Genomic DNA, 57,671 nt, shown 5'->3' on the forward strand with positions numbered 1-57,671 from the left:
AGACGTCACAACCCCAGTACAAGTGCCGGGCCATGGACATGTCGTAGTCGGGCAAAAACGCGATGCGGTGGCGTACCGCCGGCCGGTCGGCGAAGCGCACCACCTGCTGGATCAACGCCTTCCCCCCGTCGTCGGCCGGGTGCGACTTTCCGGCGACGATCAGCTGAATCGGCCTGTCCTCATCGAGCAGCAGGCGTTCGAGCCGCTCCGGGTCGCGCAGCATCAGCGTCAGCCGCTTGTACGTGGGCACCCGCCGGGCGAACCCAATGGTAAGCACGTTCGGATCGAATGCCGTTGCTATCCAGCCCAATTCGGCGTCCGATGCGCCGCGTTCCAGCCAGGATTTCCGCAGCCGCTGCCGGACGTCCTCGACCAGCAGCGACCGCAATTGCGAGCGGATCCACCAAAGATGGCCCGCGTCAACCTGGTTCAGCCGAAGCCAGACGCCGGGATCGCCGAACGAATCCGACCCGGCCAACTCACGCCCCAACTGCAACCATTGCGGCGCCGCCCAGGTGCGCGCGTGAACCCCGTTGGTGATCGACCCGATCGGCACTTCGTCCGCGTCGAACCCGGACCACAGCTCGTTGAACATGGCCCGACTCACCTCACCGTGCAGCAACGAGACGCCGTTGGCCCGCTGCGCCAGCCGCAGACCCATGTGCGCCATGTTGAATTTGGTCGGGTCGTCCTCGGCGCCGAGCGCGAGAATCCGGGCCGTCGGTACGCCTGGCAACAGCGCGGGCGCGCCCTTGCCGCCGGCTTTCTTCTTGCCGGGATCGTCCTCGATCTGGCCGTCGAAGTAGAGCCGCACCATGTCGATCGGGAACCGGTCGATACCCGCGGGCACCGGAGTGTGAGTGGTGAACACGGTGCTGGATCGCACGACGGCCAGCGCGGTGTCGAAGTCCAAGCCGGCATCGGTCATCAATTCGCGGATGCGTTCGGCTCCGAGGAATCCCGCGTGCCCCTCATTCATGTGGAACACCTCGGGCGCGGGCAGGCCTTCGATGGAGGTGAACGCGCGGATCGCCCGCACGCCGCCGATGCCGGCCAGCAGCTCTTGGCGCATCCGGTGTTCCTGGTCACCGCCGTACAGCCGGTCGGTAATGCCGCGCAGCTCGTGCTCGTTCTCCGGGACATCGGAATCGAGCAGAAGCAGCGGCACCCGGCCCACCTGAGCAACCCAGATCCGTGCGTGCAGCTGGGCGGAGTCGGGAAGCGTCAGCTCGACCAGGACGGGATCGCCGGCGGCATCGGTGAGTAGCCGCAACGGCAGGCCCTGCGGGTCCAGCGACGGGTAAGTCTCGTTTTGCCAGCCGTCGGCGGTCAGCGACTGGCGGAAATAACCGGACCGGTAGTACAGGCCCACGGCCACCAGGGGCACCCCCAGATCCGAGGCCGACTTGAGGTGGTCCCCGGCGAGGATGCCCAGGCCGCCCGAGTAATTGGGCAGCACCTCGGCGACGCCGAACTCCATCGAGAAGTAGGCGATGGCCGTCGGCATCGCCACGCCTTCGGCTTGCTGCTGCTGGTACCACAGCGGACGGCTCAGGTAGTCGTTGAGGTCGGCTGCCAACTGATCGAGTCGGCCCAAGAATGCTTCGTCGAGGGCCAGCTCGTCGAGTCGTGCCGGATTCACCGCGCCCAGCAACGCCACTGGATCAGAGCCGCAGCGCTCCCACAGGCCGACGTCGATGGTCGCGAACAAGTCCTGGGTCGGCTTGTCCCATGACCATCGCAAGTTGGTCGACAGCTGATCCAGCGCGGCCAGCCGTTCGGGGAGGTGAGCGCGGACGGTAAAGCGGCGGAGGGCTTTCACGCGTCCTTACCTTACTGAGGATTTCGCCCCATGCACGGCGTCGGTGGAGACCGCTTTTCCCGCCGAGGGTGTGACCGGACACTAGGCTGGGTATCGGTTAGTTATTGGGGCCGCAACGGTGCTTCCCCGCAGAGGAAGTTCCCCACGACAGGAAGTTTCGCCAGACGAGAGGCATTCCGCGACGGAGCGCACAGCGGTCTGGCCGCAGACAATCGGAACCAGTCGGCGAGGTCCGAAGCGGACCGAGGAGGAGCCGGCAAACCGGAACCAGTCGGCGACGATGCGGTCCGCGAACGCGGACCGAGGAGGAGCCGGCAAATCGGAACCAGTCGGCGACGATGCGGTCCGCGAAAGCGGACCGAGGAGGAGCCGGCAAATCGGAACGGAGTGTTGTGCCTGGTCGTGTCGAGATCGATAACGTACAACCCGTCGTCTCCTGCGGCGCGTATCCCGCCAAGGCCGTGGTCGGCGAGACCGTCCCGGTCAGCGCGGCGGTATGGCGTGAGGGCCACGAGGCTGTCGCCGCGACCCTGGTCGTGCGGTACCTCGGACCGCGTTATCCGCAGGTCAGCGAAACCCGCCGAATCAAAGCGGTCCAGGCCCCGGTGAAGATCGCGACGGAAGTCGACGGTGCGGGAGATCAGCAACGGATCAAGCCGCTGCTGCTGCCGATGACGTTGGGCCTCGAGCCGTACGTCTTCCACGGGCAATTCACGCCCGACCGGGTGGGCCTGTGGACATTCAGAGTCGATGGCTGGGGGGACCCGATCCACTCCTGGCGGCATGGCCTGGTAGCCAAGCTCGAGGCCGGCCAGGGCGAGACGGAACTGTCCAATGACCTCTTGGTCGGGGCAGCGCTGCTCGAGCGCGCCGCCACGGGCGTGCCGCGCGCGAGGCGCGAACCGCTGATGGCGGCCGCCACGGCGTTGCGGAGCCCCGGGGATCCGATCACCCGCACCGCCTTGGCCCTGGGGCCGGAAATCGACGAGATCCTGGCCGAGTATCCGTTGCGCGATCTGGTCACCCGGGGCGAGCAGTACGGGGTCTGGGTGGACCGGCCGCTCGCCCGCTTCGGCTCCTGGTACGAGATGTTCCCCCGCTCGACCGGGGGGTGGGACGCCGAGGGCAAGCCCGTCCACGGCACGTTCGCCACGGCGGCCGCCGAGCTTCCACGCATCGCGGCAATGGGATTCGACGTGGTGTACCTACCGCCGATCCACCCGATCGGCAAGGTGCACCGCAAGGGCCGCAACAACTCTCCCACCGCCGCTCCCGGCGATGTTGGTTCTCCGTGGGCAATCGGCAGCGACGAGGGTGGCCACGACGCCGTCCACCCGGACCTGGGCACCATCGAAGACTTCGACGCCTTCGTCGCCGCGGCGCGCGAGTTGGGGATGGAGGTCTCGCTGGACCTGGCGTTGCAGTGCGCCCCGGACCACCCGTGGGCCCGCGATCACCGTGAATGGTTCACCGAGCTGCCCGACGGCACCATCGCCTATGCGGAGAACCCGCCGAAGAAATATCAAGACATCTATCCGCTCAACTTCGACAACGACCCGGCGGGCCTCTACGACGAGGTGCTGCGCGTCGTCCGGCACTGGATGGACCACGGCGTCAAGTTCTTTCGGGTTGACAACCCGCACACCAAGCCGCCGAACTTCTGGGCATGGCTGATCGCCCAGGCGAAGAGCATCGACCCCGATGTGCTGTTCCTCTCGGAGGCCTTCACGCCGCCGGCCCGCCAGTACGGATTGGCGAAGCTCGGGTTCACGCAGTCCTACAGCTACTTCACCTGGCGCACGGCCAAGCAGGAACTCACCGAGTTCGGCGACGCCATCGCCGCCGCCGCGGACTTTCGGCGCCCCAACCTGTTCGTGAACACCCCCGACATCCTGCACGCCATCCTGCAGCACAACGGCCCCGGCATGTTCGCGATCCGGGCGGTGCTGGCGGCGACCATGGGTCCGGCCTGGGGCGTGTATTCGGGGTACGAGCTCTTCGAGCACCGCGCGGTGCGGGAAGGCAGCGAGGAGTATCTGAACTCCGAGAAATACGAACTGCGGCCTCGTGATTTCGCGGGCGCGCTGGCCGAAGGGCGGTCGCTCGAGCCGTTCATCACCCGGCTCAACTCCATTCGCCGGTTACACCCCGCGCTGCAGCAGTTGCGTACCATCCATTTCCACGCCATCGACAACGATGCGCTACTGGCCTACAGCAAATTCGACCCGGCGACCGGCGACTGTGTGCTGGTGGTCGTCACGCTCAACGCGTTCGGGCCCGAGGAAGCCACGCTGTTTTTGGATATGGCGGCTTTGGGTATGGAGCCCTATGAGCGTTTCTGGGTGCGCGACGAAATCACCGGCCAGGAATTCCAATGGGGGCAAGCAAACTACGTTCGCATCGACCCTGCGCGAGCGGTCGCGCATGTCATCAACATGCCACTCATCCCGCAGGAGTCCCGAATGACGCTGCTCCGCAGGCCACCAAAAGGACCGGAGGGATTGTGACATGAGCCAAGCAGACCAACTCGCCAGGACGCACCTGGCGCCCGACCCCGCCGACTTGTCGCGCCTGCTGGCCGGCACGCATCACAACCCGCACGGGATCCTGGGCGCCCACGAGTACACCGACCACACCGTCATCCGGGCGTTCCGCCCGCATGCGGTCGAGGTCGTGGCGCTCGTCGGAGACGACCGTTTCCCGTTGGAGCACATCGAGTCCGGCCTGTTCGCCGTGGCGCTGCCCTTCACCAACCTGATCGACTACCGGCTGCAGGTGAAATACGAGGGTTCCGAGCCATACACCGTCGCCGACGCGTACCGATTTCTGCCCACCCTGGGCGAGGTGGACCTCTTCCTGTTCGGCGAGGGCCGTCACGAGCGACTCTGGGAAGTCCTTGGCGCGCACCCTCGTTCGTTCACCACGGCCGACGGCGTCGTCAACGGCGTGTCGTTCGCGGTGTGGGCGCCCAACGCCAAGGGCGTCAGCCTGATCGGCGAGTTCAACGGCTGGACGGGCAACGATGCACCCATGCGGTCGCTGGGCTCCTCGGGCGTGTGGGAGCTGTTCTGGCCCGACTTCCCCGCCAACGGCCTGTACAAGTTTCGCGTGCATGGCGCCGACGGCGTCGTGACCGACCGCGCCGATCCCATGGCGTTCGCCACCGAAGTGCCGCCGCACACCGCGTCTCGCGTGACGCGCAGCGAATACACATGGCAGGACGCCGAGTGGATGGAGCGGCGCGCTCAGCTCAACCCGGTGTTCGAGCCGATGAGCACCTATGAGGTCCACCTCGGCTCGTGGCGGCCCGGACTCGGTTACCGGCAACTGGCCGAGGAGCTGACCAATTATGTGGTCGAGCATGGGTTCACCCACGTCGAGTTGCTCCCGGTCGCCGAGCACCCGTTCGCCGGGTCATGGGGTTACCAGGTGACGTCGTACTACGCGCCGACATCGCGGTTCGGCACACCCGACGAATTCCGGGCGTTGGTCGACGCGCTGCACAACGCCGGCATCGGCGTCATCGTTGACTGGGTGCCGGCGCATTTCCCGAAAGATGCATGGGCGTTGGGACGGTTTGACGGCACCCCGCTTTATGAACATGCCGATCCTAAGCGTGGCGAGCAACTAGACTGGGGCACTTACGTTTTCGATTTCGGGCGCGCCGAGGTGCGTAACTTCCTGGTGGCCAACGCGCTGTATTGGCTCGAGGAGTACCACGTCGACGGGTTACGGGTCGACGCCGTTGCCTCCATGCTGTATTTGGACTACTCGCGCCCCGAGGGCGGCTGGACGCCGAACATCTACGGTGGGCGGGAAAACCTGGAGGCCGTGCAATTCCTGCAGGAGATGAACGCCACGGTGCACAAGTCGGCCCCCGGCATCGTCACCATCGCCGAGGAGTCGACGTCGTGGCCCGGTGTCACGCGCCCGACCAACCTTGGCGGCCTTGGCTTCTCGATGAAGTGGAATATGGGCTGGATGCACGACACGCTCGACTACATCAGCCGCGACCCGATTTACCGCAACTACCACCACCACGAGATGACGTTCTCGATGCTCTACGCATTCAGCGAGAACTACGTGCTGCCGATCAGCCACGACGAGGTCGTGCACGGCAAAGGCACGCTGTGGGGCCGCATGCCGGGCAACAACCACGTCAAGGCGGCCGGGCTGCGCAGCCTGCTCGCCTACCAGTGGGCGCACCCCGGCAAGCAATTGCTGTTCATGGGGCAGGAATTCGGCCAGCGCGCCGAGTGGTCGGAGGAACGCGGCTTGGATTGGTGGCAGCTCGACGAGCAAGGCTTCTCGAACGGCGTGCTGCGTCTGGTGCGCGACATCAACGACATCTACCGCAACCACCCCGCGCTGTGGAGCCAGGACACCGTCCCCGACGGCTACTCCTGGATCGACGCGAATGACTCGGCCAACAACGTGTTGAGCTTCCTGCGGTACGGCAGCGACGGCTCCGTGATGGCCTGCGTCTTCAATTTCGCCGGCAACGAGCACAGCGGATACCGGCTCGGCCTGCCGTCCGCCGGCCGTTGGCGCGAGGTGCTCAACACCGACGCCACCGACTACAACGGGACCGGCATCGGCAACATGGGTGGTGTCGATGCCACCGAGGACCCGTGGCACGGGCGACCCGCATCGGCGGTGCTGGTGCTTCCGCCCAATTCGGCCTTGTGGCTCGAGCCCGAGTAGGCCGTCAGTAGAGCGCGTTGGCGAGGTTGCGCCGTCCGGCGACGACCTCGGGGTCGGCAGGATCGAAAAGCTCGAAAAGCTCGATCAATCGGGTGCGCACCTTGGTCCGGTCGTCCCCAGATGTGCTGCGCACCAAAGCGATCAGGCGATCGAAGGCCGCGCTCACATCCTGATTGAGGATTTGCACGTCGGCGGCGGCGAAGGCCGCATCGATGTCGCTCGGTGCCGCGTCGGCGGCCGCGAGGGCATCCGGCGAGTGGGTGGTGGCGCGCTTGAGGAAGTCGATCTGCCGGATCGCGCCCTTGGCTTCGACGCTGCCCGGATTGGCATCCAAGATCGCTTGATACGAGGTTCTCGCCGCCTCGAAATCACCCGCCTCGAGCTGTTCACGGGCGGCGGCCAGCTCGGGGTCGACCTCGTCGGGGTCCGCGGAACCGCTTGGGCCCTTGAGCTTTCCGGCCGTCGCAGAGAGAAGCGAGTCCACCCAGCCCCGCAACTGCTCGGGCGGCTGCATCCCTTGGAAGCTGGACAGCGGCTGCCCGGCGGCCAGAGCCACGACGGTCGGCACCGCGTCGACACCGAATATCTGGGCCACCCTTGGCGCCACGTCGACGTTGACCGTGGCAAGGGACCACTTGCCGTTGTCCTCGGCGGCCAGGCCGGACAGGATGTCGACGAGCTGGACACATGCGTCGCTGCGTGGCGACCACAGCAGCACCACGACCGGCACTTCCTCGGACCGGAGCAGGACTTCGGTTTCGAAATTGGCTTCGGTGATCGCGGTGACGCCAGGACCGGCCTCAGCGGCCGGCGTTGCACCGGCGCCCGTCGCGCCGGCCGGCGGCTGTTGCTGGGCCCGCTGCTTGAGGCCGGATAAGTCGACCGCACCGGCCATCGCCGGGCCTATCGAGGGTCGCGGACGCGTCACGTTGTCAAGTTTGTCATGCGCATCGGTGACCTATCCACCCGGTGGCGAGGACGTCCGGGCCAGTCCAGAGGGCGCATGGACGGGCCCCGACCGGGACATATGACCAAGATCACAAAAATTCCCGCACGTCATGAGCCAGCAACCTCGCGCGTGGGCGCGAGCGCCCCGGCCGAGCTACTTTGCCCGCAGAATCAGCGCGTCGCCCTGGCCACCCGCGCCGCACAGGGCGGCGACGGCGTAGCCGGAGCCGCGGCGGGCCAATTCCAGCGCCGCATGCAGCGTGATCCGAGCGCCCGACATGCCGATGGGATGCCCGACGGCGATCGCACCGCCGTTGACGTTGACGATCTCGGGATCCAACCCGAGTTCGCGGGTCGATGCCAGCGCGACCGCCGAGAACGCCTCGTTGATTTCCACGACGTCGAGCTGGTCGACGGAGATGCCCTCGCGGCTGAGGGCTTTCTTGATCGCGTTGGCGGGCTGCGACTGCAGGGTGGAGTCCGGCCCGGCCACCACACCGTGGGCGCCGATTTCGACCAGCCAGGTCAGGCCGAGCTCTTCTGCCTTCGCCTTGTTCATCACCACCACGGCGGCCGCCCCGTCGGAAATCTGCGACGCCGAACCGGCGGTGATGGTGCCATCGCGACGGAAGGCCGGCTTGAGCCCGGCCAGCGATTCGGCGGTGGTGTTGGCGCGGATCCCCTCGTCCTCGGTGAACTGCAGCGAATCACCCTTGCGCTGTGGGATGTTGACCGGCACGACTTCGTCCGCGAAGACACCGTCCTTCCACGCCGCGGCCGCCTTCTGATGCGACCGCGCAGCGAACTCGTCCTGCTCCTGGCGGGTGAATTGGTCCACGTCGTTGCGCTGCTCGGTGAGCGCGCCCATCGGCTGGTCGGTGAACACGTCGTGCAGACCGTCGTAGGCCATGTGGTCGAGGACCGTGACGTCGCCATACTTGTAACCCGCGCGGCTGTCCATCAGCAAATGAGGCGCCTTGGTCATCGACTCCTGGCCCCCAGCCACCACCACGTCGAACTCGCCGGCGCGAATGAGCTGGTCAGCGAGCGCGATGGCGTCGATGCCGGACAGGCACATCTTGTTGATGGTCAGCGCCGGAACGTCCCAGCCGATGCCGGCCGCAACGGCCGCCTGGCGCGCGGGCATCTGGCCGGCCCCGGCCGTCAGCACCTGCCCCATGATCACGTACTCGACCAGGCGACCCGGCACTTGAACATTCGGGAAAGCCTTCTCCAGCGCGCCGGCGATCGCGATGGCACCCAGGTCGCTGGCCGAAAAATCCTTCAGCGAACCCATCAATTTGCCGATCGGCGTGCGCGCTCCAGCAACGATCACCGACGTCGTCATGAAAACCTCCTAGGGGTCCGTGGACGGCCGATTCGGCCTCCCGGAGAAGCGCAATCTTTGCCGCCAGGTTACCTTTATGTGATGACGACCGATCAAGTTGATGCCCGTCAGATCCTGGCCACCGGCCTGGTGACGGCGATCGATCACGTCGGCATCGCAGTCGCCGACCTGGACGCGGCAATCGCCTGGTATCACGACCACCTCGGCATGAACGTGGTGCACGAGGAAGTCAACGAGGAGCAGGGAATCCGCGAGGCCATGCTGGCCGTGCGCGACGCACCGGCCGGTACCGCGCAGATCCAGCTGATGGCCCCGTTCGACGACTCCTCGACCATCGCGAAGTTCCTCGACAAACGCGGGCCGGGCATTCAGCAGATGGCGGTTCGCGTGAGCGACCTCGACAGCGTGATCGAGCATCTGCGCTCCCAGGGCATCCGGTTGATCTACGACGCGCCGCGCCGCGGCACGGCAAACTCGCGGATCAACTTCATCCACCCCAAGGACGCCGGCGGCGTTCTCATCGAGCTGGTCGAACCGGCCGCCTGATCACGACCACTTCCGGGTCGGGCCCCGCGTGGCGCGGTGGCTCCAGCACGGGGTGTGCCAATGCCGCCGATCGTCAGCTCCCCCGAGTGTCGAATCGGTCGGCCACACCACGAGATGTGCGGTACCGGCGCGTATTTCGTGATCACAACCGGGACAGCGGTAGGTCTTGACCGCACGGTCCGCCGCGACGGGCCGGACTTCGTACTCGTGGCCGTCGGGCCCGATCTCCAAGCGGCGCGGCACCAGGGGAGGCAGTGACGCCCGCTGCCGACGTGGCGGTGTGCGGCGTCTAGCCATGTCACCAGCCTAACGCGGTTCAGAACAGCCGGTATTCGTCGCTGTCCATTCCTCGCATCTTGTCGTAATCCAGTGTGATGCAACGGATCCCGCGGTCGGTGGCCAGCGTGCGCGCTTGCGGCTTGATCTGCTGTGCGGCGAACACCCCCTTCACCGGCGCGAGCACGCTGTCGCGATTGAGCAACTCGAGGTAGCGGGTGAGCTGCTCAACGCCGTCGATCTCGCCGCGTCGCTTGATTTCCACCGCGACGGAACCGCCTTGCTCGTCACGGCAGAGCAGGTCGACGGGCCCGATGGCGGTCATGTATTCGCGACGCACCAGCGTGTAGCCCTCGCCGAGCAGTTGCACGTGCTCGGCGAGCAACGCCTGCAAGTGGGCTTCGACGCCGTCCTTGACCAGGCCGGGGTCCACCCCCAGGTCATGGCTGGAATCGTGCTCGACCTCCTCGACGGTGATGCGCAGCTGCTCCCCGGCCTTGTTCTGGACGACCCACACGGGCACCTGATCACCGGGCTCCTCGGTGAGCCAGCAAGGGGGACTCATCCAATTCAGCGGCTTGTAGGCGCGGTCGTCGGCGTGCACGCTGACCGATCCGTCGGCCTTGAACAGCAACAACCTGCGGGCCGACGGAAGATGCGCGGTGAGCCGACCGACATAGTCCACAGTGCACTGGGCGATCACTAGACGCACCCGACTCACCTTAGAGCGTGGCCGACAAATTAGGCTGACGCCACCATGTCGGCCAACCAGAGCTTGGCAAAACGCATCGGCCGGGTGCTCGAGACGGTCACCCGGCAGAGCGGGCGGCTCCCAGAGACCCCGGCGTACGGCTCGCTGCTGCTGGGACGGGTTTCGGAAAGCCAGCGACGTCGCCGCATTCGCATCCAGGTCATCCTGACGGTGTTGGTCTTGGGCGCCAATCTGATCGGCATCGCCGTCGCGCTGCTCCTGGTGACCATCGCCATTCCGCAGCCCAGCGTGTTCGACGCGCCGTGGTGGATCACCTTCGCGGCATCACCGGCGTATATCGCGCTGGCACTGGCGGTGGGCACCTATTGGATCACCCGCAGGACCGTCGTATCGCTGCGCTGGGCGATCGAGGAGCGCACGCCGAACCGGGAGGACGAGCGAAACACTTTTCTGGCCCCATGGCGCATCGCCCGCTTCGATCTCGTCCTGTGGGGGGTCGGGGCGACGGTCCTGACGACGCTTTACGGACTGGTCAACACGCTATTCATCCCGCGCTTCCTCATCGCGGTGGGCATCTGCGGAATCTTGGTGGCGACCGGCAGTTATCTGCTCGCCGAGTTCGCGCTGCGCCCGGCGGCGGCCCAAGCGCTCGAAGCAGGGCCACCGCCGCGGCGATTCGCCTCGGGGATCATGGGCCGGACCATGGTGGTCTGGTTCCTCGGCTCGGGCCTGCCCGTTCTCGGTATTGGCTTCCTGGCCGGCTTCCAAGCCCTGATGCGCAATCTGACCGAAACGCAATTCGCCGTCGGCGTGCTGATCGTGTCGATCGCCACGCTCATCTTCGGTTGCCTCTTGATGTGGATCCTGGCCTGGCTCACCGCAACTCCCGTGCGCGTGGTCCGCGCGGCGCTGAGGCGTGTCGAGCGCGGTGATCTGCGGGGCGACCTCGTCGTGTTCGACGGGACCGAACTCGGTGAACTACAACGCGGATTCAACGCGATGGTGGACGGGCTGCGCGAGCGCGAACGCGTTCGCGACCTGTTCGGCCGGCACGTTGGGCGAGAGGTGGCCCTGGCCGCCGAACGCGAGCGACCGAAGCTGGGCGGCGAAGAACGGCACGTGGCGGTGGTATTCATCGACATCGTCGGGTCGACCAAGCTGGTGACGAGCCGGCCCGCGTCGGAGATCGTCCAGTTGCTCAACCAATTCTTCGGAATAGTCGTGGAGGAAGTGGACCGACACTGCGGGCTGGTCAACAAGTTTGAGGGCGATGCCACGCTGGCCGTGTTCGGGGCCCCCAATCATTTGGACTGCCCCGAAGAGCAAGCGCTGGCCGCCGCGCGTGCCATCGCCGAGCGGCTGAACGACGAAATCTCTGAGTGCCGGGCCGGTATCGGCGTGGCGGCCGGCCAAGTCGTGGCCGGGAACGTCGGCGCCAGGGAACGCTTCGAATACACCGTGATCGGCGGACCGGTCAATGAGGCGGCCCGGCTGTGCGAACTCGCCAAGTCGTACCCGGGCCTACTGCTCGCGGCGGCCGACGCGCTGGAAGGGGTCGGTGAGAAGGAGCGCGCCCGTTGGTCTTTGGGCGAGACCGTGACCCTCCGTGGACACGAGAACCCCACGCGGCTCGCCATGCCCACCGACCCGGCGGAGTGATTGATTTCGGACCCGAGTGGGTAAGGGGTTTATGGACATCGCCCCTCTAGAGATTGGTGTTGACATGACCGGAAGTGGAACTGTCCGCCGTGTTGCCGTCGCGGCGGGCATCGCCGCGGCAATCGCGCTGAGTTCGTTCACCGCCGGATGTAGCTCGAACAACAACAACAAGAACCCGACGACCTCGACCGTTACCACCACCGTCACCACGCCCGCGAGCGTCACCACGACGGCGCCGGCGGCGACGACTCCCGCCGGACCGGGCGGCGGCCCCGAGACCGGACCCGGTGGCGCCACGACCGCCGGACCGGGTGGTTCCGGCGCCGGCGCCGGGCCAGGAGGGGCGAGCGCGGGTGTGCCGGGCGCCGGGGCTTCCGCTGGACCCGGGGGCGCGGGCGCCTGCGCCGGCGGTGTTTGCGTCGGGACCCCTCCCGCCCCGTAACCGCCTGCCGGGCGCAATCAATAACGGGTGGTCAAGGCTTCAACGAGGTGGTTGTTGGTGCGGGAGTCGCTCTCCCGCACCAACAACGCCACGAGGCCCGAGCCGGCCAGCAGCAGCGCGCCGACGAAACCGGCGACCGCGGGCCAGCCGTGGACTCCGTAAATGAGGCCGCCGACCGCGCCGGCGACTGATCCGCCCAAGTAATAGCTGAACAAATACAGCGCGGACGCCTCCGCGCGGTCGCGTTGTGCCAACGCGCCCACCCAACCGCTGGCCACGGTGTGCGCGGCGAAGAAGCCACCCGTGAAGACGCCGACGCCCACCACTACCGCGGCCAGGGCGTGCGACACCGTCAGCAGTAGACCCGTCATCGTGACCGGCAAGGCGACTCCGAGCACGAGTGGGCGTCCCCTGCTGTCGGCGAGCCGCCCGGCCACCAGCGATGTCCAGGTGCCGACCAGGTACAGCAGGAACAGCAGGCCAACAACCGACGGAGCCAGGCCGAACGGCCGCGCGGTCAGCCGGTAGCCAAGGTAGTTGTACACGGTCACGAATCCACCCATCAGCACGAATCCCACCGCGAAGAGCTTCAGCAGCAAGGGATTTCGCAGATGTGCCGCGAGGCTACACACGCTGGCCCGCGCACTCGTCTCTTTCGCTTCGAAGAACTGAGACCTCGGCACCAGGACGGCGAAGACCACCGTGCCGGCCAGCGTCGTCAGGGAACACACCAGCAGCGCGACCCGCCAATTGCTGACCTCGATAACGAACGACGGGACGAGGCGACCGGCCAGTCCGCCGACCGTCGTTCCGGCGATGTAGCGGCCCATCGCCGATCCGAGCGACGAAGCGTGCACCTCCTCGGCCAGGAACGCCATCGCGACAGCGGGTATCCCGGCCAGGGCGACGCCGTGCACCGCGCGGCCGACGAGCAGCACGCCGAGCGTCGGACTGAATGGCAGCAACAGCCCGATCACGCTGGACGCCAGGCCGGAGGTCAGCATCACTGGGATTCGCCCGTAGCGCTCGGATACCACGCTCGCGGGAATGACGGCCAGCGCCAGCATTCCAGTAGTCAGCGAGACCGTCAGCGCCGCGACGGCGGGGGTGATCCGGTAGGACGCGGACAAGGCCGGAAGCAACGCCTGTGTGCAGTACATCGCGGCGAAACTGGCGAGACCGGCGCCGTACAGCGCCGTTGTCAGCCGGCGATATCCGCTAGTTCCGGCTCGGTGCGCGACGGCAGAGGGGCGCTCAGGCATAGCAACGATGCTTCCGGCCAGCGAAGTACAACGGAAATGAATTATTCGTTGACCTGTTATGCAATAATCGAATAAGTAGAGGTGGTGGTATGTGGGCGACGATTACGAGTGGTTCGTCACACTCGCGGAGCTAGAGCACGTCACCGCGGCCGCCGAGCAGCTGCACCTGGCGCAGCCGACGCTCACCCGGATGCTGGCGCGCCTGGAAAGGCGACTGGGCGTGGCGCTGTTCGATCGCCGCGGCAAGCGACTATCTCTGAACACGTATGGCCGCATCTTTTACGAGCACGCACGGCGGGCACAGTCGGAGCTCGACTCGGCCCGGCGCGCAATCGACGACCTGGCCAATCCGGCTGTCAGCGAGATCCGGTTGGGATTCCTCGGTTCGTTCGGAGCGACGGTGGTGCCGCGCTTGATCGCCGGATTCAAGGAAGTATCGCCACGAGTTACGTTCGCGCTCCAGGAGGGTGCGGCCGAATCGGTCGGCGACCTCGTGCAGTCTGGAGAAGTCGACGTCGGTGTGGTGTCCCCACGCCCGCGGCGGGCGGTTCTCGCCTGGCGCAGCCTCTTTCGGCAGCGGCTCGGTATCGCCGTCCCGCCGGGGCACCGATTCACCGGCAGTGCGTCGGTATCCATGACCGAGCTGGCCGACGAGCCCGTCGTGGCCATGCACCCCGGGTTCGGCATGCGTCGATTGCTCGACGAGCTTTGTGTCGCAGCGCATTTCCAGCCGCGGATCGTATTGGAAGCGGCGAACCTCACCACGACCGCGGGCCTGGTGGCCGCCGGACTGGGCGTCGGCCTGATGCCCATCGACGGCAGCGACTACGCACCGGGGTTGAGCGTGATGCCGCTGGCCGACGCCGACGCGTACCGCGACGTGGGGATGATCTGGGATTCGGGCCGGCCGCTTTCCCGCCCGGCCCGCGATTTCATCGCGGCCGCCGCGGCAGTCCGTCAGCGACAGCCTTAGGTCGGCGCGGTCCGCCGGCTTACCCAACACGATTCGATTGGTTGGCTGTGCCGATCAATAGGGAAATTCCTTATTTGTTCCTCTCCCCCAACACGCGAGAGTTGCTAGCGGAGCAGACCACAACGTTCGACTGATGCGCGGCACACCGATCCGTGAGTACAGGGCAAAGGAGAAAAGCAATGGCGAGAATGCGGCTTTCGGTATCTCTGAGCCTCATGACGACAGCGGCCACCGGTGTCGCCCTGTTCTCCGTGAGCGCGCCAGTGGGGATTGCCCGCGCTGATCAGCAGGACATGAAGCAATACGTCAACAACGAGCGCCGTTCCACCAGCTGTCCAGGGCTGACGGACCGCGCCGACCTCGACAATGCGGCTCAGCAGTATGCGAACACCGAGAAGACCCCGGTGCAGTCAGGCGGCTACCGGGGCGCCGTCGTCGCCTTCCTCGGCTCAGGCGATCCGTACGCCAAGGCCGCTGACAGCGCCATGGCGAAGGCGAAAGGTGCGGTCCACGACTGCAAGTACACCGACTATGGCGTGGGTTTCATCCGACATGAAGACCGCAGTGTCGACGTCGTGACCATCGTGCTCGGCGCGGAAAACCCCACGCCGACCGTCTCTCCGCCGTCCAACCAGGCGCATGGACCGGGGCTCGATTTGGAACAGAGTGCCGTCGTTCAGGCACGCAGCGGAACCAGCTGCCCAGGGCTGGCCTACCAAACCGCACTTGAAGGCGTGGCGCAACAGTACGCCAGAACAGAGAGTCCCGCGTTCGCGCCCGGCCAGACAGGATTTCTGGCATCCGGTGATCCCACGGTCAGAGCCATTGACAGCCTGATCCCTAAAGCCCACAACGCGATTGCCGATTGCAGCAACACGGTGTACGGCGTGGGCTTCGTCCGGCACGACGACAGAAATGTCAGCGTCGTCACGGTTGTGCTTGCAAAGCACTGACCCGACTGTTTCTGTGTCGACCGACGCGTAATGTCCTTCGGCGCCAACTACTTACCCAGCAAGTGCCTCAGTCCTGATGTGCCACACGCCACCGGTCATATCCTGCGCTCCCTTGAACATCACCTGCACCGGCGCCAGCGGCCACATCCCAAAACTGTTGACAGTTAAGCTCTGCCGAGGGGCGGTACTTGAGTAGCTGCCGTTACCCGGTCGGCAGGAATGCCCGCCTGCAGACAGGCTCGGGTGACCAGGTCGGCGGAATCGGCCGAGAAGATTCCGAACATGTAGGCGTCCTCCGGTACCGAGACGGCGTAGAGCAACTGAGGGGGATGGGCTTGGGCGGCAAGGGCCGCCAGTGATCGTCGCAGGGACTGCGCCATGTCCGCGATAAGTAGCTCATCGCTTTGGCGGGTGTACCACTCCGCCAGATAACACGGTGACGAAGCATCATCATCAGCCGTCACAACATGCACCCCGAGCTATCCGGGCTCTAGCGCGGCACTTGCGGGGCGATTTCACGGGCCAGTTTTACCGCAGCGGCATTCGCGTCGTCGGGCGAGAGCCGCAAGACTGCGACCTGCACCGTATTGACGCGATTGCCGGCAGCGAATTCGACTTCACCGCCACCCAGGTAACGCATCCCGTCCGGCCCCGGCCTGGAGGTGTCCGGGAAGCTCGGCGCTGGAAGCTTGTTGTTCAGGGCGGTGCCGGGGTTGCTGATCGTGAGTGAGACGGATTCCTCAGTCGCGGTGTTCTGCCACGTGCAGTCGGCTTGTTGCGGATCCTTGCCCGTCGCCACACCCGGAGCCGGCGCGCCTAGCAGTGACGAAATCTCCTGTGGCGCAACCATAGAGCAGGCGTCAATGCGTGCCGCAACCGGCGGCTTGGAGGCGGCGGTCGACTGCGACGCCGGTGCCCCGGCGGCGCCGGCGTTCAGACCGTTCGACCCACATGCGGCTAGCACGCAGCACACCGCGGCGATGGCCGGTATCCCTTGCGGGCGAGGCGGCCGGATCAGGATCGAACTTACCGACGCACCATTATTGCCAAATGCACGCATGGTTTACCTCCCACATCGCGAACCGGTGACTCGACGGCCCAACGAATTTCGACACTAGGAGCTTCGGATCGCGGCTATCAATAGGGAGTTCCCCTACACCCGCGCCGAGCGCGGCCGTCCGCGCCCGTTTAACGCACAAGAGACGCAACACCGCGATACTGGCCCGTGCGTCATAGCCATAGGGAAATGCCCTATTGGCCGGCACACACATCGGGCATAGCTTCGAAATCGTTAGACGCAGCAGCAAAACCGTCAACACCGCTTGACGAGAACTGCACCGAGTGAGGCCCCATGACCAGATCACGACCACGCATAACGCTTGCGTCCGCAGCAGCGTCTGCAGGCGCCGTTGTCTTGGCGGCAGCCATCGCCACTCCGGCCGCACATGCTGATCCTCTCGACGCGATTCGGGGTGCGGTCAACGGCGCACGTGCCGAATCGACTTGTCCACCCTTGACGTATTCCGGTCAATTAGAAGCCGCCGCGCAGCAGCTCGCCAGACAACCGAGCGACGCCTACGAGCACATCAATCCCCACGGCTACCAGGGCGCCACGAGCGGTAACCTCGTTCGCGACGATCCCACGGCCAGAGCCACATCCGAACTCGTGGCACAGGAAAGGATCCCCATTCACGACTGCGCCAATAAGGATTACGGCGTAGGCATGTTTCGGGACGACGGAGCGGACAAGAGTGTTGTCGCCGTCGTGCTGGGTAAGCCGGCGCCGCCAAAAGCCCCGCCGGCGCCACCACCCTCGCCGAAAGCCGCACCAGATCCCCCGCCGGCGCCGGTCCACCAGCTCGCCAAAGTGGTTGGCGGGGACGCGGACGTGTTCAACATCGCACACAACGACGTTCCCGATCCCACGACCGGCGTAGTAGCGGTCAAGATCGGCAAGTTGACGAACGGCTCGCAGGTCTCGATTGAACCGCCCTGCAAAAACGGTTGGTGCTGGGTCGATTCGACTCAGATAAAACGCGGTTATGGCTTCGTGGAGCAGAGTCACCTGCAGCTAAGTTAACGGCCATAACCTGCATGGCGCGGGAAAGCGCACGCCGCAGCCGACCCTCCCCGCCGTGGCCGAAGCTAGACCGGGCGCGCGGCTTGAGTACTGACCTCCATGCCATGGCCGGTGTGGTCATTGGTGAAGACGAAGCTGTCGCCCGTAGCCGCGACGGTCCAGCCTTGCGCCTCGTACGCCCCGGGCTGTAGCTCAACCTTGCCCGCAAGCGCTCCCAGGTCAGCCTCGACGAATTGGAATTTGCCGTCGGCGCTGACGCTCACGGCATGGAATGGCTGACCGTTGCCGCGAGGAGGCCAGCTGTCCGAGGAGGTTTGACAGGCGACCAGTTCGGCGCTGATCGAACAACTAATCGCCCGCGATGCCAAGGTCACACGCACATACCCGTGGTCGTTGGGGACCAAGGGAGTGGGGGGCACGGGAGGCGTCGAGGTCGAGATCAACCGATACGAGCGCGGCTCCGTCATGCCGGTTGACCTCGTGGCGGCCACCGCGGCCAAGATCACAGCAATAAGGGCGGCCAGCTGCCGAGCTTTGATACGCATCGCATCGAACCCCTGTCGCTTGTATTGAACGCGCGAGGACCAACGCTATCGGCGCAGCGGCCGGCTTTGCATCAGGGAAATCACTACATTTCGACGCGCTCAGTGAGCATGCCGCATAGCGAGACGCCCCCAGGTCGGCTTCGAAACTTATAGGGAAACTCCGTATTCCACCTCGAACCCGGCCGCCTTAGCGTTGAGCAGCGAACAGAGGGCATATGGCGACAGGAGTTGTTCTGATGTCTTGGTATTCGGCGCCACAGGCCACGTCCGTGAAAGAGCCCCGCCGCGAGTCGGAGCGGCCTTCGCGACACGAGCACCACCGGACCGCACCGCTAGCCGCGTTGCTGCTCGGTGCGGTCCTTGCAAGCTGCATGACCGTTCTGCCCAGCGCTTCCGCGAATGGCGGCTGCATTCCCGGCGACGCCCCCGGCCAGGTTCCGCGCCAAGCCCGCCCCGGCGACAACGTGTGCGTCTCGTCAACGGTCGCGGCGGAAGTTCAATCCGAGAACGCGGCCGCAGCCGCGGGCCAGGGCTACGCCGGTGGAGGCGCTTACGGACCCAAGACGTGTGTCTCGGGGTTGGTATGGCGCGAGGCATTCGACGGCGATGCGGTGTGTGTCAGCCCGCAGAGGCGCACCGAAACGTGGCAGGAAAACGCCAATGCTGGGGTCGGCGCCACCGGCGGACTGAAGCCACAAACCAACTCGACAGCGTCCGGTCAGCACACGGTGACGTACCAGGTCCTGGGAGCGGGTGACGTCTTCTCAGCCATTCCCGACCCCGGCACGCCGGTGTATCCGGCCAGCAACACCACCTGGGTTTCTACGCCGTGGTCGCAGACGGTACAAGTATCCGGAAGCAAGTTCCTGGCCTTGAATTACACGGACCACCACGGTACTCACGACTGCTCGATCTTGGTGGACGGTCAGCCCGTACACCTCACTGAGCACAAGCCAGGACGCTGCGCTTACCAGATTCCTTAGTAAGCGGCGTCCAACTCCTTCCGCCTCGGGGATTCCTTCGCCCGCAGACCCGGGTACTCAGACCGGTTGCTAGGAGTCGCTTTTCAGTTGGTCCAGGCGACGGCCTAGTTCCGCACGGGATCGGATGCCGAGTTTGCGATAGATCCTAGAGAGGTGCACTTCCACGGTCTTAGGACTGACGAAGAGTGCAGCGGCGATGTCGTGATTCGTTCTGCCACCCGCCGCCAGGTCGGCGATCCGTTGCTCCGCTGACGTCAGCACCTTCGACTCACCTCGGCCGAAGTTGATGCGTTCCAATGAGGTTCGCGCACGTCGCTCCCAAAGCGGCGTGTTGAGCTCTTCGAAGGCGGCCGCGGCTGTACGCATCGCTGTAGCGGCGACTTCTCGGCTGCGCTGCCTGCGCAGAATCTCACCAAGGAGCAATTGCGTCCGGGCCCGCTCAAACGGCATCGGTAGCCGCTCATGCTCGGCCATCGCGCGTTCGGCAGCCTCCAGCGCGGCACTCAGATCTCGTCTACCGGCCAAGAGCATCGCCCGGCAACGGGACCCCAATGCCAGCATCCACGGCCTGTCCAACCGATGTCCGTTGCCCTCCAGAACGTCAATCAGGCTCAGGGCCTCGTCGAATCGGCCAAGGTGAATCAGCGCTTCGGCCGCATCGGGTAGAAACGGGGTGACATAGATTTCCGTGGCGCGCGGGTTCTGCTCGAATCGACCCAGCAGCGGTGCCACAGTCTGCAGCACCGCCTCGTAGTTGCCGAGGGAAAGTTCAAGAAAGCCAAGTGTGGTCGTCGGCCACACCGTGACCAGTGCTGGCGAGTCGCACCGCTGCGCTGCGCTAAGCGCCGCGCGGGCATCGCGGCGAGCTACAGGCTCGTCGCCGGCGTAGGCGGCCACCATGGCCTGGATCATCAGTGCCACCGCCAGCGGCAGGTCCTCGTCGAGGAGGCGCGCACGCTGCAGGGCATCCTCACCGATGAGCGATGCTTCCGCGAAGTCGCCACGCCAGATCTCGTTGAGCGCGCCATGGAAGGCATCGACCATCATCTCGCTGTCCGCACCACGCTCGGCATAGCGCTGCCGAATCGTCCTGAGCTCCCGGCGCCCCTCCTCTAGGCGTCCCGTCGCGTTGAGCAGCGCGGCGCGCTGAAGAGTTGGCCACAGCATGGCCGACGACGGCTCTTCGCCGTCGTCGAGCAGCACCGCCGTTCGCAAGGTCGCTTCGTCGAAACCGTCACCGACCAGGAAGTGCACCAGAACTTGCATGCTCAACGCCTGGCTCAGGACCTGACGGTCGTCTAGCCGGGCCGCCCTGTTCACCGCCTCGTTGGCCGCCTGCACGGCGGCGTCGAACTCGTGAGTGTTGATCCGGGCGAAGGACAACGACACCAATATCCGACCCAGCAACCCGTTGTCTCCGGTGGCCGCGTCCGCCGCTCGCTGCAGCAACCGAGCGCCTTCTCGGGAACTGCCGTCGAGCAACGCCCACAGTCCCAGCAAGCTTAGGGCCTCGGCGTGCACCCGCACCGCTGCCGGGGTCTCGAGCACTTCCTCGAGAACCTCGCGTGCGCGAGCTGCATCGCCGGCGCTGAAGTGTAGTGTCGCGCAACGGATCCTACGCTCAGGATCATTTGCGCCGAGCTCGTTGGCTAATTCGGCGAACTCGGCGGCCGCCGCCGGTGCCCCACGCCTGCTGGCCAACTCAGCGGCGGCATCAAGGGCCTCCAGCGTTGCCGCGTCACCGTGGGTGGCGGCCAGCGCCAGGTGGCGAGCGCGCAATTCCGGGTGGTCAACCAGCGCCGCCAGACGCCTGTGCATGGCGCGCCGTTGCGACGGTGCGGCTGCGGTATAAACGGCAGCGATGAGTAGTGGGTGAGTGAATCGGAGCCGGTTACGGTCGATTGTGATGATGCCGCGCTGCTCTGCGACGAGCAGTCGTTGAACACATTCATCGACGCCCCGACCTGCCGCCTTCGACACGACGTCTACCGTCGGTTCGGCCAGACATGCTGCGGCAAGAAGGATTTCGCGCACATCCTCATCGAGCACCCCGATTTTGGAAGTTACCAGCCCGGTCAATGTGGCTGGCAGGGTCATCTCGATGCCCGTTTGCCCCTCGGGTATGGCGCGCGCTAATTCGATGGCGTAGAAGGGATTGCCGCCAGAGGCGTCGTGAATGCGCAACATGGCATGCCTTGAAACCGAGCGCCCCAGCCGCGCCGTGATGACTTGATGCAGTCCGCCGACGGTCAAGGGTTTGAGCGCAAGTCGCCTCATCGCATTGGGGTTCTCGAGCTGCAGCCACGATACGTCGTCAGCATCGCCAGTCCGCACGGTCGCCAACAACCCCACGGGACCGGAAAACCGTCGTGCGGCGAACGCGACAATGCGAGCACTGGAAGGGTCCAGCCATTGGAGGTCGTCGATGGCCACCAGCACCGGAGCGCTATCCGACAGGATCTCGATCGCCGAAACGAACGCCGCCGCAACCGCACGTTGGTCCGTTGCCTGTCCATCGGCACTGACCTGCAACAGAATTCGGTCGACCGCCGCCCGTTGCGGTGCCGGTAGCGCGTCGAGAACGTCCGCCCCGACAGTTGAAAAAAGGTCAGCCAAGGAGACGTAGGCCGTCACCGATTCGGTGGCCGCGGCATGCGCGGAAAGCACATGCATGCCTCGTGCGCGGGCCCGGTCGATAGCTGCCAACCACAGGGTGGTCTTGCCGATTCCCGCTTCGCCCTCCAAGAGCAAGCATGCGGTCGTTGTGGTGCACGCATCGAGAAATTCGGAGATGGCTTCGGACTCCGCCGCACGACTCCCCGGTAGCAGTGGCCCGTCCATAAGCGTCAGTGGGAAGGACCGCCAGCGAATGAACAAATGCCGGCGCCGAACACGGCTGGGCGAGCCGACTCGCCTGACCCCACAAGCCGTGGCCAATCGCGGCGTGGGAGCCTGCTCATGATCCGGGGCAATTTGACATAAAACGAAACATATAGGTGCTCTAACAGGCCTGCAACCTCGACACGTGCGGCAAGGGACAGCGACGGTCCGCACTACCATGTCGTTTTTCCGCCAGTTTTGTCGGCGGGCGGGTGTAAGTCTTGAGGCGTGCACGAAGACTTCGAACGCTGCTACCGCGCCGTCCAGTCCAAGGACGCGCGGTTCGACGGCTGGTTCGTCACGGCGGTGCTGACAACGGGCATCTATTGCCGGCCCAGCTGCCCGGTGCGTCCGCCTTTCGCCCGCAACGTCCGGTTCTATCCGACCGCCGCCGCTGCTCAGCGCGCAGGATTTCGGGCATGTAAGCGGTGCCGTCCCGACGCGTCTCCGGGATCGCCGGAATGGAATGTGCGCGGCGACGTCGTTGCACGAACGATGCGGCTCATCGCCGACGGCACGGTGGACCGCGAAGGTGTCGGCGGGCTGGCGGCCCACCTCGGTTACACCACCCGCCAGTTGGAGCGGCTGTTGCAGGCCGAGGTCGGGGCCGGCCCGCTCGCGCTGGCCCGGGCCCAACGGGCGCAGACCGCCCGCCTGCTCGTCGAGACCACGAACCTGCCCTTCGGCGACATCGCGTTCGCGTCCGGCTTTTCGAGCATTCGCCAGTTCAACGACACCGTGCGTGCGGTCTTCGACAACGCGCCGACGGAGCTGCGCCGACGCGCGGCGGATCCTTCGGGTGCCGCAAGGCTCGGAGCGGCGTCGGCGGGGACGGTCAGCCTGCGGTTGCCGGTGCGGACACCATTCGCCTATGAGGGCGTCTTCGGTCATCTCGCCGCCGGCACGGCGCCCGGATGCGAGGAGGTCCGCGATGGTGCGTACCGACGCAGCCTGCGCCTTCCGTTCGGCAGCGCCGTGGCCGCCCTGACACCGGCGGTCGACCACGTCCGCTGTGTGCTCACTCTCGACGACTTCCGTGACCTGACTACTGCGATCGCCCGCTGCCGACGGCTGCTGGATCTCGACGCCGACCCCGAGGCGGTGGACGGCGCGCTGGCTGGGGACCCGTACCTGGCTCCCGTGGTGGCCAAGGCGCCCGGCCAACGCATTCCGCGCACCGTCGACGAGGCCGAACTGGCCGTGCGGGCGGTCCTGGGGCAGCAGGTGTCGACAAAGGCGGCCAGAACCCACGCCGGCCGCCTTGTCGCGGCGTACGGGGAGCCGGTCGCCGACCCCGATGGCGGATTGACCCACACCTTCCCGTCAGCGGAGCAGCTGGCCGAGATCGACCCCGTCCACTCGGCGGTCCCCGAAGCCCGGCGACGAACCCTCAACGCACTCGTCGCCCGTCTCGCCGACGGCAGTATCGTCCTGGACAGCGGGAGCGACTGGGAGGCCGCCCGCAGGCAATTGCTGGATGTGCCGGGGGTGGGCCCATGGACCGCAGAGGTGATTGCGATGCGCGGCCTCGGTGACCCCGACGCGTTCCCCGCCACCGACCTCGGCCTTCGCCTGGCCGCCAAGCAGCTGGGCTTACCGAGTGGCGAGCGGGCCCTGGTCGCCCATGGCGTCCAGTGGCGCCCTTGGCGCTCCTACGCGACCCAGTACCTATGGACCACCCTCGAGCATCCGGTTAACCAATGGCCACCACAGGAGGTCGCATGATCGAGTACCGCACCATCGACAGCCCGATCGGGCCGCTGACCCTTGCCGGCCAGGACTCGGTTCTGACCATGCTTCGAATGGTCGACCAGACCTACGAGCCAAGCCGCACCGGCTGGGCCCCGAATCCGGCGGCATTCAACGAGGCTACTGAGCAACTCAACGCATATTTCGAGGGCGAACTCACGGAGTTCGATTTCGAATTCGAGCTGCGCGGCTCCACATTCCAGCGGAGAGTGTGGGAGGCCCTTCGGACTATCCCCTATGGCGAAACGAGATCGTACGGACAAATCGCGGACCAGATCGGCGCTTCCGGTTCCGCGAGAGCCGTGGGATTGGCCAATGGCCACAACCCGATCGCGATTGTCATTCCCTGTCACCGCGTTATCGGTGCCAACGGCAGCCTTACCGGCTACGGTGGCGGCCTCGACCGAAAGCGGACGCTGCTCGCATTGGAAAAGAAACGCGCTTCGGTGAATTCGGCTTTGACGCTATTCGATTAGGAACGCGCCGGCGATCAGCGAATGCAAAAACACCCCCGTTGCCGGGGGTGTTTTTGTGTATGTTCGGCGGTGTCCTACTTTTCCACCCGGATGGGCAGTATCATCGGCGCTGACAGGCTTAGCTTCCGGGTTCGGAATGGGACCGGGCGTTTCCCTGTCGCTGTGGCCGCCGTAACTCTATTTAAATTTGGTTTCGGTGGGGGGTGTGGTGTCAGAGCGTCCCGCGACTAATAGTCGCTGGAACTGAAAAGTGGTTGCGATTGTGTATAAGTAAGTTTTCGGCCGGTTAGTGCCAGTTCCCTACACCCATTACTGGGCTTCCAGGTCTGGCCTATCGATCCCGTGGTCTGCGGGGGGCCTTATCCCTCTAAAAGGGTGAGAAACCTGATCTTGGAGAAGGTTTCCCGCTTAGATGCTTTCAGCGGTTATCCTGTCCGAACGTGGCTATCCAGCCGTGCCCCTGGTGGGACAACTGGTATACCAGAGGTTCGTCCGTCCCGGTCCTCTCGTACTAGGGACAGGTTTCCTCAAGTTTCTGACGCGCGCGGCGGATAGAGACCGAACTGTCTCACGACGTTCTAAACCCAGCTCGCGTGCCGCTTTAATGGGCGAACAGCCCAACCCTTGGGACCTGCTCCAGCCCCAGGATGCGACGAGCCGACATCGAGGTGCCAAACCATCCCGTCGATATGGACTCTTGGGGAAGATCAGCCTGTTATCCCCGGGGTACCTTTTATCCGTTGAGCGACACCCCTTCCACTCGGGGGTGCCGGATCACTAGTCCCGACTTTCGTCCCTGCTTGACTTGTAAGTCTCGCAGTCAAGCTCCCTTGTGCACTTACACTCAACACCTGATTGCCGTCCAGGTTGAGGGAACCTTTGGGCGCCTCCGTTACATTTTAGGAGGCAACCGCCCCAGTTAAACTACCCGCCAGGCACTGTCCGTGAACCCGATAAGGGTTCGACGTTAGGTGTCCAATACGATCAGAGTGGTATTTCAACAACGACTCCGCCCCAACTGGCGTTGGGGTTTCACAGTCTCCCACCTATCCTACACAAACCGTACCGAACACCAATACCAAGTTGTAGTGAAGGTCCCGGGGTCTTTTCGTCCTGCCGCGCGTAACGAGCATCTTTACTCGTAGTGCAATTTCGCCGAGTCTATGGTTGAGACAGTTGGGAAGTCGTTACGCCATTCGTGCAGGTCGGAACTTACCCGACAAGGAATTTCGCTACCTTAGGATGGTTATAGTTACCACCGCCGTTTACTGGGGCTTAAATTCTCCGCTTCACCTTACGGTTAACGGGTCCTCTTAACCTTCCAGCACCGGGCAGGCGTCAGTCCGTATACATCGTCTTGCGACTTCGCACGGACCTGTGTTTTTAGTAAACAGTCGCTACCCACTGGTTTCTGCGGCCGAATCCCGCTCCCACCGCAAGGGTGTTCACGGTATTCCGGCCCCCCTTCTCCCGAAGTTACGGGGGCATTTTGCCGAGTTCCTTAACCATAGTTATCTCGTACGCCTTGGTATGCTCTACCTGACCACCTGTGTCGGTTTGGGGTACGGGCCGTGTGTGTGCTCGCTAGAGGCTTTTCTTGGCAGCAGAGGATCACCGAATTCACCTCAATCGGCTATGCATCACCTCTCAGGATTAATGAGCGACGGATTTGCCTATCGCTCTCCCTACAGGTTTGCCCCAGTATTACCACTGACTGGTACGGCTACCTTCCTGCGTCACCCCATTGCTTGACTACTACCAGCGAAGGTCCCACGCAGCCGGCGATCCTCGCACCCCGAAGGGATTGATAGACCACCATTTGGGTGGTTAGTACCGCTGATTCGTCAGGGACGCCCACACACGGGTACGGGAATATCAACCCGTTGTCCATCGACTACGCCTGTCGGCCTCGCCTTAGGTCCCGACTCACCCTGGGCGGACTGGCCTGGCCCAGGAACCCTTGGTCTTACGGCGGGCAAGGTTCTCACTTGCCTTATCGCTACTCATGCCTGCATTCTCACTCCCCCAAACTCCACCACCGGTTACCCGGTAGCTTCGCTGCATGGGGGACGCTCCCCTACCCAACCTTGCGGTTGCCGCGGCTTCGGCGGTGTGCTTGAGCCCCGCTACATTATCGGCGCACAATCACTTGACCAGTGAGCTATTACGCACTCTTTCAAGGGTGGCTGCTTCTAAGCCAACCTCCTGGTTGTCTCTGCGACTGCACATCCTTTTCCACTTAGCACACGCTTAGGGGCCTTAGCCGGCGATCTGGGCTGTTTCCCTCTCGACGTACGGAGCTTATCCCCCGCCGTCTCACTGCCACGCTATACACCACGGCATTCGGAGTTTGGCTGACGTCAGTAACCTAGTAGGGCCCATCGGCCATCCAGTAGCTCTACCTCCGTGGTGAAACACGTAACGCTGCACCTAAATGCATTTCGGGGAGAACCAGCTATCACGGAGTTTGATTGGCCTTTCACCCCTACCCACAGCTCATCCCCTCAGTCTTCAACCTAAGTGGGTTCGGGCCTCCACGCGGTCTTACCCGCGCTTCACCCTGGCCATGGGTAGATCACTCCGCTTCGGGTCCAGAACACGCCACTACACCCCAAAGGGGATGCGCCCTATTCAGACTCGCTTTCGCTGCGGCTACCCCGCACGGGTTAACCTCGCGACGTGTCCCTGACTCGCAGGCTCATTCTTCAAAAGGCACGCCATCACCCCACAAGGAGGCTCTGACGGATTGTAGGCACACGGTTTCAGGTACTCTTTCACTCCCCTCCCGGGGTACTTTTCACCATTCCCTCACGGTACTAATCCGCTATCGGTCATCGAGAAGTATTTAGGCTTACCGGGTGGTCCCGGCAGATTCACAGCAGATTCCACGGGCCCGCTGCTACTCGGGAGTTGATACAAGGTAGGTGCCGGGTTTTCGCGTACCGGGCTTTCACCGTCTACGGCGGGCCGTCCCAGGCCACTTCCGCTAACCACGACACTTTATGACTACCCCTCAGCCAGGTAGAGCTGAGACATATCAATCCCACTACCCCGCACACACAACCCCTACCCGGTTACACATGCGTGCGGTTTAGCCTGTTCCGCGTTCGCTCGCCACTACTAACGGAATCACAATTGTTTTCTTCTCCTACGGGTACTGAGATGTTTCACTTCCCCGCGTTACCTCCCGCACCCTATATATTCAGATGCGGGTAACACGACATCACTCGTGCTGGGTTTCCCCATTCGGAAATCCTCGGATCAAAGCTCGGTTGACAGCTCCCCGAGGCATATCGCAGCCTCCCACGTCCTTCATCGGCTCTCGATGCCAAGGCATCCACCATGCGCCCTTAAACACTTACATACACACAAAAACCAAAGAAGAAATTACACATTTCAACGAATACGCGACCGTTGCCGGCAACGCATCCGTTTAGATGCTCGCAACCACTATCCAATACTCAAACACCACACCCCACCACCAAGATGGAGGGACACCACACGGACTGGCCGAGTGTTGTCTCAGGGCCCAATAGTGTGTCTGGCAATCATTTGCTGTTGTGCACCCGGCCCTCATCCACTACAGATGAGAACCCCGCACGGCTTACACCCCACCAATTGGGGTGTTTTTCGTGGTGCTCCTTAGAAAGGAGGTGATCCAGCCGCACCTTCCGGTACGGCTACCTTGTTACGACTTCGTCCCAATCGCCGATCCCACCTTCGACAGCTCCCTCCCAAAGGGTTAGGCCACTGGCTTCGGGTGTTACCGACTTTCATGACGTGACGGGCGGTGTGTACAAGGCCCGGGAACGTATTCACCGCAGCGTTGCTGATCTGCGATTACTAGCGACTCCGACTTCACGGGGTCGAGTTGCAGACCCCGATCCGAACTGAGACCGGCTTTAAAAGGATTCGCTTAACCTTACGGCATCGCAGCCCTTTGTACCGGCCATTGTAGCATGTGTGAAGCCCTGGACATAAGGGGCATGATGACTTGACGTCATCCCCACCTTCCTCCGAGTTGACCCCGGCAGTCTCTCACGAGTCCCCGGCATTACCCGCTGGCAACATGAGACAAGGGTTGCGCTCGTTGCGGGACTTAACCCAACATCTCACGACACGAGCTGACGACAGCCATGCACCACCTGCACACAGGCCACAAGGGAACGCCTATCTCTAGACGCGTCCTGTGCATGTCAAACCCAGGTAAGGTTCTTCGCGTTGCATCGAATTAATCCACATGCTCCGCCGCTTGTGCGGGCCCCCGTCAATTCCTTTGAGTTTTAGCCTTGCGGCCGTACTCCCCAGGCGGGGTACTTAATGCGTTAGCTACGGCACGGATCCCAAGGAAGGAAACCCACACCTAGTACCCACCGTTTACGGCGTGGACTACCAGGGTATCTAATCCTGTTCGCTCCCCACGCTTTCGCTCCTCAGCGTCAGTTACTGCCCAGAGACCCGCCTTCGCCACCGGTGTTCCTCCTGATATCTGCGCATTCCACCGCTACACCAGGAATTCCAGTCTCCCCTGCAGTACTCTAGTCTGCCCGTATCGCCCGCACGCTCACAGTTAAGCCGTGAGATTTCACGAACAACGCGACAAACCACCTACGAGCTCTTTACGCCCAGTAATTCCGGACAACGCTCGCACCCTACGTATTACCGCGGCTGCTGGCACGTAGTTGGCCGGTGCTTCTTCTCCACCTACCGTCAACTCACGAAGTGAGCCTTCGTCGATGGTGAAAGAGGTTTACAACCCGAAGGCCGTCATCCCCCACGCGGCGTCGCTGCATCAGGCTTGCGCCCATTGTGCAATATTCCCCACTGCTGCCTCCCGTAGGAGTCTGGGCCGTATCTCAGTCCCAGTGTGGCCGGACACCCTCTCAGGCCGGCTACCCGTCGTCGCCTTGGTAGGCCATCACCCCACCAACAAGCTGATAGGCCGCGGGCCCATCCCACACCGCAAAAGCTTTCCACCACAAGGCATGCGCCAAGTGGTCCTATCCGGTATTAGACCCAGTTTCCCAGGCTTATCCCGAAGTGCAGGGCAGATTGCCCACGTGTTACTCACCCGTTCGCCACTCGAGTACCCCCGAAGGGGCCTTTCCGTTCGACTTGCATGTGTTAAGCACGCCGCCAGCGTTCGTCCTGAGCCAGGATCAAACTCTCCAAACAAAATCTCCTCGCAGAACGAGGTGAATTTCAAATCAGAGAAAATCTGACCTAACAAAAAGACACCAAATAACTGGCATCAAAAATTGCCATACCCACACACGGGGAGTGCTAGGTATGGCCAAAAACAACAACAAATAAAAAGACCAAACACACTATTGAGTTCTCAAACAACACTTGTTTCGCCCGTTTTGGGGCAACCCTGCCAGCTTAATACAAGTCCGGCAGTGGAGTCAACTCCCAGTTTTGGTCTTCCAGAGACCGTTTCGGGAGCAGCCGTGCCAGGCTAGTACCAATCCAGCGAGGGAGTCAAGCGCCCGGGGTGTCGACCGCCTGGTGTGGCGACCGGCCCTGCGGGGCACTGACTTTGGTTACTCTACCCGCTCGATCTCCGCTCCCAAAATCGCCAGGTTTTCGACGAACAAGGGGTAGCCGCGATCGATGTGGAAGACGTCGTGGACCTCGGTGTCACCGTCCGCGACGAGCCCCGCCAGCACCAGGCCGGCGCCGGCCCGAATGTCCGAACACCACACCGGGGCGCTCGATAATTGCGGCAGTCCACGTACGACGGCATGGTGACCGTCCGTGCGGGCGTCGGCGCCCAACCGGATCATTTCTTCGACGAAGCGGAAGCGCGCCTCGAAAACGTTTTCCGTGATCATCGACGTGCCGTCGGCGATGGACGCCAGGGCGATCGCCATCGGCTGCAGGTCGGTCGGGAAACCGGGGAACGGCAGCGTCGCGACGTTGACGGCTTTGGGGCGCTCGTACTGGGTGATCCGGAAGCTGTCGTCCGTTTGGGTGACGGTGGCGCCGGCGTCGTGCAGTTTATGCAGCACCACCTGGAGGTGGGCCGGGTCGACGCCCGTCACCGAAATGTCGCCTCGGGTCATTGCGGCCGCGATGCCCCACGTGGCGGCGACGATGCGGTCCCCGATCACGCGGTGCTCGGTCGGGTGTAGCCGGGGAACGCCGGTGATGGTCATGGTCGGCGAACCCGCACCTTCGACCTGCGCGCCCATTTGATTCAACATGGTGCACAGGTCCACGACATCGGGCTCGCGCGCCGCATTGTGGATCGTGGTTACGCCCTCGGCCAAGACGGCGGCCATCAGGATGTTCTCGGTGGCTCCCACCGACGGAAACTCCAGCTGAATCTCCGCACCGCGCAACGTGTCGGCTTGGGCGACGACGCAGCCGTGCTCGATGTTGCATTGCGCGCCCAGTTGGCGCAGGCCCGACTGGTGCATGTCGAGCGGACGAGACCCGATCGCGTCACCGCCCGGCAGCGCAACCCTGGCCCGCTTGCACCGGCCGACCAGCGGACCCAGCACGCAGACCGATGCGCGGAACTGGCGCACCGCGGCGAAATCGGCGTCGTATTTCGGCTCGTCGGGCGAGGTGATGCGGGCGACGTCGCCGTCGAGCTCGACGGTGGCACCGAGCCCACGCAACACCTCGGCCATCAAAGGCACATCGAGGATGTCGGGGCAGTTGGTGATGGTGCTTGTGCCTTCGGCCAGCAGGGTCGCGGCCATCAGCTTGAGCACACTGTTTTTGGCGCCGCCCACTGCGACTTCGCCGGACAACCGGTTGCCGCCGGTCACCACGAATCGCTCAGCCACCCGCGTCAGTCTAGTGAAGCGGTATCGGCTTGTCAGTGAGCCCAGCTCGGCGACGACGCACTCCGCCCAGCGCAGCGAAGAGGAGGCGGGCAATCGAGCCGAGCCGTCATGCCTACCCGGGGCGCAGTACCGTTTTGCTCATGGCGATACACCTGACCCGCATCTATACCCGAACCGGTGACGACGGCACGACGGGGTTGAGTGACTTCTCGCGGGTCTCCAAAAACGACCCCCGCCTGGTCGCGTACGCCGATTGCGACGAGGCCAACTCGGCGATCGGCGTCGCGATCGCGATGGGGCAGCCCGACGAGGAAATCGCGGGCGTGCTGCGGCAGATCCAGAACGATCTGTTCGACGCCGGCGCTGACCTGTCGACCCCGGTGGTGGAAAACCCCGAATATCCCCCGCTGCGAATCACCCAGCCCTACATCGATCGACTGGAGGTCTGGTGTGACAAATATAACGAGCACCTGGCCGCGCTGAATTCCTTTGTGCTGCCGGGCGGTTCGCCGTTGTCGGCAATGTTGCACGTCGCCCGCACCATCGTCCGTCGAGCGGAGCGCTCGGCGTGGGCGGCGATCGATGCCACGCCGCAGCAGATCAACGTGCTTCCGGCGAAATACCTGAACCGCCTCTCGGATCTGCTTTTCATCCTGGCGCGCGCGGCAAACCCCGACGGCGACGTGTTGTGGAAGCCCGGCGGAGGCACACCGAGCGCGGGTTAGCCTGCGGCGCAGGGCTTAAACGCTGCGGCGACGAGCGCGTGGTGACGGACGGGACTCCAGCCAGGACAGGAAGGCCGTCAAAGCGCCCTTGTCCAGCGCGATCTCGTAACCGGTCCTGCGGTCCTGGGTCGTATCGCGCAGCTCCACCACGACGATCTCGTCGGTCATGATGTCGAATTCGTCGCCGCGCGGCGCACGCCGGGCGACGATCTCCACTCCCCTGCGGCTGATTCGACGGTCCGGCCATAATCGCAGGCTGGACAGTCGGTAGAACGCCGCCTCGCCGCCGCGGTACCGAATCACGCCGTGACGCCAGCCGTGACCTCCGACCGCGGGGATGTCCCGCATGATTCCCGCCGTGCCGCCCTGGCGCAGCTTCCACAACCGATAGCTCAGCGCGACGACCGCGCCCGCCAAGACGACAACGAGCGCGACCATGCTGATCATGGGCGCGCTCACTGTCTTACCCGAGGCGGCTAGTCGATTGCGCCGACGGCGCGTAACCTGCCGCGCCCCCGCGCCGCGATGCGCGGGTCGTCGGACTCGGATTCCTCCCTGGCGGCGCTTTCGTCGATCTCGGATTCGAAAGCGGCGGACTCGGCCAGGACCGTCACCGTCTCCTCGGTGACCGACAGGAACCCACCTTCGATGGCGACCCGCAGATCGTCTTCGCCTTCGCGCTCGACGCGCACCATCGCGTCGTCGACCAACTGGGCGACAACAGGGATATGCCTGGGCAGAATGCCGATTTCACCGACGGTGGTGCGGGTGAACAGAAACGTTGCCTCGCCCGACCATATCTTCCGGTCGACCGCGACTATCTCAACGTTCAATTCAGCCATGCCACAGAGCCTTTCAGAGCCGTTTCACTCACGCCTCAGGAATCCAACTTGGCGCCGAAGCCTTCGGCCTTCTTGGCCAAGTCGTCGAGGCCGCCGATCAAGAAGAACGCCTGCTCCGGTATATGGTCGAAGTCGCCCTTGGTCAGACGGTCGAACGCCTCGATGGTCTCCTTCAGCGGCACCGTCGAACCCGGCTGACCCGTGAATTGCTCGGCCGCCATCATGTTCTGCGAGAGGAACCGCTCGATGCGTCGTGCGCGCTGAACGAGCTGCTTGTCTTCTTCCGACAGCTCGTCGATACCGAGGATGGCGATGATGTCCTGGAGGTCCTTGTACCGCTGCAGGATTCGGATGACCTCCTGCGCCACCCGGTAGTGCTCGTCACCGACGACGCTCGGGTCCAGGATGGTCGAGCTCGATGCCAGCGGGTCCACCGCGGGGAAAATTCCCTTGGAGAACACCGAGCGCGACAGCTCGGTCGTCGCGTCCAGGTGAGCGAACGTCGTCGCCGGCGCGGGGTCGGTGTAGTCGTCGGCGGGCACGTAGACCGCCTGCATCGACGTGATCGAGCGGCCGCGCGTCGACGTGATGCGCTCCTGCAGCTCGCCCATCTCGTCGGCCAGCGTCGGCTGGTAACCCACGGCCGACGGCATGCGGCCGAGCAGTGTCGACACCTCGGAACCCGCTTGGGTGAAGCGGAAGATGTTGTCGATGAACAGCAGCACATCCTGGCCGGCCTCGTCGCGGAACCACTCCGCCATCGTCAGCGCCGACAGCGCCACCCGCATACGGGTGCCGGGCGGCTCATCCATCTGACCGAACACCAGCGCGGTGTCTTTGAGCACGTCGGCTTCTTTGAGCTCGACCCAGAGGTCGTTGCCCTCGCGGGTGCGCTCGCCCACGCCGGCGAAAACCGAAGTACCACCGAAGTTTCGGGCGATACGGTTGATCATCTCCTGGATGAGCACCGTCTTGCCCACGCCGGCACCGCCGAACAGCGCGATCTTGCCACCGCGCACGTACGGGGTGAGCAGGTCGACGACCTTGAGCCCGGTTTCGAGCATCTCGGTGCGGGGCTCGAGCTCTTCGAAGGCCGGCGGCTTGCGGTGGATCGACCAGTGCTCGAAGTCCTCGCCGTAGCCCGGCTTGTCCAGGCAGTCTCCGAGCGCGTTGAAGACGTGACCCTTCACCTCTTGGCCGACCGGTACCGAGATCGGCTTGCCGCTGTCGGTCACCTCGACGCCGCGGACCAGGCCGTCGGTGGGCTGCAACGAAATGGTGCGAACCAGGTTGTCGCCGAGGTGCTGTGCGACCTCCAGCGTGAGGGTCTTCTTGAGTTCCTCGAACGTGATCTCGGCGTTTAGTGCGTTGAACAGTTCCGGTACGGATCCACGGGGGAACTCGACGTCGACCACGGGGCCGGTGATTCGTACCACGCGGCCGCTGGTCTCGGAGTTGGTGGACTTATCGGTCTTTTCTGTTGCTTCGGTAGTAGCAGCCATATCTTTTCTTCTTCCTCGTGTGCTACTTGGCGTCGGCGAGCGCGTTTGCACCGCCGACGATTTCGCTGATCTCTTGGGTGATCTGAGCCTGCCGCTCGCGGTTCGCCATCAGCGTCAGCTCTTTGATCAGGTCGTCCGCGTTGTCGGTCGCCGACTTCATCGCTCGTTGGCGCGACGCGAGCTCCGATGCCGCCGACTCGAGTAGCGCGGCGTAGACGCGGGTCGTCACGTAGCGCGGCAGCAACGACTCGAAAAGCGTTGTCGCATCTGGCTCGAACGAATACAGCGTATGAAGTTCCTCGGTGTCCTCGACATATTCCACGACCAGCGGGGCGATGCGGTGGGCCACCGCTGCCTGCGACATCATCGACTTGAACTCCGAGTAGACGATGTGCAGTTCGTCCACGCCTTGGTCGTCCGACGACTCGTCGTCGCCCGCACCCTTCATGAACGTCTCGACGAGAGTCGAAGCGATCTCCGCGGCGTTTTCGTAGCTGGGCTGCTCGGAGAAGCCCGTCCACGATTCGGTGATGTCCCAGTTGCGGAACTTGAAGTAGTTCAGCGCCTTCCGGCCGACCGTGTACACGACCGGCGTCTTGCCTTCCTCCCTCAGCAGCGAGAACAACTCCTCGGCCCGGCGGAAGATGCTGGAGTTGTACGCCCCGCACAACCCGCGGTCGGAGGACACCACCAGAACGCCGGCCCGCTTGGGTTCTTCTCTCTCGACCAGCAGCGGGTGATCGAGGGCGGCTTCGGACGACAGCGTGGTCAACATCGCGGTGATCTGAAACGCATAGGGCCTAGCGGCTTCCAGCCGAGCCTGCGCCTTACCGATGCGCGATGTCGCGATCATCTCCTGGGCCTTGGTGATCTTTTTGATCGACCCTGCCGAACGAATTCGGCCGCGTAGTTCGCGAAGTGTGGCAGCCATTGTTAGCTACTTCTTGTCCTTACCGCTCTTGGAGTCCTTCTTGTCCTTCGGCTTCTCCTTCTTGACCTGGACCGACTCCTTTTCGAGATCCTCCTCGTCCAAGGGCTCGACGTGCTCGTCGGGCACCACCGATCCACCGCCGGTGGCAGCGAAGCCCTTCTTGAAGTTGTTGATGATCTCGGTCAGCTGGTTCTCGCCCTCTTCGGAGAGCTTTCCGCTGTAGCGGACACCGGCCAGGAACTTCTCTTCCGACGCCCGCATGTGGTCCAGCAACTCGGTTTCGAAGCGCCGGACGTCTTCCACCGGCACGGAGTCCAGGTGACCGCCGGTGCCCAGGAAGATCGAAACCACCTGCTCCTCAACCGGCATGGGCTGGTATTGCGGTTGCTTGAGCAGCTCAACCAGCCGTTCACCGCGCTCCAGCTGCGCCTTGGACGTCGCGTCCAGGTCCGAAGCGAAGGCCGCGAACGACTCGAGTTCGCGGTACTGCGACAGGTCCAGACGCAGCGACCCGGCCACCTCTTTCATGGCCTTGATCTGCGCCGCACCGCCCACGCGGGACACCGACACACCAACGTTGATGGCCGGCCGCACACCCTGGTTGAACAGGTCGGACTCCAGGAAGCACTGGCCGTCGGTGATCGAGATGACGTTGGTCGGGATGTAGGCCGAGATGTCGTTGGCCTTGGTCTCGATGATCGGCAGACCGGTCAGCGAGCCACCCCCGAGGTCGTCGGAGAGCTTCGCGCAGCGTTCCAACAGCCGCGAGTGCAGGTAGAACACGTCACCGGGGTAGGCCTCGCGACCCGGCGGGCGGCGCAGCAGCAGCGAGATCGCGCGGTACGCCTCGGCCTGCTTGCTCAGGTCGTCGAAGACGATCAGCACATGCTTGCCGTCGTACATCCAGTGCTGGGCGATCGCCGAACCCGTGTACGGCGCAAGCCATTTGAAGCCGGCGGAGTCGGAAGCCGGGGCCGCGACGATGGTGGTGTAGTCCATCGCGCCACCCTCTTCGAGGGCCCGACGGACCGAGGCGATCGTGGTGCCCTTCTGGCCGATCGCCACATAGACGCAGCGGACCTGCTTCTTTTCGTCGCCGCTCTCCCAGTTCTCGCGCTGGTTGAGGATCGTGTCCACGCAGACGGCGGTCTTGCCGGTCTTGCGGTCACCGATGATCAGCTGCCGCTGACCGCGACCGATCGGGGTCATCGCGTCGATGGCCTTGATGCCGGTCTGCAGCGGCTCGCTCACGCTTTGCCGCTGCACCACGGACGGCGCCTGGATCTCCAGCGCGCGGCGCGTGTCGGTGTCGATGTCTCCCCGGCCGTCGATGGGGTGGCCGAGCGGGTTGACGACGCGGCCCAGGAACGCGTCGCCGACGGGGACGGACAGGACCTCGCCGGTGCGCTTGACCTGTTGGCCCTCTTCGATTTTCTCGAAGTCACCCAGGATCACCGCGCCGACGCTGTGCTCGTCGAGGTTCAATGCGACGCCCAGGACCCCGCCCGGGAACTCGAGCAGCTCCTGGGTCATGACGGAGGGCAGGCCTTCGACGTGCGCGATGCCGTCCCCGGCCTCGACGACGGTACCGACCTCTTCGCGGGAGGTGTCGGAGGTGAAAGAGCCTACATACTCCTCGATGGCGCTCTGGATGTCATCAGCGGAGATTGTCAACTCGGCCATGGCTTTTCGTCTTCCTACTTGATCTTCGTTCGCGTGTGGTTGTGGTAGGTGGTTGGTGTCAGTCCGGCAGTTGCGCCTTCGCTGCGGCGAGGCGAGAAGCGAGTGTCCCGTCAATCACTTCGTCTGCCACGGAGATGAGCAGACCGCCGAGCAGTTCGTCGGAGACCTGCAGCTGCACCGTCACCGGATGGCCGTAGATACGGCCGAGCACGTCGGTGAGGCGAGATCGTTGGGCGTCGCTGAGTTCGGCCGCCGCACTGACCCGCGCGACGATCTCGCCGCGGCGCGCCACCGCGACTTTCGCCAGGAACTGGAAGGCCTCCTCGGCGGACTCGCCCCTGAGCAGTTGGACGGTTTGGGTCAGCAGCGCCACGACGATCGGGTCGACCCGGGCGCTGGCACTGTCAAGAACCTTGCGAAGCAGGTCGATTCGGCCTTCAACCGGAACGCCGTAGTCGCCCAACAGGATCCCGAGCCGGGGCTGTGCGTCCAGGATGCGGGAGAACCGGAACAACTGGTCTTCCACGTCGTCGACCTTGTCCTCGCGTTCGGCGACCTCGAGCAAGGCCTGGCGCGAGATGTGCTCGATCGCGTCGCCCAAATCGGAGTTGGCCGACCAACGCTCCGAGACGGCCATCCGCAGAACGTCGAGCGTGGCATCGGCGACCTTGCCCGAGACCAGCCGCTCGATCAGCCGGATCCGGGGCGCCGCATCCTCGGCGGGCACGGTCAGGTACCGGGTGACAACGATCTCCCGGTCCAGCATTTCGGCGACCGAAACCAGCTCGGCGGACAGGCTGGAAAGTGCCTTATTGTCAAGGTTTTTGGCTATGTCGCTGAACCGCTCCGCCAGGCTGGCAACCGCCACCCGACTGGCGGAGCGCATCTTCGCCAGCAGCGGGTATTGGACCTCCGCGGGTGCCGGGGCCATCGCTTCGAGGTCGTCCAGGAAGCGATCGACGGTACCCGCTTGTTGCGCGGGGTCGGCGACGTAGTTACGCACCAGCTCGCCCGCCTGACGCACCGCCTCGTGACCGAGCTCCAGGCGAAGCTGGCGGCTCAGCTGGGTGCGCAGCAGGTCGGCCTGGCGGGCACCCTGCGCGGTGATGCGTTCGGACTCGACGCCGCCCTGGGTCCGGAACTGTTCGGCGATGCGGCCGGCGTCCGTCTCGGCTTCTTCGACCAGCCGCTCGGCTTCGGTCTTGGCGGATTCCACCGCGTTGCTGTGGGCCGTGGTCGACTCGCTCAACCGATCTGCCGCTGCCGCAGAGTCTTTCAGCTGTTGGCGCACGGTCTCTTGGCGGGCGGCCATCAGACGACGTACCGGCGGCACGACGTAACGCATGACCAAAAGCACGATGGCCGCGAAACCGATCAACTGCCCGATGAATGTCGACATACGCGATTACCGTCCAGATTTCCCGGTTGCCGATGTTGCCGCGGTGGCCGGGGCCACTTCGACGCCGAGGATCCGGCTGGCCAGCGTCGCCGACATGGCCGCCACGTTGGCGCGCAGATCCAGCTCCACGGCGTCTCTCTCCCGCTTGAGTTGCTCGGAGGCCATTTGCAACGTCGACATCACCTGTTGCTCGGCACTGGCGCGCGCGTCTTCGACCACCTTACGGCCCTCGGCGCGGGCATTGTCGCGCAGCGACGACGCCTTAACCCGCGCCTCCGTCAGGGCCTCTTCGTAGTCGGCCTTGGCGGCGTCGAACTGCTCGGCCGCCTTCTTGTTGTCGGCGGCCGTCTTGGCAACCATGGCGTCGCGTTCGCGCAACACCCGCATGACCGGCGGCACGACGAAGGTGCCGATGACGGCCAGCACAATCAAGAAGATGGCCAGCACGAAGAAGAAGGTGCCGTTGGGAACGAGGAAGTTGTTGCCTCCCTCTGCCACAACCTGGCTGGATGCCAGAACGCTCAGACTCGCGTCACCCATCACAGCGAACTAGGTGCCGACGGGTGTGGCGAAGACGAACAGCGCCATGAACGCCAGGTTGATGAAGTAGGCCGCCTCGACCAGACCGACGGTGATGAAGAACGGCGTGAACAGCCGGCCTTGCGCCTCGGGTTGCCGGGCGATGCCGGAGACCAGCGCGTTACCGGCGATACCGTCACCGATACCGGCGCCGATCGCGCCACCGCCCATGATGAGTCCACCGCCGATGAGCGCAGCGGCAGCGACTTGGGGGTCCAGAGCCATTCTTATCCTCCTTGATAGCTGGTAGCGGTCTACCAGGCCTCTGTAATGGTGTGTGGGACAAAGCGATTCATGGTGGACTCAGTCATGATGTTCCTCGATCTCCATGGCTTGGCTGAAGTAGAGGATGGTCAAGATCGAGAAGATGAACGCCTGGATCGCCCCGACGAACAGGTCGAAGGCCTTCCAGATCGCGTTGGGCGCCCACATGATGTACGGCGGGAAGAGCGCGATCAGCGCGACCAGGATGCCGCCGGCGAAGATGTTGCCGAAAAGTCGGAGCGACAACGAGATTGGCTTGGCGAGCTCTTCGACGAGGTTGATCGGGGCCAGGAACGCCACGTGACCCTTGAGCACGGCGAGCGGGTGGCCGACGATGCCGCGGCGCCAGATGCCCGCCACGTGATAGCAGACGAACACGAAGAGGGCCAGCGCCAGAACGTAGTTGATGTCCGCGGCCGCCGACTTCAGCAGTTCGGTGGTGTGCCCGGACTTGTCGGTGTACTGCAGCGGGAGCACCGACAGCCAGTTGGAGATCAGGATGAACACGAAGATGGTGACGGCCAGCGGCAACACGAACGGCGCGATCCGCATCCCGACCGCACTCTCGATCTGATCGCGCATCTGGACGGTGATGGCCTCCCAGAACAGCTGCACACCGCTGGGGACCCCGGTGGAAGTGATCTTCGCCCGCAGGAAGAAGGCGAGCGCCAGCACGATCACCGCGGCGATCGCGGTCGACAGGATTGTGTCGGTGTTGACCGTAAGCCCGAGCCATTTGGCCTGGTTGTGCTCACCAACTTCGATCGCGGCGGCCAGGAACGTCGTCTCAGTCATCGCTGCTGCCTCTTCCTTCCGTTCCTTCCGCTCCCGCCGTCAAGCCGCCTCCGTCCGCGGGATGGGCGTCCGCCCAGTCACCGGCACGCAGCTTCTTCCAGACCGGAAGCGCCGTCGATGCCACTAACAAGACCTGGAAAAGCGCCAGCCCGAACACGACACCCAAGCCGGCGGGCCGGAAAATGTAGGCGATGATCAGCCCGATGATCGTGATGATGGCAAGCCGGGTAGCAGAATTGAGCGCCATCGTGCTTTTCAGCGGGTGCTCTTTCGCGGTGATCGACGCGACCGAACGGCGCACCAGAAGGGCGTTGAGCAAACCGAGCAGCAGCCCGACGCCGAAGAAGACCCCGACCATCAGGTGACCGGTCAGGCCGGCGACGACGACTGCCACCGCAGTGACCGCAATGCTGAGGACGAACAGGCGGACCGGGCGGAAGGCAACAGAGGGAAACACCAACGGCGCGTCCTGCGCTGGTGTCGTCACTGCAGCACCTCAATCCCAAGTTGGTGAAGCGGGAGTCCCCCGACCGACTGATCGGTGGCCCGCCGAGCGTATCGCACGTCACAGTGGAATCACCCAAGGGGTATCTCCCGACGTGAATCCCCAGCCGACCCAATCGGATCTGCGTCCGATGGACCGGCATTCTGTGCGGCTTTTTGGGGTTCTACCTGCACCGTACCATATGGAGAACGCCACTACTACTAGCTGTCGTAGTCCTCGTCTGCGTACTCGTCCCGACGGCGCAGGAGCGGGATCGCCGTCGCGATGCCGGCGACCACGATCGCGCCCAGCATCACCGCGGCGGTATCGCGGGGATTGAAGAAGATCGTGCTGGCGGCGCCGAACGCGACGATGCCGACCCAGAGGTAGATCAGCAACACCACCCGGCGGTGCGAATGGCCGATCTGCAGCAACCGGTGGTGCAGGTGCATCTTGTCGGGGCTGAACGCGCTGCGGCCCGCGCGGGTGCGGCGCACGATCGCCAGCAGCAAATCGAGCATCGGCACGAACATGACGGCGACCACCAGCAGGAACGGCGACAGCAGCGCGAACACGTCGCGCGCACCGTAGGCGTTTTGCGAGACGGGGCCGGCGGCGGTGGTGGAGGCCGCGGCGAGCATCAAGCCGATCAGCATCGACCCCGAGTCGCCCATGAAGATCTTGGCGCGGTGGAAGTTGTGCGGCAGGAAGCCCAGACAAGCCCCCGCGAGCACGACGGAGATCACGGCGGGCGGATAGAAGAGGACATCGCCGCCATGATCACGCAGCAGGCCGACCGAGAACATGCAGATCGCCAGCGCGGTGATCAGTCCGAGCCCCGCGGCCAGTCCGTCGAGTCCGTCGACGAAGTTCATCGCGTTGACGATGGACACCGTGAGCGCCAGCGTGAGCAGGATCGACGAGGCTTGGTCCAGCACGATGGTGCCGACACCGCCGATCGGGATGTAGAGGACGCTCCAGGCCACGCCCATGGTGACCAGCACGCTGGCGGCGGTGATCTGGCCGGCGAACTTCGTCAGGGCGTCGAGCCCCCAACGATCGTCGATGAGGCCGATGCCCATGATCACCGCGCCGGCCACCAGCACCGCCGGCATACCCGTCGAATAGACGAACCCGCGGGTGAGCGCCGGAAGCTGGGACGCCAGGAAGACCGCCGAAAGGACGCCGAGGAACATCGCCAGTCCGCCCATGCGGGGGGTCGGGGTCACGTGTACGTCACGTTCCCGCGGATAGGCAACCGCACCCAGCCGGGTGGCGAGCACGCGCACGGGACCGGTGGCGAAGTACGTGATGATGGCCGCGGTCAGTCCAACGAGTGCAAGCTCGCGCAGCGGGACACCGGTGCCGCGGTCGGCCAGGGCGAGCAAACCACTGGCAAGGTCGGTTACGTCGCTGGACACGTCGAGACCGTACTGCACCAACCTGGCAACCAGAGAACCGCTCGGGTTAGGCCTGGGCGGTCAGGCTTTCGGGGTCCACGCCGAGCACTTCCGCGATCCGTTCGGCGCTCACCGGGCCGGGCCGCAGGATCCGCGCGGCGGGACCGGTGAGGTCGACGATCGTGGAGGCGGCCTGCTGCTCGGCCGTCCCCGCGTCGAGATAGACGTCGACGAGATCGCCGAGCTGATTACGGGCCTCGCCGGCATCCACCGCGGGCGGACGGCCGGACACGTTCGCGCTGGACACCGCCATGGGCCCGACTTCGCGCAACAGCTCGATGGCGACCGGGTGCAGCGGCATCCGCAGCATCACGGTGCCGCGTGCATCGCCGAGGTCCCACTGCAGCGACGGCGCCTGCGTCACCACCAGGCTCAGCGCGCCCGGCCAGAATGCGCGGATCAGGTCGCGCGCCCCGTCCGGCATGGTGTAGACGAGACCCTCGATGGTGTGCCACGAGCCGACCAGCACGCCGACCGGCATATCGCGTCCCCGCCCCTTCGCCGAAAGCAGGGCGGCCACGGCGGCGCTATTGAAAGCGTCGGCGCCGATGCCGTAGACGGTGTCGGTCGGCATGACGACCAATCGGCCACCCTTAAGCGCCCCTGCCGCCGAGGCGATTCCCCGCGAACGTTGGTCGGGATCGGAGCAGTCGAAGACTTCAGTCATCAGCGCCGCTCCTTCTGCGGGCGGTGACGAACCTCGGCCGGCCGGCCAGGTCATGACGGGCCGCGACGTCATCGAAAAGCCCTGTCTCACAGATCAACTCGACGGTCTGCTGGGACGTAGTGTCGTCATGTTCGACGGCAAAGATGCCGCCCGGCCGAAGCCAGCGTCCGGCCAGGCGGACGATGGGGCCGATCACCGCCATTCCGTCCGGGCCGCCGAACACCGCATGACGTGGGTCGTGTTGGGCGACTTCGGGTTCCACCGCCGCCGCGTCGGGAACGTAGGGCGGATTGGCCACCACCAAGTCGACTCCGCCGTCCAGTTCGGGAAGCAGTCCACGGGCTGTGACGTCAGCCCGCAGGAGTTCGACCGGGGTGCCCGCCGCGTTGCGACGCGCGTACTCGAGGGCCGACCCGGAGTCATCGATGCCGATGATCCGCGCCGTGGGGTGGTGCTGGGCCAGCGCCACCGCCAATGCGCCTGAACCGGTGCACAGATCGACGATGACGGGCCGGGTGGGGAGGCGCTGTTCGGTCACCCACGCCAAGAGGGCCTCGGTTTCCGGGCGCGGGATGAAGACGCCGGGGCCGACGTGCAGCATCAGCGGTCCGAACGCGGCTGCGCCGGTGAGATGCTGCAGGGGCACCCGCCGGGAGCGTGCGGCCACGACATCGCGGTAACGACCGAGGAAGTCGTCGCCGGGCGAGTCGAGCAAGGCCAGCCGGCCGCGCTCGGTGCCCGTCAGGTGCGCGGCGAGCTCCTCGGCGTCCCAGCGGGCGGAATCGATTCCCGCTTCGGCGAGCGTCGCCGTAGCGGAGTCGATCGCGCGCCGCAACGTACTCATGCCTGTTGCAACCGGGACTGTCTGTCGGCGGCACCCAAGGCGTCGAACATCGCGTCCAGGTCCCCGTCGAGTACTTGATCGAGATTGTGTGCCTTGTAACCGATTCGGTGGTCGGTGATCCGGTTCTCCGGGAAGTTGTAGGTGCGAATGCGTTCGCTGCGGTCGACGGTCCGGATCTGGCTGGCCCGGTCGGCCGACGCGTCGGCCAGCGCCTGCTCTTCGGCCAAAGCCTGCAGGCGGGCGGCCAGCACCTGCAACGCCCGCGTCTTGTTCTGCAGCTGTGAGCGTTCGTTCTGGCACGTGACCACGATGCCGGTAGGCAGGTGCGTGATTCGCACCGCGGAGTCGGTGGTGTTCACCCCCTGCCCGCCCTTGCCGGACGAGCGGTACACGTCGATGCGCAGATCCGACTCGTCGATTTGCACCTCGCCCACTTCTTCTGGCTCGGGATAGACCAATACGCCCGCCGCCGAAGTGTGTACGCGGCCTTGGGATTCCGTCACGGGGACGCGCTGCACCCGGTGCACCCCGCCCTCGAACTTCATGCGCGACCACACTCCGTCGGCGGAGTCGCCCTTGCTGGCGATACTGAGCGTCGCGTCCTTATAGCCACCAAGGTCCGACGTCGTCTCGTCCAGCACGGTCACGTTCCAGCCGTGCCGCTCGGCGTAGCGGATGTACATCCTGGCCAGATCCGCCGCGAACAAAGCCGATTCCTCGCCGCCCTCGCCGGATTTGACCTCGAGGACGATGTCGTCGGCGTCATGCGGGTCGCGCGGGGCCAGCATGTCAGTGAGTTGGGTGTCCAGCTCGGCGACCCGTGATTCCAGTTCGGGCACCTCGTTGGCGAACGACTCGTCGTCGGCGGCCAACTCGCGCGCCGCCTCCAGGTCACCGCGCGCCGACTCCAACTTGCGATACGTCGCGACGATCGGAGCCAATCGGGCGAACCGGCGGCCGGCTTTGCGCGCCTCGGCGGGATTGCTGTGCAGGTCGGGATCCGCCAGCCGTTGTTCGAGCTCGGCGTGTTCGGCCAGCAGCACATCAATGGTCTGCACCGGCTGCGTCACATCTCACCTCCTGCCCGTTCAGCCCCGCGTTCTCATTTGCCGTAAACGCAAACCGACGCCCGGCCTGTGCTCTCGCACAGTTCGGGCGTCGGCAACGCAGCTATTTGTCGGTGTTGTCCGCACCCTTGCGCTTGCCGTACCGCTTCTCGAAGCGCGCCACGCGGCCACCGCTGTCCAGAATCTTCTGCTTGCCGGTGTAGAACGGGTGGCACTGCGAGCACACCTCGACGACGATGTTGCCGCCCGGCTTCGTGCTGCGGGTCTGGAACGTGTTTCCGCACCCGCAGTGCACGGTGGTCTCCGCGTAAGCGGGATGAATGTCAGATTTCATGCTGTCCTCTTCGATCTTGTCGAGCACCGATTATGCCGGGTCAACCGCTGTTCTCCCAAACAACGGGGTACCCGTCGGCATTCCCGGCGCCTGGGTTGCCGCGAGACATAAACCATGGCGGGGTTTGCCGGCGTGTCGTCTGCGTGGTTTAAGTGTCGCGGTGACGACACGCCGTAGAACGCGCCCCGCGGTCAGTCGTTGTCCATCGATCCCGGTGTCGTCTTGGATACCTGCACCAGGAACTCGTAGTTGTTCTTGGTCTTGCGCAGCTGCGACATCAGCAGGTCGATGGCCTGGTGAGAGTCCAGACCCGACAGCACGCGGCGCAGCTTGTGCACGATCGCGAACTCGTCCGGCGAGAGCAGCAGCTCGTCCTTGCGGGTACCGGAGGGGTTCACGTCGACCGCCGGGAAGACCCGTCGTTCGGAGATCTTGCGGTCCAGCTTGAGCTCGGCGTTACCGGTGCCCTTGAACTCCTCGAAGATGACGGTGTCACCGGTGGACCCGGTCTCGACCATTGCCGTGGCAATGATCGTCAGCGATCCGCCTTCCTCGATGTTTCGTGCGGCACCCAGGAAACGCTTGGGCGGGTACAGCGCGGTCGAGTCGACACCACCGGAGAGGATCCGGCCCGACGCGGGCGACGCGTTGTTGTAGGCGCGGCCCAGACGGGTGATCGAGTCGAGTAGCACCACCACGTCTTTGCCCTGCTCAACGAGCCGCTTGGCGCGCTCGATGGCCAGTTCGGCGACGGAGGTGTGGTCCGACGGCGGCCGGTCGAAGGTCGAGGCGATGACCTCACCCTTGACGGAACGCGTCATGTCGGTGACCTCCTCGGGGCGCTCATCGACGAGCACGACCATGAGGTGGCATTCCGGGTTGTTCCTGGTGATCGCGTTGGCGATGTCCTGCAGGATGGTCGTCTTACCGGCCTTCGGCGGCGAAACGATCAGGGCGCGCTGGCCCTTACCGATCGGCATGATCAGGTCGATGACCCGGGTGGTCAGCCGGTCCGGGGTGGTTTCCAGGCGAAGCCGCTGGTTCGGGTAGAGCGGCGTCAGCTTGGAGAAATCGGGGCGCTTTTTTGCGTCCTCGACCGGCCCGCCGTTGACACTGTCCAGGCGGACCAGCGGGTTGAACTTCTGACGCTGGTTGGGCTGTTCGCCGTCCTTCGGCACGCGGACCGCGCCGGTCACCGCGTCGCCGCGGCGCAGGCCGTTCTTGCGCACCATGTTCATGGACACGTAGACGTCGTGCGGACCGGCCAGGTAACCGGAGGTGCGGACGAACGCGTAATTGTCGAGAACGTCAAGGATTCCGGCGACCGGCTGCACGACGTCGTCCTCGCGCAGTTCGGTGTCGCCGCCCTCGCCGGACCGCTCACCGCGACGCCTGCGATCGCGGAAGCGGCGACCACGCCTGCCTCCACGACCCTCGCCGTCGTCGTCCTGCTGGTTCGAGCCGCCACGAGGCTGCTGGCCGCCCGAGCCCTGCTGATCACCGCTTTGCTCGCTGCCGGAGTCCTGGCCGCGCTCGTCGCTCTGGTTGTCGCGCTTGCCGCCCTGGCGGGTGTGGTCCTCGCCGGTCGCATTGCCCTCGCGGTTGCGTGAGCGCTCGCCATCCGCTTCGTCGGCGGTGCGGGCTGATCCCGGCTCGCGGGAGGCGCTGCGCCGTTCGCGGCGGGGCGCCTCGGTTGTCGAACCGTTCTGGTGGTCCTCGCCGGAAGGCGCTTCGGCGCCGGCGGCCTCGGACTTGGCGCCGTCCTCGGGGGTGGCAGGGGCGGAAGTCCCGTTGGACTGTCCCCTGATTTCCTTTATGGCGGCGATGAGTTCGTTCTTGCGCATGCCCGACGTTCCCTTGACGCCGACCTCGTTAGCCAACGCGCGCAATTCGGGAAGCACCATGGTCGACAGCGAGCCAACCGTGGCTTTGGTTTTGACATCGGGTGTGTCTGGGGTCACAGCGCTCGGCACCTCGTTGCTTTCGGTGCTCGCGTCAGCCGTGAACAGGTCCGTATCGGTCACGGATTTCCTTTCTTCCCCCGCTGATCAGGTCATCCGGGGGGTTCGTTGCATTCAGCCAAATCGCCGAGTGCGCCCAAATATCGACTCTGCAACGGTGATCGCCTTAATCGGCGGAGTAAGCGGCGAACCTCGTCCACGAGAAGAATTGGTGTTGTCCTAGCGGCAAGGCAGTATGTATGCAGATGCAGATGCTGCGATTGCTGGACGGGTCCGAGGATAGCCCGCATCCTGCCTGGAAGCAAGCAAACCCTCCGGCCACGCTGTGGATCAACCAGGGACTGTGACTCCCGGGCTCCAGCGAACTCCTTCGCCGGCGGTCATCTCAGTGAGGGCAAATCCGTTCGCGGCCCCGTACTCCAGCACTTCCGTGGGTAACTCCTGCGCAATGCTCAGCGCAATCAGCGCCGGACCGGCCCCCGAAAGTGTCGCTGCCACGTTATGACGCCGCAACAGTCGCAAATATTCCGCGGAGGCCGGCATCGCGGGAGCGCGCTGCGGTTGATGGAGCACATCCTCGGTGGCCGGCATGAGCATGTCCGGACGTTCGCTCAACGCCACCACCAGCAAGGCGGCGCGGCTGACGTTGAACCGGGCGTCCTCGTGACTCACCTGGGCGGGCAATAACACCCGGGTCTCCGCGGTCAACGAGCGCTCCTGGGGTATCGCGCAGTACAGCCGGATGTCCGGGTGGAGGCGCACGGGCACCGCGGAATACCGGGGACGGTCACCGGAGCGGTCGATCCAGGAGACCACCGCACCACCCAGCACGGCCGCCGCGGCGTTGTCGGGGTGGCCCTCGAACTCAGAGGACAGCTGGATCAGCTGGGCATCGCTCAGCGGTTTCCAATCCGTCTGCGCCACAAGACCATTGGCCGCAGCCAGGCCTCCGACCACGGCCGCCGCGGAAGAGCCCAGACCGCGGGAGTGCGGAATGGCATTGCGGCAGCGGACCACCAGGCCCGGGGCGTGGACGCCCACGGCGCGCAGTCCGCATTCCACGGCGCGCACCACCAGGTGTTCGGGGCCCCGCGGCACCTGTTCGGCACCCTCCCCTTCGACCAGCACGACCAGGCCGGAATCCGTTGTCTCCACGACGATCTCATCGCAGAGGCTCAGCGCCAAACCGATGCTGTCGAAACCGGGACCGAGGTTGGCACTGGACGCCGACACCACGGCGCTCGCTACCAGCCCGGCGGGCAGCATCTGGCTCACCGACAGGTTCTCATTCAGGAGAGCCCCAGCTTCTCGACGACGAGCACCGGATCAACCGGCAGCGGGGAGACGGTCGGCATGTCCTTCAGCGCCGTGTCGGGGTCCTTGAGGCCATTGCCGGTCACCGTACACACCACGGTCGATCCGCGCGCGACCCAACCGTCGTCAACGGCCTTGAGCAGACCCGCGATGCTGGCCGCCGAGGCGGGCTCGACGAAGACGCCTTCACTTTCGGCCACCAGGTGATACGCCGCGAGGATCTCCTCGTCGGTGGCGGCCAGAAACCGTCCGTTGGACTGCTGCTGCGCGTTGACCGCGGCCGCCCACGAGGCGGGCGCGCCGATCCGTATCGCGGTCGCGATCGTCTCGGGGTTGCTGACCGGGGCGCCGTGTACCAGTGGCGCGGCGCCGGCCGCCTGGGTGCCCAGCATCCGGGGCAGCTTGTCGATCACGCCGTCCTGGTGGTACTCGGTGTAGCCCTTCCAGTACGCGGTGATGTTGCCCGCGTTGCCCACCGGAAGAGCGTGAACGTCCGGCGCGGCACCCAGCGCGTCGACGATCTCGAACGCCGCCGTCTTCTGGCCCTCGATGCGGACCGGGTTGACGGAGTTGACCAACGCGATCGTCGGGAAGTCGGCGGCCATTTTGCGAGCCAGTTCCAGGCAGTCGTCGAAGTTGCCGTCGATCTGAATGATCTTGGCGCCGTGCATGACCGCCTGCGCCAGCTTGCCCATCGCGATCTTGCCCTGCGGGATGAGCACCGCGCAGGTGATGCCCGCCCGTGCGGCGTATGCCGCCGCCGACGCCGAGGTATTGCCGGTCGAGGCGCACAACACGGCCTGTTGGCCCCGCGCCAGTGCGTCGGTGACCGCCATGGTCATGCCCCGGTCCTTGAACGAGCCGGTCGGGTTGAGGCCCTCGACCTTGAGGTGGACCGTGCAGCCGGTCTTTTCCGAGAGACGAGTTGCCGCGATCAGCGGGGTGCCGCCCTCGAGCAGGGTGACCGGGGTCCAGTCGTCGCCGACCGGCAGCCGGTCGCGGTACGCCGCGATCAGTCCGGGCCACGGTTGGTGCACGGCGGTATGCGGGACGCTCATGAACCGGTCTCTTCCAATCGCAGCACACTGGTAACGCCTTGCACGACATCCAAATCCGCCAGCGCATCGACGGTTTCGGAGAGCGCGGCGTCGGTGGCGCTGTGGGTGACCACCACGACACGGGCGCCCACCCGTCGCCCGCCCTCGTCGGACACGCCCTCCTGCCGGACCTCGGCGATGCTCACCTCGCGCTTGGCGAATTCGGCTGCCACCGTGGACAACACTCCGGGCTTGTCGGCGACGTTCATGCTGACGTAGTAGCGGGTGTTGATGAAACCCATTGGGGCGATGGGAAGCTGGGCGTACTTGGATTCTTTCGGCCCGCGGCTGCCCAGCACCCGGTTGCGGGCGGCCATCACCAAGTCACCGGTGACCGCGGATGCGGTGGGTGCGCCACCGGCGCCCTGCCCGTAGAACATCAGCCGACCGGCCGCCTTGGCCTCGACCACCACGGCGTTGAACGCCCCGTTGACGGTGGCCAACGGGTGCGACAACGGCACCAGCGCCGGGTAGACGCGGGCCGAGACCCGTTCCTGTCCATCGTCGCCCGGGATGCGCTCGCAGATGGACAGCAGCTTGATGGTGCAGCCCAGCGACCGCGCGGAGACGAAGTCGGCCGGGGTGATTTTGGTGATGCCCTCGCGATAGACGTCGTCGGCGGTGACTCGGGTGTGAAAGGCGATCGATGCCAGGATCGCGGCTTTGGCCGCGGCGTCGTAGCCTTCGACGTCGGCCGTGGGATCGGCCTCGGCGTAGCCCAGCGCGCTCGCCTCGGCCAGCGCGGTCTGGTAGTCGGCGCCGGTGCTGTCCATTGCGGACAGGATGTAGTTGGTGGTGCCGTTGACGATGCCGGCGACCCGCAGCACGGTGTCACCCGCCAGCGACTGGGTAAGCGGGCGGATGACCGGGATCGCACCGGCAACCGCCGCCTCGAAATACAGGTCGACGTGGGCGTTTTCGGCGGCCTGCGCCAATTCCCCGGTGGAGGTCGCCAGCAGCGCCTTGTTCGCCGTGACGACGGATTTGCCGTGCTCGAGCGCGCGCAGGATGGCCTTGCGGGCAGGTTCGACCGGCCCCATCAGCTCCAAGACGATGTCGACGTCCTCGCGGGAGACGAGTTCCTCGATGTTGTCGGTGAGCAACTCGATCGGGACACCGCGGTCGGCGGCGACCCGCCGCACTCCGACGCCGCGCAACACCAGCGGCGCGCCCACCCGAGCCGCGAGGTCGTCGGCGCTGTCCTCGATGATGCGGACAACTTCGCTTCCGACGTTGCCGAACCCGAGTACCGCTACGCCGACCGGCTTTTCGTCACGGGGCACAGTTCACCTCACTTCCAGACTCAATAGATCGTCAACCGTCTCGCGGCGCAGGATCAGGCGGGACCGCCCCGCGCGTACCGCCACCACCGCCGGCCGGCAGATCATGTTGTAGCGGCTCGACAGCGAATAGCAGTACGCGCCGGTCGCCGCGACCCCGAGCAGGTCACCGGGCCGAAGGTCGTCGGGCACCCACGCGTCGCGCACCACGATGTCACCGGTCTCGCAATGCTTTCCGACGATCCGCGCCAGCGTCGCCGGTGCGTCGCTGTCGCGCGAGACGAGCCGTGCGTCGTACTGCGCGTCATAGAGCGCGGTGCGAATGTTGTCGCTCATCCCGCCGTCGACGCTGACATAACGGCGTTGGGCTGTGCTGCTCACGTCGACGTCCTTGACGGTGCCCACCTCATACAGGGTGATGGTTCCGGGCCCGGCGATGGCACGTCCGGGCTCCACCACCAGCCTCGGGGTGGGCAGCCCCACGGCCGCCGACTCGTTGCCGACGATGGCCGTCAGCTTGGCCGCCAGTTCGGCCACCGGCGGCGGGTCGTCGGTTCCCAGGTATGAAATCCCCAGTCCCCCACCGAGATCTACGGTCGAAATCTGCCCCGTCTTGTCGACGCCGAATTCGTCGACGATTTGCTGCAGCAATCCGATGACGCGATGCGCGGCGACCTCGAAACCGTCGACGTCAAAGATCTGGGAGCCGATGTGGCTGTGCAGGCCCACCAGTCGCAGGTGGTCGGTGGCGAACACCCGGCGCACCGCGGCCATCGCCGCGCCGCTGGCCACCGACAGCCCGAACTTCTGGTCTTCGTGTGCCGTGGAGATGAACTCGTGCGTGTGCGCCTCGACCCCGACCGTGAGCCGGACGTAGACATCCTGGACGACGCCGGCCTCCCCCGCGATGGCATCGAGGCGCTCGATTTCGGTCATCGAGTCCAGCACGATCTGCCCGACACCCACTTTGACCGCCGCGGTCAGCTCCGCGACGGATTTGTTGTTGCCGTGGAAGGTGATCCGCTCTGGCGGGAAGTCGGCGTGCAGCGCGACCGCGAGCTCGCCGCCTGTGGACACGTCGAGCGAGAGGCCTTCCTCATCAACCCAGCGCGCGATCTCGCTGCACAGGAAGGCCTTCGCCGCGTAGCAGACGTTGTGCCCACCGCCGAAGGCCGTCGCCAGCTCGCGGCACCGGGAACGGAAGTCGTCCTCATCGACGACGAATAGCGGGGTGCCGTACTCTTGGGCGAGCTGGGTCACCGGGATTCCGGCGAGGCTGGCCACACCCGTGTCGTCGCGAACGATGTTGCGCGGCCACACATTCGGCGCGAGCCGCAGCAGCTCGTCGGGGGATTGCGGCCGCGGCGGGCTGTTGGGGGGCCGGGTCTCTTCGGCGTGCCGCGGACCGGCGGGGTGCACGTTCACATTCGCTCCGGAGCGGTGACGCCCAGGATCGTCAGCCCATTGGCGATGACCTGGCGGGTGGCCTCGCACAACGCCAGGCGCGCGGTGTGCAGGTCGGTGGGTCGTTCGTCGCCCTGGGGGAGAACACGGCACGAGTCGTAGAACCGGTGGTAGTCGCCGGCCAGGTCTTCCAGGTAGCGGCAGACCCGGTGCGGTTCCCGCAGGGATGCAGCCGTTTCCAGCACGCGGGGGAATTCGCCGATGCTGCGCAACAGCGTCCCCTCCTTGTCGTGGCTGAGCAGCTCGAGGTGACCGGTGTCGGGCACCAGGCCGAGTTCGGCGGCGTTGCGGGCCAGCGCCGACAGCCGGGCATGCGCGTATTGCACGTAGTAGACCGGGTTTTCGTTCGAGGCCGACGACCACAGCGCCAGGTCGATGTCGATCGGGGTGTCGACCGAGGAGCGGATGAGGCTGTAGCGCGCCGCGTCGACGCCGATCGCCTCGACCAGGTCGTCGAGCGTGATGACCGTTCCGGCCCGCTTGCTCATCCGGACCGGCGCGCCGCCGCGGACCAGGTTGACCATCTGCCCGATCAGGATCTCGACGGCCGCCGGGTCGTCACCGAACGCGGCGGCTACGGCCTTGAGCCGGGCGATGTATCCGTGGTGGTCGGCGCCGAGCATGTAGATGCACAGGTCGAAGCCGCGCTGCCGCTTGTCCAGGTAATAGGCGATGTCCCCGGCGATGTAGGCGGGCTTGCCGTCGCTCTTGATCACGACGCGGTCTTTGTCGTCACCAAAAGCGCTGGTGCGCAACCAGCTTGCGCCGTCTTTCTCGTAGATGTTGCCGGTCTCGCGCAACCGGGCGATGGCCTGGTCGACCCGGCCGCTGGTGTGCATCGAGTCTTCGTGGGTGTAGACGTCGAAGTCGGTGCCGAACTCGTGCAACGACTCCTTGATGTGGGTGAACATCAGGTCGACGCCGATTGCGCGGAACGTCTCGCGCATGTCGGGGTCGGGCAGGCTCAGCGCGTCGGGCGCCTTCTGCAGCACCTGCGCGGCGATGTCGTTGATGTAGGCGCCGGCATAGCCGTCCTCGGGCGTCGGTTCGCCCTTGGCGGCGGCGATCAGCGAGCTGGCGAACCGGTCGATCTGGGCGCCGTGGTCGTTGAAGTAGTACTCGCGCTCGACGTCGGCGCCCTGGGTGGCCAGCAGCCGTCCCAAGGCATCGCCGACGGCGGCCCAGCGGGTGCCGCCGATGTGGATGGGTCCGGTGGGGTTGGCCGAGACGAACTCCAGGTTGATCTTGTGGCCGCCCTGCGCGTCGGAGTGGCCGAAGGTGTCGCCGGCGTCGAGGACGGCGTTGACGATCTTGGCCTGCGCCGACGTCTCGAGGCGCAGGTTGATGAATCCGGGCCCGGCCACCTCCGCCGAGGCGACGCCGTCGGCCTGTGCGAGCGCCTCGGCCAGCCATCCAGCCAGTTCACGGGGGTTGGCGCCGACCTTCTTGCCCAGCTGCAGCGCCAGGTTGCTGGCGTAGTCGCCGTGCTCGGGATTACGGGGCCGCTCCACGGTGACCGTCGCCGGCAACGCGGCAGCATCCAGCCCGCGCTCGGCCAGCACCGCGGAGGCGGTGGACTTGAGCAGCTCAGCGAGGTCAGCGGGGGTCACGAGCGTCCATCCTATTGGCTGAGGTGCCCGCGCCCCGAATCCATTGCGGTGACGAAGCGGCCACCAACATGCGCTAGTCTGGCGGGGCCCAATGGCGCAACACCGAAGTCGTAGCGCCCCCGTAGCTCAGGGGATAGAGCGTCTGCCTCCGGAGCAGAAGGCCGCAGGTTCGAATCCTGCCGGGGGCACTCATGTTCTTGCAGGTCAGACGGTATCCGTTAGTCAGCTCGGCTGATGAAAACGCCGTTTCGGGCCTCAGTGTCACTGGCGTCGCGCAGCCGCGTCGGTCGCACACCGGCCACTTTGCTTAGATGGTGCGTTTCAGCCCTACGTGCGCGGCGTGGTACCCGAGCCGGCCATAGAACGCCCGAGCCCTTTCGCGAGCCTCGTCTGTGGTCACCTGCGCCAGCCGTGCCCCGTGGGCTCGGCCGTAGTTGTGTGCCCACTCGACGAGTGCGGTACCAAGACCCTGTGCGCGTTCGGCTTTGGCGACCCGTAATCCCTCGATCTGCAGCCGGGTGGAGCCGCCGCGGGACAGGCCGGGAATGATCGTCAATTGCGCGGTCGCGACGACCATGTCGGAACTGTTCAGGACGACTCCGAGATAGTTGGATCGGTTGCGAACGACGATGTCGTAGGCCGCCTCGTAGCGTTCGAGTTCGGCGTCTTCGCGATCCTGACCGAATTCGTCGTCGGAGAGCAGCTGGGCGATCACCCCCACGTGTTCGCGCGTCGCGCGCTGCACACGATATGTGCGGCCCCCTACCCGCAGCAGTCCTCGAACCGAGGACTGGGCCAGTGCCTGTAGGCGCGCCACCAACAGGTCCAGCCACGCCCCCACGTTGGTTCGTGCCTCCGCGGTATCGGGGTAGCGGCATCGCAGATGTAGCCCGGACTCGTCCTGGATGAACCAGAGCATGACGCCGTCGGTGTCAACGCTCGCGCTCACATACTGGGCGTCGAGTCCGACCGAGTCGATGCGCACCGGAAGTCTGCTTTGGTCCAGCCAGGAAATCGCGAACATGCCGGGCGCGATGGGCATTCCACCCCACGGAGCCAGTACGTCGGCCAGTGGCCAGGAACCAAGCTGCACGGCCTCTTTGACGGCGGCGGCCGCGGCGTGCGGCTCGGCAACCGCCGACTCCAGGACCGAATTGGTGATGAACCAGCCCACCGAGTCGTGCCATCTGTCTTCAAATCGGCTGTGCACGGGGAAGACTGCGCGCAGCGGCACCCCGGCCAACTCGCGGGTCACCGCAGTCATGGCGACCACAGCGAGTGCCAGCGTCGAGACACCGTCTTCGCGTGCCTGCGCCGCGAACGCGGCGCCGTCATCGACATCGAACACGTCACGCACCTCAACGCGTTCCGGATGCGGCCCCGACCCACCCAACGGCAGCGGGAACCGTGGCATCACTCCACCGCTGTCGCTGATGATTTGTGCCCATCGCGCGCGCACGCTGTCCGGTGCGGCGGGAAGGTCCAGCAGTGCTTGCGTGTGCACGACAAATGCGGGCGGCGGCTGCAGCAACGACGTACGTCCGATCCGCGCGTCGGCGAGCATCGACAACAGGTCCCGGGCGATCACCAGCATCGACCACATGTCCACGTGGGCGTGGTCGGCAGCGATCACCACCGTCGATCCGGCGGCAGTCTCCAACACACACAATCGATGTGAGGGCCGCTCATAGGGCGAGCACGTCGCATTGAGAACTACTCGCAGTGCGTCGTTGACCGCCTGGCCCGGGCTGATCTCATGCTCTACCCACTTGCCTGGGTGAATATCGATCTCGTTCAGCTGCGGATCGCCGTCCACCCCAGGTGTGAATGCCGTTCGTAAGGTGCCGTGGCGGGCGATCACAGCCAGCCACGCATCGGCCAACGATTGGCGGCTGACCCCCGCCGGCAACCGAATGGACAGAGCCATCCAGGAGCCGGGTCGCGCGCCCGCGCCAACGTGTATGCGCTGGTCGAAAGACACCGGGAGCTGCCGGCCGAGGTCAGACACCGACACGTCGTAGCCCCAGAGTCGTCCAAAGGGCAGCCGCAGGTGCGCCACGTTCGTCAGCCGCATGGCGGTACCCTAACGCCCCAGTTAGCCTGAGTGCTCGGTCTGCGCGGTCGGCTCCGGGGCGAGCCGACCGGTCATGAGAAGAGTTGCGTGATGTCCACTTTCGTGGTTCCCGGAGCAGAGCTTGCGGTTGAACTGAGCGACGAAGGTGGTCATCCGGTAGTTCAGCTGCACGGGCTTACCTCCAGCCGCGCGCGTGACCGGGTGCTCAATCTCGACCTCGGCAGGGGCCTCAGCGGGACCCGACTGCTGCGGTACGACGCACGCGGCCATGGCAAGTCGACTGGGCGCAAGGTCCCGGAGGATTACCGATGGGAAAGCCTTGCCGAGGATCTTCTGCAGCTGCTCGACAAGTGGTTTCCCGGCGAACGGGTGCACGGAGTCGGCCCGTCCATGGGTACCGGCACGCTGCTGCACGCGGCTGCCCGCGAGCCGGACCGCTTCGCCGGCCTCACGCTCATGGTGCCGGCCACCGCGTGGGAAACCCGGCCCGCGCAGGCGGCGATCTACCGGGTTGCGGCCGAAGCTATCGAAACCGAGGGAGTCGGGGCATTCATCGCGTCGGCGCGTGGGGCGATTCCGCCGCCGGCCACGGTCGGCGCGCCCGAAACAGTTCCCGATGTGGCCGACGCGCTGCTGCCGTCACTGTTTCGGGGCGCGGCTCTCAGCGACCTGCCCGCTCGCGAAGCGGTCGCACGAATCGATGTGCCGACGACGATTCTGGCCTGGGTCGGCGACCCGGCCCATCCGATGTCGACAGCGGAATCGCTTGCCGCACTGATGCCGCGGTCAACGCTCACCGTGGCGCACACCCCGGCCGATGTCGAGGCCTGGCCCCAGATCCTGAGCCAAGACGTCGCCCGCAGAGGCTGACTTGTGCGCGGACGCCACGTCGGCTTGTGCCTGGTCCGCGTCGGCGTCTTGCATGGTGTAGGTGCCCCAGCGGCGCTGGAGCATCCGGATCCCGCCGGGGGCACTTCGGAGAAGCTGGCGCTGACGTGTGGTTATGGACAACCTTCGCGTGGCAGGTTACTGCGCTTGAACCAGTCTTCCGGCGCGTTGACGCGCGGGAGCTGTCGCAACAGTCGTGAGTTTCAGGTCTTCACTGACCTCGTCGAGCGCACGGCCGCGTGGTTCCGGGAGCAAGAGTGTCGTCGCGATCGCCGCGACGTAGCAGCCGAACGCAAACAGCGTCACTGCCCGTAATCCCGAAGACGCCAGGATAAGCGGCACCACGAGCGCTCCCCCGAATGCGCCGACCTTGGCGACACCCGACGACAGGCCGTGCAGGCTGCTGCGGACGGCAGTCGGGTACGACTCGGCGGCCAGCAGCATGGTGGTGTAGTTCGGACCGAACGCGATGCCGAACAACGAGAGACCGAACACAATCCCGAAGGGCAGGACGGCGCTGCTCAGGCCGGGCACCATGGTGATCAGCAGCATGGCCAATCCACACAACCCGAAGCCGATGATTTGGAGTCGACGCCGCGGCCATCGGTCGAGAACGAAGAGCCCGGCGACGGCGCCGACCAGGCTGAAGCAGACGACGAGCACGGCGTTCAGCGCGATGTTGGACAGCGTGGAACCGTGCGGGCTGATGGTCTTGATCAGCAGCGGCTGACTCACCGAGTTGCCGTACACCGCGACGTTGAAGAAGAACCAGCTTCCGGCGGTGCCCAGCAGGGTGATGAGCACCTTGCGATTCGTCAACGCCAACCGCAGCCCACTGACCGAAACCTTAGAAACCGTTGCCGCACTGAATGTTTGGTTGCCCGCCTCGGCGAACTTCTCGAAGTCCTGGCGCGCCTGACGCTCGTCACCATGCTCGGCCGTCCAACGGGGCGACTCCGGCATGTGGCGGCGCTGGTAGAGAACCAGCATCGACGGCAGTACACCCAACCCGAGGATCAGTCGCCAGGCCAGGTCGTTGTCGACACCGACCGCGAGGACCAGCAGGCTCACGAGGTAGGCGCAGACCTGGCCGAACACATAAAACAGGAACGTCATGCCGACGAGTTGGCCACGGTTTCGCGCATTGGCGTACTCGGTAATGATGACGCCGCTGGCCGGGTAGTCACCGCCGATGCCCACGCCGAGGATCAGTCGGCCGACCAACAACACCGTGAAGTTCGGGGCGAACGCC

Annotated in this window: 46 protein-coding genes, 1 tRNA gene and 3 rRNA genes (2 of these 50 running past the window's edge); 14 read left to right on the forward strand and 36 right to left on the reverse strand. The window is 65.1% G+C overall.

Annotated elements, in window-relative coordinates; all coding sequences use genetic code 11:
- On the reverse strand, nt 1-1,822 hold the 5' portion of the coding sequence (gene glgP, locus A5711_RS24210) for an alpha-glucan family phosphorylase (protein ID WP_067950987.1). The gene continues 818 nt to the left of window position 1, outside the view; only the first 1,822 of its 2,640 coding nucleotides appear in the window; its start codon is at nt 1,820-1,822; its stop codon lies off the left edge, out of view.
- 392 nt (nt 1,823-2,214) lie between these two features.
- Between glgP and A5711_RS24215 the strand changes: the two genes are divergently transcribed.
- Entirely contained in the window at nt 2,215-4,329 is a 2,115-nt protein-coding gene (locus A5711_RS24215; protein WP_231986971.1) for an alpha-1,4-glucan--maltose-1-phosphate maltosyltransferase, read from the forward strand.
- Between the two features lies 1 nt (nt 4,330).
- The gene (gene glgB / locus A5711_RS24220; RefSeq protein WP_067950991.1) at nt 4,331-6,526 is read left to right on the forward strand and encodes a 1,4-alpha-glucan branching protein GlgB; all 2,196 of its coding nucleotides are present in this window, start codon (nt 4,331-4,333) and stop codon (nt 6,524-6,526) included.
- A 4-nt stretch (nt 6,527-6,530) separates the two neighbouring features.
- On the opposite strand, the gene A5711_RS24225 is transcribed toward glgB, so the two are convergent.
- Together A5711_RS24225 and A5711_RS24230 are read right to left on the reverse strand one after the other, a co-directional pair.
- Nucleotides 6,531-7,454: a tetratricopeptide repeat protein gene (locus A5711_RS24225; RefSeq protein WP_067950993.1), complete on the reverse strand. Its 924-nt coding sequence runs from the start codon at nt 7,452-7,454 to the stop codon at nt 6,531-6,533.
- Between the two features lie 174 nt (nt 7,455-7,628).
- Nucleotides 7,629-8,822: an acetyl-CoA C-acetyltransferase gene (locus A5711_RS24230; protein WP_067950994.1), complete on the reverse strand. Its 1,194-nt coding sequence runs from the start codon at nt 8,820-8,822 to the stop codon at nt 7,629-7,631.
- A gap of 78 nt (nt 8,823-8,900) precedes the next feature.
- Between A5711_RS24230 and mce the strand changes: the two genes are divergently transcribed.
- Entirely contained in the window at nt 8,901-9,368 is a 468-nt protein-coding gene (gene mce / locus A5711_RS24235; RefSeq protein WP_082975838.1) for a methylmalonyl-CoA epimerase, read from the forward strand.
- Here mce and A5711_RS26610 read toward each other — a convergent pair whose 3' ends face one another.
- Both A5711_RS26610 and nucS read right to left on the reverse strand, forming a co-directional pair.
- Complete coding sequence (locus A5711_RS26610; protein WP_082953606.1) at nt 9,369-9,665, reverse strand: hypothetical protein; 297 nt, start codon at nt 9,663-9,665, stop codon at nt 9,369-9,371.
- A 19-nt stretch (nt 9,666-9,684) separates the two neighbouring features.
- A complete protein-coding gene (nucS, locus tag A5711_RS24240; RefSeq protein ID WP_067950998.1) occupies nt 9,685-10,356 on the reverse strand; it encodes an endonuclease NucS in 672 nt (223 codons plus the stop codon).
- Nucleotides 10,357-10,401: 45 nt separating this feature from the next.
- Between nucS and A5711_RS24245 the strand changes: the two genes are divergently transcribed.
- Nucleotides 10,402-12,015, forward strand: coding sequence for an adenylate/guanylate cyclase domain-containing protein (locus A5711_RS24245; RefSeq protein ID WP_067950999.1), 1,614 nt, complete (start codon nt 10,402-10,404; stop codon nt 12,013-12,015).
- A gap of 64 nt (nt 12,016-12,079) precedes the next feature.
- Complete coding sequence (locus A5711_RS27375; RefSeq protein WP_197501123.1) at nt 12,080-12,457, forward strand: hypothetical protein; 378 nt, start codon at nt 12,080-12,082, stop codon at nt 12,455-12,457.
- Between the two features lie 17 nt (nt 12,458-12,474).
- On the opposite strand, the gene A5711_RS24250 is transcribed toward A5711_RS27375, so the two are convergent.
- Nucleotides 12,475-13,719, reverse strand: a complete 1,245-nt coding sequence (locus A5711_RS24250) for an MFS transporter (RefSeq protein ID WP_197520856.1) — start codon at nt 13,717-13,719, stop codon at nt 12,475-12,477.
- Nucleotides 13,720-13,810: 91 nt separating this feature from the next.
- On the opposite strand from A5711_RS24250, the gene A5711_RS24255 reads away from it, so the two are divergent.
- Together A5711_RS24255 and A5711_RS24260 are read left to right on the forward strand one after the other, a co-directional pair.
- The gene (locus A5711_RS24255) at nt 13,811-14,692 is read left to right on the forward strand and encodes a LysR family transcriptional regulator (RefSeq protein ID WP_067951002.1); all 882 of its coding nucleotides are present in this window, start codon (nt 13,811-13,813) and stop codon (nt 14,690-14,692) included.
- A gap of 179 nt (nt 14,693-14,871) precedes the next feature.
- Nucleotides 14,872-15,645 (forward strand): hypothetical protein, encoded by a 774-nt coding sequence (locus A5711_RS24260; protein WP_156673459.1) that lies wholly within the window; start codon nt 14,872-14,874, stop codon nt 15,643-15,645.
- Between the two features lie 490 nt (nt 15,646-16,135).
- Here A5711_RS24260 and A5711_RS24265 read toward each other — a convergent pair whose 3' ends face one another.
- Nucleotides 16,136-16,444 carry a hypothetical protein gene (locus tag A5711_RS24265; RefSeq protein ID WP_067951006.1) on the reverse strand — a complete coding sequence of 103 codons (309 nt, stop codon included), beginning with the start codon at nt 16,442-16,444 and terminating at the stop codon, nt 16,136-16,138.
- Between the two features lie 615 nt (nt 16,445-17,059).
- Here A5711_RS24265 and A5711_RS24270 point away from each other — a divergent pair.
- Nucleotides 17,060-17,725 (forward strand): CAP domain-containing protein, encoded by a 666-nt coding sequence (locus A5711_RS24270; RefSeq protein WP_156673460.1) that lies wholly within the window; start codon nt 17,060-17,062, stop codon nt 17,723-17,725.
- A 65-nt stretch (nt 17,726-17,790) separates the two neighbouring features.
- Here the strand turns inward: A5711_RS24270 and A5711_RS27065 are convergent, their stop codons facing one another.
- Nucleotides 17,791-17,988: a hypothetical protein gene (locus A5711_RS27065; RefSeq protein ID WP_156745046.1), complete on the reverse strand. Its 198-nt coding sequence runs from the start codon at nt 17,986-17,988 to the stop codon at nt 17,791-17,793.
- A gap of 653 nt (nt 17,989-18,641) precedes the next feature.
- On the opposite strand from A5711_RS27065, the gene A5711_RS24280 reads away from it, so the two are divergent.
- Nucleotides 18,642-19,253 (forward strand): hypothetical protein, encoded by a 612-nt coding sequence (locus tag A5711_RS24280; protein ID WP_067951011.1) that lies wholly within the window; start codon nt 18,642-18,644, stop codon nt 19,251-19,253.
- A 69-nt stretch (nt 19,254-19,322) separates the two neighbouring features.
- Here the strand turns inward: A5711_RS24280 and A5711_RS24285 are convergent, their stop codons facing one another.
- Nucleotides 19,323-22,094, reverse strand: a complete 2,772-nt coding sequence (locus tag A5711_RS24285) for a LuxR family transcriptional regulator (protein ID WP_067951012.1) — start codon at nt 22,092-22,094, stop codon at nt 19,323-19,325.
- A 267-nt stretch (nt 22,095-22,361) separates the two neighbouring features.
- Here A5711_RS24285 and A5711_RS24290 point away from each other — a divergent pair, with 267 nt between their 5' ends.
- On the forward strand, nt 22,362-23,858 hold the full coding sequence (locus tag A5711_RS24290; RefSeq protein ID WP_067951014.1) for a DNA-3-methyladenine glycosylase 2 family protein: 1,497 nt from the start codon (nt 22,362-22,364) through the stop codon (nt 23,856-23,858).
- Entirely contained in the window at nt 23,855-24,358 is a 504-nt protein-coding gene (locus A5711_RS24295; RefSeq protein WP_067951015.1) for a methylated-DNA--[protein]-cysteine S-methyltransferase, read from the forward strand. Before A5711_RS24290 ends, A5711_RS24295 begins: the two co-directional genes overlap by 4 nt.
- A gap of 61 nt (nt 24,359-24,419) precedes the next feature.
- Here A5711_RS24295 and rrf read toward each other — a convergent pair.
- The 4 genes from rrf to murA all read right to left on the reverse strand — a co-directional run bounded on the left by rrf (nt 24,420) and on the right by murA (nt 31,155).
- Nucleotides 24,420-24,532 (reverse strand): 5S ribosomal RNA (gene rrf, locus A5711_RS24300).
- Between the two features lie 92 nt (nt 24,533-24,624).
- Nucleotides 24,625-27,722, reverse strand: a 23S ribosomal RNA gene (locus A5711_RS24305).
- Between the two features lie 282 nt (nt 27,723-28,004).
- A 16S ribosomal RNA gene (locus A5711_RS24310) occupies nt 28,005-29,533 on the reverse strand.
- The 16S, 23S and 5S rRNA genes sit together here, the layout of an rRNA operon.
- Nucleotides 29,534-29,901: 368 nt before the next feature.
- On the reverse strand, nt 29,902-31,155 hold the full coding sequence (gene murA / locus A5711_RS24315; protein WP_067951017.1) for a UDP-N-acetylglucosamine 1-carboxyvinyltransferase: 1,254 nt from the start codon (nt 31,153-31,155) through the stop codon (nt 29,902-29,904).
- Between the two features lie 140 nt (nt 31,156-31,295).
- Between murA and A5711_RS24320 the strand changes: the two genes are divergently transcribed.
- Entirely contained in the window at nt 31,296-31,880 is a 585-nt protein-coding gene (locus A5711_RS24320) for a cob(I)yrinic acid a,c-diamide adenosyltransferase (RefSeq protein WP_067951018.1), read from the forward strand.
- A gap of 15 nt (nt 31,881-31,895) precedes the next feature.
- Here A5711_RS24320 and A5711_RS24325 read toward each other — a convergent pair whose 3' ends face one another.
- The 21 genes from A5711_RS24325 to argS form a co-directional block, all read right to left on the reverse strand.
- Nucleotides 31,896-32,339 (reverse strand): DUF2550 domain-containing protein, encoded by a 444-nt coding sequence (locus A5711_RS24325; RefSeq protein ID WP_082953607.1) that lies wholly within the window; start codon nt 32,337-32,339, stop codon nt 31,896-31,898.
- Nucleotides 32,340-32,356: 17 nt separating this feature from the next.
- Nucleotides 32,357-32,722 (reverse strand): F0F1 ATP synthase subunit epsilon, encoded by a 366-nt coding sequence (locus tag A5711_RS24330; protein ID WP_067951021.1) that lies wholly within the window; start codon nt 32,720-32,722, stop codon nt 32,357-32,359.
- A gap of 35 nt (nt 32,723-32,757) precedes the next feature.
- Nucleotides 32,758-34,224, reverse strand: a complete 1,467-nt coding sequence (gene atpD / locus A5711_RS24335; protein WP_067951023.1) for a F0F1 ATP synthase subunit beta — start codon at nt 34,222-34,224, stop codon at nt 32,758-32,760.
- A 22-nt stretch (nt 34,225-34,246) separates the two neighbouring features.
- Nucleotides 34,247-35,155 carry a F0F1 ATP synthase subunit gamma gene (locus tag A5711_RS24340; RefSeq protein ID WP_067951025.1) on the reverse strand — a complete coding sequence of 303 codons (909 nt, stop codon included), beginning with the start codon at nt 35,153-35,155 and terminating at the stop codon, nt 34,247-34,249.
- Nucleotides 35,156-35,161: 6 nt separating this feature from the next.
- Nucleotides 35,162-36,838, reverse strand: a complete 1,677-nt coding sequence (gene atpA / locus A5711_RS24345; protein WP_067951026.1) for a F0F1 ATP synthase subunit alpha — start codon at nt 36,836-36,838, stop codon at nt 35,162-35,164.
- 58 nt (nt 36,839-36,896) lie between these two features.
- A complete protein-coding gene (locus A5711_RS24350; RefSeq protein WP_067951028.1) occupies nt 36,897-38,237 on the reverse strand; it encodes a F0F1 ATP synthase subunit B/delta in 1,341 nt (446 codons plus the stop codon).
- 6 nt (nt 38,238-38,243) lie between these two features.
- Nucleotides 38,244-38,777: a F0F1 ATP synthase subunit B gene (locus A5711_RS24355; RefSeq protein ID WP_067951029.1), complete on the reverse strand. Its 534-nt coding sequence runs from the start codon at nt 38,775-38,777 to the stop codon at nt 38,244-38,246.
- Nucleotides 38,778-38,786: 9 nt separating this feature from the next.
- Entirely contained in the window at nt 38,787-39,035 is a 249-nt protein-coding gene (locus A5711_RS24360) for a F0F1 ATP synthase subunit C (protein WP_024636915.1), read from the reverse strand.
- 84 nt (nt 39,036-39,119) lie between these two features.
- Entirely contained in the window at nt 39,120-39,875 is a 756-nt protein-coding gene (gene atpB, locus A5711_RS24365; RefSeq protein WP_067281249.1) for a F0F1 ATP synthase subunit A, read from the reverse strand.
- Nucleotides 39,868-40,362, reverse strand: coding sequence for an ATP synthase subunit I (locus A5711_RS24370; RefSeq protein WP_067951031.1), 495 nt, complete (start codon nt 40,360-40,362; stop codon nt 39,868-39,870). Before A5711_RS24370 ends, atpB begins: the two co-directional genes overlap by 8 nt.
- A gap of 218 nt (nt 40,363-40,580) precedes the next feature.
- Entirely contained in the window at nt 40,581-41,798 is a 1,218-nt protein-coding gene (locus A5711_RS24375; RefSeq protein ID WP_156673462.1) for a glycosyltransferase family 4 protein, read from the reverse strand.
- Between the two features lie 28 nt (nt 41,799-41,826).
- Entirely contained in the window at nt 41,827-42,486 is a 660-nt protein-coding gene (locus tag A5711_RS24380) for an L-threonylcarbamoyladenylate synthase (protein ID WP_067951033.1), read from the reverse strand.
- A complete protein-coding gene (prmC, locus tag A5711_RS24385) occupies nt 42,479-43,330 on the reverse strand; it encodes a peptide chain release factor N(5)-glutamine methyltransferase (RefSeq protein ID WP_067951034.1) in 852 nt (283 codons plus the stop codon). The genes A5711_RS24380 and prmC overlap by 8 nt, the downstream gene beginning before the upstream one ends.
- The gene (gene prfA / locus A5711_RS24390) at nt 43,327-44,400 is read right to left on the reverse strand and encodes a peptide chain release factor 1 (RefSeq protein WP_067951036.1); all 1,074 of its coding nucleotides are present in this window, start codon (nt 44,398-44,400) and stop codon (nt 43,327-43,329) included. The genes prmC and prfA overlap by 4 nt, the downstream gene beginning before the upstream one ends.
- Before the next feature lie 100 nt (nt 44,401-44,500).
- The gene (rpmE, locus tag A5711_RS24395) at nt 44,501-44,731 is read right to left on the reverse strand and encodes a 50S ribosomal protein L31 (RefSeq protein ID WP_067951093.1); all 231 of its coding nucleotides are present in this window, start codon (nt 44,729-44,731) and stop codon (nt 44,501-44,503) included.
- Between the two features lie 191 nt (nt 44,732-44,922).
- Nucleotides 44,923-46,755: a transcription termination factor Rho gene (gene rho, locus A5711_RS24400; protein WP_067951038.1), complete on the reverse strand. Its 1,833-nt coding sequence runs from the start codon at nt 46,753-46,755 to the stop codon at nt 44,923-44,925.
- Between the two features lie 267 nt (nt 46,756-47,022).
- Nucleotides 47,023-47,958 carry a homoserine kinase gene (thrB, locus tag A5711_RS24405; protein ID WP_067951039.1) on the reverse strand — a complete coding sequence of 312 codons (936 nt, stop codon included), beginning with the start codon at nt 47,956-47,958 and terminating at the stop codon, nt 47,023-47,025.
- Nucleotides 47,959-47,981: 23 nt separating this feature from the next.
- The gene (thrC, locus tag A5711_RS24410) at nt 47,982-49,064 is read right to left on the reverse strand and encodes a threonine synthase (protein WP_067951042.1); all 1,083 of its coding nucleotides are present in this window, start codon (nt 49,062-49,064) and stop codon (nt 47,982-47,984) included.
- Nucleotides 49,061-50,386, reverse strand: a complete 1,326-nt coding sequence (locus A5711_RS24415; RefSeq protein ID WP_067951044.1) for a homoserine dehydrogenase — start codon at nt 50,384-50,386, stop codon at nt 49,061-49,063. Before A5711_RS24415 ends, thrC begins: the two co-directional genes overlap by 4 nt.
- Nucleotides 50,387-50,389: 3 nt before the next feature.
- Nucleotides 50,390-51,808, reverse strand: coding sequence for a diaminopimelate decarboxylase (lysA, locus tag A5711_RS24420; protein ID WP_067951045.1), 1,419 nt, complete (start codon nt 51,806-51,808; stop codon nt 50,390-50,392).
- Nucleotides 51,805-53,457 (reverse strand): arginine--tRNA ligase, encoded by a 1,653-nt coding sequence (gene argS / locus A5711_RS24425; RefSeq protein ID WP_067951047.1) that lies wholly within the window; start codon nt 53,455-53,457, stop codon nt 51,805-51,807. Before argS ends, lysA begins: the two co-directional genes overlap by 4 nt.
- Nucleotides 53,458-53,572: 115 nt before the next feature.
- Between argS and A5711_RS24430 the strand changes: the two genes are divergently transcribed.
- Nucleotides 53,573-53,645, forward strand: a tRNA-Arg gene (locus tag A5711_RS24430).
- 119 nt (nt 53,646-53,764) lie between these two features.
- On the opposite strand, the gene A5711_RS24435 is transcribed toward A5711_RS24430, so the two are convergent.
- Complete coding sequence (locus A5711_RS24435) at nt 53,765-55,531, reverse strand: GNAT family N-acetyltransferase (RefSeq protein WP_067951049.1); 1,767 nt, start codon at nt 55,529-55,531, stop codon at nt 53,765-53,767.
- Nucleotides 55,532-55,621: 90 nt separating this feature from the next.
- Between A5711_RS24435 and A5711_RS24440 the strand changes: the two genes are divergently transcribed.
- Nucleotides 55,622-56,401: an alpha/beta fold hydrolase gene (locus A5711_RS24440; RefSeq protein WP_067951050.1), complete on the forward strand. Its 780-nt coding sequence runs from the start codon at nt 55,622-55,624 to the stop codon at nt 56,399-56,401.
- Nucleotides 56,402-56,557: 156 nt separating this feature from the next.
- Here A5711_RS24440 and A5711_RS24445 read toward each other — a convergent pair whose 3' ends face one another.
- Nucleotides 56,558-57,671, reverse strand: partial view of an MFS transporter gene (locus A5711_RS24445; protein ID WP_067951052.1) — the 3' portion only. Its footprint extends 320 nt past the window's final position; only the last 1,114 of its 1,434 coding nucleotides appear in the window; its start codon lies beyond the right edge, outside the window; it ends in the stop codon at nt 56,558-56,560.

Origin of the sequence: Mycobacterium sp. E2238 (assembly GCF_001672665.1) — a bacterium.
Classification (GTDB): domain Bacteria; phylum Actinomycetota; class Actinomycetes; order Mycobacteriales; family Mycobacteriaceae; genus Mycobacterium.

Bases quoted from the DNA above. Each gene is read 5' to 3' on its own strand.
- glgB (WP_067950991.1), top strand. From the start codon at position 4,331: ATGAGCCAAGCAGACCAACTCGCCAGGACGCACCTGGCGCCCGACCCC.
- A5711_RS24230 (WP_067950994.1), bottom strand. From the start codon at position 8,822: ATGACGACGTCGGTGATCGTTGCTGGAGCGCGCACGCCGATCGGCAAA.
- A5711_RS26610 (WP_082953606.1), bottom strand. From the start codon at position 9,665: ATGGCTAGACGCCGCACACCGCCACGTCGGCAGCGGGCGTCACTGCCT.
- A5711_RS24245 (WP_067950999.1), top strand. From the start codon at position 10,402: ATGTCGGCCAACCAGAGCTTGGCAAAACGCATCGGCCGGGTGCTCGAG.
- A5711_RS27375 (WP_197501123.1), top strand. From the start codon at position 12,080: ATGACCGGAAGTGGAACTGTCCGCCGTGTTGCCGTCGCGGCGGGCATC.
- A5711_RS24250 (WP_197520856.1), bottom strand. From the start codon at position 13,719: ATGCCTGAGCGCCCCTCTGCCGTCGCGCACCGAGCCGGAACTAGCGGA.
- A5711_RS24260 (WP_156673459.1), top strand. From the start codon at position 14,872: ATGGCGAGAATGCGGCTTTCGGTATCTCTGAGCCTCATGACGACAGCG.
- A5711_RS24280 (WP_067951011.1), top strand. From the start codon at position 18,642: ATGACCGTTCTGCCCAGCGCTTCCGCGAATGGCGGCTGCATTCCCGGC.
- A5711_RS24285 (WP_067951012.1), bottom strand. From the start codon at position 22,094: ATGGACGGGCCACTGCTACCGGGGAGTCGTGCGGCGGAGTCCGAAGCC.
- A5711_RS24295 (WP_067951015.1), top strand. From the start codon at position 23,855: ATGATCGAGTACCGCACCATCGACAGCCCGATCGGGCCGCTGACCCTT.
- A5711_RS24320 (WP_067951018.1), top strand. From the start codon at position 31,296: ATGGCGATACACCTGACCCGCATCTATACCCGAACCGGTGACGACGGC.
- A5711_RS24330 (WP_067951021.1), bottom strand. From the start codon at position 32,722: ATGGCTGAATTGAACGTTGAGATAGTCGCGGTCGACCGGAAGATATGG.
- atpD (WP_067951023.1), bottom strand. From the start codon at position 34,224: ATGGCTGCTACTACCGAAGCAACAGAAAAGACCGATAAGTCCACCAAC.
- A5711_RS24340 (WP_067951025.1), bottom strand. From the start codon at position 35,155: ATGGCTGCCACACTTCGCGAACTACGCGGCCGAATTCGTTCGGCAGGG.
- atpA (WP_067951026.1), bottom strand. From the start codon at position 36,838: ATGGCCGAGTTGACAATCTCCGCTGATGACATCCAGAGCGCCATCGAG.
- A5711_RS24350 (WP_067951028.1), bottom strand. From the start codon at position 38,237: ATGTCGACATTCATCGGGCAGTTGATCGGTTTCGCGGCCATCGTGCTT.
- A5711_RS24355 (WP_067951029.1), bottom strand. From the start codon at position 38,777: ATGGGTGACGCGAGTCTGAGCGTTCTGGCATCCAGCCAGGTTGTGGCA.
- atpB (WP_067281249.1), bottom strand. From the start codon at position 39,875: ATGACTGAGACGACGTTCCTGGCCGCCGCGATCGAAGTTGGTGAGCAC.
- A5711_RS24380 (WP_067951033.1), bottom strand. From the start codon at position 42,486: ATGACTGAAGTCTTCGACTGCTCCGATCCCGACCAACGTTCGCGGGGA.
- prmC (WP_067951034.1), bottom strand. From the start codon at position 43,330: ATGAGTACGTTGCGGCGCGCGATCGACTCCGCTACGGCGACGCTCGCC.
- rpmE (WP_067951093.1), bottom strand. From the start codon at position 44,731: ATGAAATCTGACATTCATCCCGCTTACGCGGAGACCACCGTGCACTGC.
- thrB (WP_067951039.1), bottom strand. From the start codon at position 47,958: ATGCTGCCCGCCGGGCTGGTAGCGAGCGCCGTGGTGTCGGCGTCCAGT.
- thrC (WP_067951042.1), bottom strand. From the start codon at position 49,064: ATGAGCGTCCCGCATACCGCCGTGCACCAACCGTGGCCCGGACTGATC.
- A5711_RS24435 (WP_067951049.1), bottom strand. From the start codon at position 55,531: ATGCGGCTGACGAACGTGGCGCACCTGCGGCTGCCCTTTGGACGACTC.
- A5711_RS24440 (WP_067951050.1), top strand. From the start codon at position 55,622: ATGTCCACTTTCGTGGTTCCCGGAGCAGAGCTTGCGGTTGAACTGAGC.